Genomic DNA, 56,395 nt, shown 5'->3' on the forward strand with positions numbered 1-56,395 from the left:
CTGGTCGCCGTCGCCGCAGCCCTGCTCGCGACCGGACCCGCGCTGGTTTACGCGGCTGCCGTGCTGTGGGGGCTCGGCTGGGGAGGGGTGCCGACGCTGCTGCAAACCGCGGCCGGGGAGGCGGGCGGCGAGTCCGCGGACACCGTCCAAGCGATGCTCGTGACGCTGTGGAACGCCGCGATGGCCGCTGGCGGCGTTGTCGGCGGAGTGCTGCTCGACGCGGCCGGCAGCAGTTCGTTCCCCTGGGCTGTGCTGGCGTTGATGGCACCGGTCCTGGCAGTCGTCCTGCTCGCGCGACGACACGGCTTCCCGCCGCAACACGCTTGACGTCGCGGTCGCGGGCGATCTTGGACGGAACCGTGCCAGAGCCGGCGAACACCGGCCTCGGAAGCTATCTGCGACGGATGCGCGAACGCCTCCAACCCGCCGAAATCGGCCTGGTCAGCCGCGGTTCCCGGCGAGTGCCCGGATTCCGGCGGGAGGTCGCCGCGCTCGCCGGAGTCAGCTCGACCTACCGCGCCCGGCTCGAACAAGCGCAGACCGCGCACGCGTCGCCGGAAGTCCTGTCCGCGATCGCCCGCGCGCTGGACCTGAGCGCGGCCGAGGAAGCGCACCTGCTCGACCGCTCCCGCCCTGCCAGCGCGCCCGGCCACGACCGACGTGGTGACCCCGCAAACCCGCATGCTGGTGAACACCCTCGGCGACGCGGCGGTCGCGGTGCCGAATTTCCGCTGCGACATCCTGGCGTGGAATTCGCTGTTCCGCAAACTGTTCGCCGCCCACCTCGATTTCGCCGCGCCGGACGGGGAACGGCCGAATTTCATCACACTGAACTTCCTCGACGAAAATGTCCGCGCGCTGTACGCGGACTGGCCGCTGGAGGCGCGGCAGAATGTCTCCTGCCTGCGCTACCTCGCCGGGGCCGCCGGCACGACCCGCGACTGGGCGAGCTGATCGGCGAGCCGACGACGGCCAGCCCGGAGTTCGCGAAACTGTGGGTCGGCCAGACGGCCGGGCAAGGCGGCGAGGTCGGTCACGTCTCTCGATCTTGCGCGGCGGCGGAAGCGGTGTCACTGGATATCCGGGCCGCCGCTGCGCCGGTTCCGCCGGACCTGCGCGGCGAAGGGGTCGCCACTCACGAGGCGCCGATGGACGGCCACGGCGGTCCTGGGATCGCCCGGCGCAACGCCGGCGCGACCTCGGCCTGGAACAGCTCCAGCGCGGCACGGTGTTCCCGCGGTGTCCGGCCGTCGCGGTCGGCGGACAGATGCGTCACGCAGTGGCCGAACTGTTCGTGGTAGCGCAACACTTTCTCGGTGACCTGGGCAGGACTGCCGATCAACGCGGAGCTGCGCTCGACGAAATCCGCCAAGGTCGGGAAAACCGGTTCCTGGCCGAGCTTGCGCTGGAGCGCCAGCCGGGCCTCGAAGATCGGCCGGTACGCGTCGAGGGCGTCCTGCGAACGGCCGGCCAGGTGGAATCCGGCCGTGCCCGCGCCGACCACGGCGTCGGCCGGGTCGCGGCCGTGGAAGGCCCAGCGCCGGCGGTAGTGCCGGATCAGCTCGGCGTACGGTTCGATCGGGTTGGTGACGTTCGCGGAGAACAGCGGATCCCCGTGTTTCGCGGCCAGTTCGACGGATTCGCGGCTGGTGGCGCTGCCGTGCCAGATCCGGATCGGCTGCTGCAGCGGACGCGGCCACACCTCCGCCGCGGTGAGCGGCGGGCGGAACCGGCCGGACCAGGTGACCCGATCCGCCTGCCACAGCTTGCGGAACAGCTCGTAGCCCTCGGCGTTGCGGTCCCACTGGTCCTCGGGGGCGACATCGAACAGCTCGCGCTGGGCGGAGCCGTTGCCCTTGCCGATGATGAGTTCGAGCCTGCCGCCGGAAAGGTTGTCCAGCATCGAGTAGTCCTCGAACGCGCGCACCGGGTCGAGCAGGCTGAGCGTCGTGACCGCGGTGAACAGCCGGATCCGGCGCGTGCGGGCGGCGATGTGGCTGAGCACCACCGGCGGGGAGGACGACAGGAACGGCCGCTCGTGCCGTTCGCCGACGCCGTAGCCGTCGAAGCCCAGTTCCTCGGCGAGTCCGGCGTTTTCGACGACCTCCCGCAGCCGTGCGCCGGGGGCGGCGAGTTCGCCGGTGACCGGGTCGGGGGTGTGCGTGATGAGGGTGATGAGCAGGAACTTCACGGCAGCTCCAGATGTTCGCGCAGCGTCGACCCGGTGTAGGTGGTGCGGTACACCCCGCGTTCCTGCAGTTCCGGCACGAGCCGGTCGGCCACCTCGTCGATCGAGCCGGGAACAAGGTGCGGGCTGAGGTTGAACCCGTCGACCACCCGGTCGGCGGCATACCGGGCCCATTCGTCGGCGACCTGTCCCGGCGTCCCGACGAACGAGTGGTGCCGCGGTTCGACCTCCAGCACCAGTTCGTGGATCGACAGGTTCTTCGCCTCGGCGAGATCGCGCCACTGCCGGATGCGCTCGAGTTTCCCGGTGCGGTGCTCGATCGAAATCGTCCCCCGCGAGGGGTCCAGTTCCCCTTCGGCCGGTTCGATGTCCGGCAGCGGGCCGTACGGGTCGTAGGCCGACAGGTCCTGGCCCCAATACTGTTCGAGGAACGCGACGGCGCGCTGCGGGTTGATCTGGCGGCGGCGGATTTCCTCGGCGCGCTCAGCGGCGTCGGCCGGCGTGTCCCCGAGTACCACTGACGCGCCCGGCAGAATGCGGACCGCGTCGGCGGACCTGCCGTGGCGGGCCAGCCGGGCCCGCAGGTCGCTCGCGTAGGCGGCGGCCTTGTCGTAGGCGGTGTTCGCGGAGAAGACCACGTCGGCGTGTTGCGCGGCGAGTTCCCGGCCGCCGGGGGAATCGCCGGCCTGGAACAAGACCGGACGGGCCGGCGGCAGCGTCGGTTCGGCGCGCAGCCGCACCAGGTCGGTGTCCGCCTCGACGGGGCCGGTCCACAACGCTTTCACGGCTTCGACGAACTGGGTCGCGCGTTCGTAGCGACGCTCGTGCGCCAGCCAGCCGCCGTGCCGGAAGTTGGCCCCGGTCCAGGCGTTGTCGGTGGTGACGATGTTCCATCCGGCCCGCCCGCCGGAGAGATAGTCGAGCGAGGCCAGGCGGCGGGCCAGGTCGGCGGGGTAGTTGTAGGTGGTGTTCTGCGTCGCGACCAGGCCGATTTTCGTGGTGGCCCCGGCGAGCGCGCTCAGCTGGGTGATCGCGTCCGGACGGCCGGCGACGTCGAGGGCGTGCACGCGGCCGCGGTTCTCCCGGACCCGCAGGCCCTCGCCGAGGAAGAACGCGTCGAAGAGCCCGCGTTCCATCGTGCGCGCCACCGACACGTAGGTCTCGATCTCGGTGTGCGCCGCGTTCGACGGGTCGTCCCACCGGAACTGCGGTCCGACGCCGGGGTAGAAGACCCCGAGGTGCAGCTGCGCGGTCATGCGATTCCCTTCGACGACCCGGCGAAGCGGTTCTCGGGGCGCGGGAGGCCCAGCGTCGTGCGCAGGGTCGCGCCCGGTTCCGGCGGAGCGTGCAGGCCTCGCCGGCGCAGCTCCGGGAGCACTTCCCGGCTCAGCAGCGGCAGGTCCGCCGCGCCGGGGTGCAGGCGCACGCCGTCTAAGCCGAGCTGTTCCAGCACCGTGACCAGACCGGCGGGGGAGCCGGTGTAGCGGGCGCGGCCCTTCGGTGCCGGGGCGGCGGAATCGAAGCGGACTTCCAGCTCGCCGAACAGCAGGGGAGCCTCGGCCGGGCGAGACCGCTGGAGGTCGTCGGTGAGCACGATGTCCGGCCGGACGTCGTCGGCGAACTCCTCCGCGGCCAGCACGACGAGGCTGCCCTGCGGCGGCCGCGGCGTGATCAACGGTCCTTTGACGGAGAAGGTCTCCCCGGTGAAGTCCACGTGGTGGACCTTGTCCGGGTCCAGGTAACGGCCGGTCGCGAGGTCTTTGACGACCGCGTCGTCCTCCCACGAGTCCCACAGCCGCCGGACCGCCTCGACCACGTCGGCCACCTCGTGGCGGAGATCGTCCGGCTCCGCGCGGCCGACCGTCGCGAGCGCCTCGGGAGTGGCGGCGGCGCCGACGATCCAGGCGGCGCGGCCGTGCGTGGCGTGGTCGAGGCTCGCCAGCTGGGCGGCCAGGTGGAACGGTTCGGCGGTCAGCACGTGCGACGTCGGGGCCAAGCCGATGCGGGAGGTCCGGGTGGCGGAATAGGCGGCGCGGACGGTGGCGTCGACCCGGAATCCGCCGGCGGGCGGGACGGGTGCGTCGTCGAAGGTGGCGAACGTGTACCCGGCGCGCTCGGCGTCGGCGACGACGTCCGCCAGCGCGCGCGGGCTGGTTCGCTCTCCGTCGCTGTCGAGTTCGACCGCGAGGTGCAAGGTTTTCGATGAACTCATGCGGGCACTGCCCCCTCGATTCGGTTGTGCCAGAGGTAGCCCGGATCCGGGGTGCGCCGCACTGCTGCTCAGGATGTGGGCGTCCGCGCGGTGTTGTTCCGCCGATGTCCACAATGGAGTGTTCCCAGCTGGTGGACGTCGAGGACCAGCGCGGCCGGTCCGCCTACAGTCCTGCGGTCATGAGTTCAGATGCGAAACCGCGAGGCTCCGCGCGGATCAGTGCCGACTGGGCCGCGGTGCTGGTCGCGGCCGTTCTGGTGGCATTGGCCGCGTTCGGCGTGCTGCCGGCGATCCCGTTCCTCGTCAAATGACCGCCGCGCTGGAGGGCCGCCGCGCGGTGCCCGCTGTCGTGCGATACCTGCCGGGGCTTCTGCTGCTCGCGGCGGTGGGCATCGCGGGAACGCTGGCGCAGAACGGGATCCGCAGCCTCGGCCACGCGACCGGGACCGCGCTGCCGGACATCGAATACGTGCTGTGGGCGATCGTCCTCGGACTGCTCATCCGCAACACGATCGGCGTCCCGGCGCTGTTCCGCCCCGGGGCCGGGACCTACGAGTTCTGGCTGAAGACCGGCATCGTCCTGCTCGGCGCCCGGTTCGTGCTGGGCGACCTCGCCAAGCTCGGCGGGTTCAGCCTGGGCCTGATCCTGGTCGACATGGCGGTGGCGACCACCGTGATCCTGGTGGTGGGCAAGGCTTTCGGCCTGGGCGGCAAACTGTCGTCGCTGCTGGCGATCGGCACCTCGATCTGCGGCGTGTCGGCCATCATCGCCGGCCGCGGTTCCATCGACGCCGACGACGAGGACACCGGCTACGCCATCGCCGCGATCCTCGCACTGGGCGCGGTCGCGTTGTTCACCTTCCCGGCGATCGGGCACGCGCTGAACCTGACCGACACCGAATTCGGCCTCTGGGCGGGACTCGCGGTGGACAACACCGCCGAGACGACCGCGACCGGTGCGGCGTACTCCCCGCACGCACAGGACGTCGCGGTCGCGGTGAAAAACACGCGGAACGCGTTGATCGGGCTGGTCGTCCTCGGTTATGCGGCGTACTGGTCCACGCGCGGCGGCAAGGCGGTCGCGAGCGGGGTGAAGGGCCGCGCGGGCTTTGTGTGGCGCACCTTCCCGAAGTTCGTGCTGGGCTTCATCGCGGTCTCCGCGCTGGCGACCGCGCACGTGTTCACCAAGGCGGAGGTCGCCAACCTCGGGAATCTCTCGAAATGGGCGTTCCTGCTGTGCTTCGCCGGGGTCGGCCTGAACTTCGACCTCCGTCAGATGGCCCGCAGCGGGTTGCGGCCGTTGGCGGTGGCCGCGCTCGGGCTGGTGGTGGTCGCGGTGTGCTCGCTGGGGCTGGTGCTGGTGTCGTCGCAGTGGTTCAGCTTGTGACCGGGTAGGCGGGGCTCACCTCGGCAGGGTCGGGATCCCGTTGGCAGGCAACGCCGACGGGCTCAGCGGCAGGTCGAGCTGTGCCGGGGTGTCCCCGTCCGCCACCTGCGTGACGTTCTCCGGCACGACGGACGTGGCCTGTCCGAGCAGCTCCGGGCTCGACCCGTGGACCTGCCCGACCGCGCCGGCCGGCGTCTGGTTGTACTGGCCGGTCGTGGCGACGGTGCCGCCGGGCTGGCCGTGCGTGACGTTGTCGCCCTGCGCGTTCGGGACCCCGGGAACTGCACTGGGACTGCCCAGCGCGCGTCGACCGCGTGGGGCGCCCGCGCCGCTGGTTTGATGTCGTGGTTGTTCCGGTAGGTCTGGTGCTGGTTCGAACCGGCGATCTGGACCGGTACCGCCAGTTCGGCCTTCGCCCGGTTGCCGCGCGAGGGATCGCTCGGCCTGAGTGCCGGCGGGCCTTGCTCGGGACAGGCGTGGCGCCCACTTCCTTGGCGGCTGGCTTAGACGCGCTGCTTGCCTTGGGCGGCAAGGCTTTCTGGAGCGGTCCGGCGAGCGACTTCGTCCTGGTGGCCAGGCAGCCTCGGTTGCCCGAGGACGGTGTCGCCGAGGTCGATCGGCACGGTGACCCCGGTGCCGATCGGATTCGCCTGCTTGTCCGGACCGGTGTCGTCGGCGGCCGAGGTGATGCCGGTGCCGAGGACGACCAAGCCGCCCGAGGGGTCAGCGCGCTTCCCGGGTAGCCGAATCGAGCGCGGCCAGCAGGATTCCGGCGGCCGTGCGCACGACGTCCGCGGTGACGTTGAGCGGCGGCAGCAGCCGGACCACGCTGTCGCCGCGTCCGCCCAATTCGACGATGAGCCCGCGGCGCAACGCGTGGTTCTGGACGGCCAGCGCGAGTTCCGAGGCGGGCGCTCCGGTGCGCGGGTCGGCCAGTTCGATGCCCCACATCAGCCCGGCGCCGCGCACGTCCGTCACCCACGGATGGCTGGCCAGCGGGGAAAGCAGTTCCTCGAACTGGTATCCGCGCTCGACGACGTTGTCCAGCACGCTGTCGCGATTGACGACCTCGATCGCCCGCGCGCCCGCGGCGAAGGCGAGCTGATTGCCGCGGAACGCGCCGGCGTGCGTGCGGGGAGCCCAGTTGTCGAGGCGCTCGTCGTAGATGATCAGCGAGACCGGCGAGCCGATTCCGCTGAGCGCCTTGGACGCGACGATCACGTCGGGTTCGATGCCGTAGCGCTCGAAGGCGAACCAGGTCCCGGTCCGGCCCCAGCCGGTCCGCAGTTCGTCGACGATCAGCGGGATGCCCAGCTCGCGGGTCAGCTCGCGCACCCGGTGCACGAAATCCGCCCGCGCCGGGACCACGCCGCCCTCGCCCTGCACCAGCTCGAGCACCACCGCGGCGGGCAGCGGGAGGCCGCCGTCGGGGTCGTGCAGCGAGCGTTCGAGCAGGTCCGGGCAGGTCGCCGCGCAGGTGTCCGGAGCGTGGCCGGCCGGGCAGCGGGGGCAGGAGGAGTACGGCGGGTAGTGCGTGCCGGGCAAGGCGTTCGCGCTCGGTCGCCGTCCGGCGAGCCCGGTCAGGCCGAGCGCGGCGTGCGCGCTGCCGTGGAACCGGCCCTGGAACGACACGACGCCGCCGCGTCCGGTCGCGGTTTTGCACAGCTTCAGCGCGGCTTCGACGGCGTTGGTCCCGGCGGGTCCGCAGAAGTGCAGTTTCATTCTCGGGCGCAGCGCCTCGGGCAGCATCGTGAGCTGGGCCTCGGAGAACTCGTCCTTGACCGGGGTCGCGAAGTCGAGCGCGTGGGTCAGCTTGCTCAGCTGCGCGGTCATGGCCGCGACCAGTTCGGGATGGTTGTGCCCGAGGGAGAGCACGCCCGCCCCGGCGAGGAAGTCGATGAAGACGTTGCCGTCGGCGTCGCGCACGAAACTTCCCGAGCCCTCGGTGATCGCGATCGGCAGCCGCCGGGGACCGCCGCGGGCGTTCGGTTCCCGGCGGTCCTGCCGGGCGAGGTACTCGGCCGAGCGCGGACCGGGCAGATCGCAGTGGACGGCGGGGCCGGTGAGCGGCGCGGGATGGTCGAGGATGGTCATCTGGCCTGTTCTCCCCTGACAGTGGTGGTGGCGCGGCCGGATCCGGCCGCCGGGAGCCCGCCCCGGTGCGCGGCGGTCTTCCCCGTGAAAAGGGCGTTCGGGGCGAACTGTTCCCGCTCAGTGCGCGGGGAGAGCCGCCGGGCGCGTTTCGCCGGTAAACGGAGCGGTCGTTCTCGCGGTATTGCGTTGCCGTGCCCCGGACAGAATGCTTCGGTTTCGGCCCGGGGATGCGTTTCGCCGGCGTCGCACCGCGCGTCCGTCATGCACTTCTCCTCCTTTTCGCAGGGATTCGCGGACCGCCGGAAAAACGGCCGGCGACGGGGGAAACGGTTTGTCGCGAGCGGAGGCGGGGGAGGGCGGCGCTGGGCGCAGCCCTCCCCGGTCGACCTCACTGGAATACCGCGGGGCACAGCGTAGCGCAGCCGGTTCCGGCCGACCGGCGCGCCGTACGGCACCGGATCGCGTCCGGCTCCGGAAAGAAAAGAAACGGCCGAGATGCGGCAATCCCATGCGCCGGGAGAGTGAACGCGGCGATTTCGCGGAGTTCGCCGTACTGGGCTGAACGACTGAATGTGCGACGGTGTTCGCGACGGTGCGAAACGGACCGTGAATATTCACGGTCCGTTTCCGGCGGGTGAATCGGGCCGGCGGACCGCATGGTGGGATGCCTTTCCGGACGGTCGCGGGCGGGTTCCGGGATATGTCGGCTGCGGGAAATACCGAGGTTTCTGGCGTGTTTCTGACTTTTTCGCCGTCCGGATCCGGTTGCGGGTGCTGTTTCCGCTGGGGAAGGGCGGCCGACTGCGGTTTCGGCGGCAGGGCTCGACGGGAGGGCGGCGATGATGGTCCAGACCATGGCGGTGATCCGGACCGGCGGCCAGCTGGTCCAGGCCACCGGCGGCGGGTGCCGGTCGCGGGCGCGCCCGGGGGAGCGGGCCTGGTCCGGCGGGGCGTGCGCGGCCGGGTCCGGGTGTCGTAGTGCGGAGTGAACGAGATCCGCGGACCTGTGTTTATCTCGACCGCAATAGTCATAGTGCATACGTATCGCTAACATTATCTACGGTGGGAAACTTGCCAACTATGACGAAAAGGACTTGATTTTGCGGGGGTGTGTCGGGGAATCCTTGCTGTTGAGCTGTGATTCATTTACCAAGTGGCGCACTCTGCGTATGACGCACCGTCGCCCGACTGCTACGCGCCGAGGCGATCTGTGTCCGATCCCACTGCCTCTGTACACCTGCTGTTTCCGTTTCGTAATCTTCTCGAGCTTTTGCGGTGACCTGCGATCTACCCCGAGGATCAGCGACCCGAAGCCGCCGCGTGCCGTCGCGGCTCGCTGCCTGGTTCAGGCGCGAGGACGGTGGTGCGGTGTGACAGCGAAGGAGCCCACCTACCGTGGGACGGCACAGCAAACCCAGCAAGACGAAGACAGCTCTCCAGCGCACCGGCGCGACCGCGGCTCTCGCGGGCGCCACCCTCGGCGGCATCGGCCTCGCCGGGGCGGGCACGGCCAACGCCTTCCCCGGGCAGGCCGGCATCGTCAAGTGCGAGAGCAGCGGCAACCCGGCCGCGGTCAACAACACCGCGGCGGGCCAGCGCGCCGGTCGCCCCGCCGGCCTGTTCCAGATCGTCACGAAGACCTGGCTCGCGAACGGCGGCGGCCAGTTCGCCCCGACGGCCGACAAGGCCACGCCAGCGCAGCAGCAGATCGTCGCGGACCGGATCTACGCGAAGCAGGGTTCGGCCCCGTGGCAGTGCCGCGGCGGCTCCGGACCGGCGAGCTACGCCGACTTCGGCGGCGACACCTCCGGCGGCTCCGCCGAGGTCGAGGCCGTGGCCGCGAAGCCGAAGGTCGAGGTCAAGGCCCAGGCCAAGGTCAAGTCCGCGCCGAAGCACGCCGCGCCGTCCTCGAACCCGGGCGGCAGCTACACCGTGGCCGCCGGCGACACCCTGTCCGGCATCGCGAAGAACCTGAACGTCGACGGCGGATGGCAGCACCTGCAGCAGCTGAACGCGAAGCACATCCCCGACGCCAACCTGATCCTGGTCGGCCAGAAGCTCGTCACGAAGTAACCCGCCGAGGCCCCGGCCGGGCTCGCGCCGCTTTCCCCCGGGCGACGCGACCCGGCCGGAGGCCGCCGGTGCACGCGCGCGAAAGTGCGCTCGGGCACCGAACGCGCGCCCCGGCGGCCGGCGTGCGGAGCGGGCGGGCCTGCTTTGTGGGAACACAGGCCGGTTCGCGCCGCACGCCTTGCCGCGAGGCCGGAGAGCGCTGGCCGTTCTCGGCGTGTTGGGCGGTTGAAGGTGCTTGGGCGGAGGTTCGAGTGCGTGACGCCTGTGCTTGGGTGCCGCGCGTGCTGTGTGGGACGGCGGGCCTGTCCGCCCCGCATGCCTTGCCGCGCGAGGCTTTCGAGCGCACGGCCGCCGTCGCGGTTCGAGGACTGTCTGGTCGGTGCGTTCGGCGAGTAGAGTCGGCAACACGCTTGGACCAGGGAGAGGGAACGCGGCGAAGCCTGTTCGCCGCCGTCGTTGTGCTCGGCTGCGTGCGATCGGCGGTTGTTCGATGGAGCACCGCGAAGAATCCCGTGGCAGCGCGGCGCGTTGAGCAGCCGCCGACGTGATTTGTGGCGCACGGTCGTCGGTGCGCTGACCCTCGTCGGGCTCGTCAGATTGCGGTCGCTCTGGCGGCAGACCAAAAAACGTACCCGCGCTGCTGGACGGCCCGCGCTGCCGAGCCGGTGGCTCCCAACGCAGTGCGAGTGGCCGCATTGCGCGGCGGCTGGAGGCAAGCCTGGTCGCCCGGATCGGCGCGTACCTCGGCGAACGCGCCGGACGACCGGTGCACCTGACTAACTGCTCGTCTGGCGGCGGACGTGCGAGAACTCGTCGAGCGCGTTCCCGCGGACCGGACGATTCTGCCCGACGTACCGAAGAGTGCTTGCCGAGGTCGCAAACCAGGCGAGAATCGCCCGCGCGTTCCGGAAAGCCCGCCGGTTCGAGGTATTCGCCGCCGAATTCACGCACGTGGACTCACGCGGTCACCAGATTTGGTTCACGGCTTTCCGCCCGCATCTGGACGTGCTCGTTGAGCCCCGGTGGCAGACACCCGCAACGGAACGCTCCGCAGCAACGACAGCGCATCTGCACTGGGACTGCCGGGCTCAGCCTGATAGACGATCAACTGCTGCCCAGGCGCACCGCGCACGTCGAATGCCTGATAGGTCAGCGTCAGCGGCCCGACCGCCGGATGCACGAGCTGCTTGGGCTCGCGGGTTTTCCCCCGCACCTGATGGGTTTCCCACAGCGTCCGGAACTGCTCGCTGCCCTCGCTGAGTTCCGCTGCCAAGCGCGGCAGGGCCGGATCTCCCGCCGCGGCGCGCAGGTTCGCCACGGTGGCCTGGGCTGTCCAGTCCCAGCGGGCGTAGAACTGCCGTCCCGCCGGGTCGAGGAAGGTCATGCGGGCCAGGTTGCCGGCCGTGCCGAAGGGGGAGAACAGGGCGTCGGCGAGGGTGTTCGCGGCAAGGATGTCCAGGACGCGGTTGAGCACGAACGCGGGCGCGTGCGGGTAGCTGTCCATCAGCTGCCGCAGTTCGGGGCTCACGGTCTGGGGAGCGGGGGAAAGCAGGTCGGGCGGGGTGGCGCCGGCGAGGCGGTACAGGTGTTCGCGGGCGTCGGGGTCCAAGTCCAGTGCGCGGCTGAGGGCGTCGAGCACCTGTGGTGACGGGCGGGTTTCCCGGCCCTGTTCCAAGCGCGCGTAGTAGTCGACGTTCACCCCGGCGAGCACCGCGACTTCCTCGCGGCGCAGGCCCGCGACCTTGCGTCGGCCGGAATAGCGCACGCCGGCGTCCTCCGGGGAGCGTTGTGCGCGGCGTGCTCGCAGGAAGTCGCCCAGTTCCGTACTGCCCATGCAGACCAGGGTAGGCGGCGGCTGGGTGGGTGTGGCACGTCCTGTCAGCGAGACTCGCCGCAGCCGAGACTGGTCGGCATGACGAGAGAATTGGCGGGAAAGGTCGCCCTGGTCACGGGTGCCGCGCGCGGGGTCGGTGCGGCGACGGTCGCTTGGCTGCACGCCCGCGGGGCACGAGTGCTGGCCACCGACATCCGGCCCGAGGTCGAACAGCTGGCCCACGACGGCGTGGCGGTGCTGGTCGGCGATGTGTCCGAAGAGGATGTCGCGGTGCGGTCGGCGGCCGCGGCGCTTGAGCGGTTCGGCGGGCTCGACATCCTGGTGGCCAATGCTGGTCGTTCGGTGAACAAGCCGGTCACCGAGACGACTGCGGCGGACTGGGACGAGGTGATGTCCGTCAATGCCCGCGGAGCGTTTCTGCATGCGCGCGAGGCATTTCGGGTGATGCGCGACAACGGCGGGGGAGCGATCGTCACTGTCGGGTCGTTCGCCAGCACGGTGGGGCTGGCCGAGGCGGCGGCGTACAGCGCGTCGAAAGGAGCGCTGGCGCAATTGACGAAGGTGCTCGCGCTGGAAGGCGCTCCCCACGGAATTCGCGCGAATGTGGTCGCTCCGGGCGTGATCGAGACAGATCTGCTCGACACTTTCCGCGCCGACAGCCGGGCGTATCTGCGGTCCTTCGGCGACGCCCATCCGCTCGGCAGGGTCGCGCAGCCTGAAGAAATCGCCGAGGTGATCGGCTTTCTGGCGTCGCCGCGGTCCGCGTTCGTCACCGGTGCGGTCGTCGCTGCCGACGGCGGCTACACCGCGGCTTGATTTCCCTCCGACGAAAGGAATATCCCATGCGGCTCAGCGGCAAGGTCGTGTTGCTCACCGGAGCGACCGGCGGGATCGGGCAAGCCACCGCGGAACTGTTCGCCCGCGAGGGAGCCAGCCTGGTCGTCACCGATGTCGGCTCCGAAGCCGTGGAGAAGCTCGCGGCGCGGCTGGAGACCGACGTGCTGGCCGATCGGCTGGACGTGTCCTCGCCGGAAAACTGGCGCGAAACCGTCGAACGGACCCGGCGGCGGTTCGGCCGCCTCGACGTTCTGGTCAACGTCGCGGGGATCGTGGACTGGCCGGGCATCGAGGAGACCGCCCCGGACGCTTGGGACCGGGTGATCGCGGTCAACCAGACCGGGACCTGGCTCGGGATGAAGACCGCGATGCCGCTGCTGCGCGCTTCCGGCAACGGATCGGTGGTCAACACCTCCTCGGTGCTGGGCCTGGTCGGCAGCGGCGCGGCGGCCGCTTACCAAGCGTCCAAAGGGGCGGTGCGGTTGCTGACCAAGACCGCCGCGGTCGAGTACGCGACGCGCGGCGTCCGGGTCAATTCGGTGCATCCGGGCGTCATCGCCACGCCGATGATCCAGGACCTGCTCGACGAGCAAGGCGACCAGCAGCCCGACATCGTCCGCACGCCGATGCGCCGCGCGGGCAGCCCGGCCGAGGTCGCGCACGCGATGCTGTTCCTGGCCAGCGACGAATCCTCGTTCGTCACCGGAACCGAACTGGTCGTCGACGGCGGGCTCACCGCGTACTGACACCGGACAGGCGAGCCCTAGGATGCGGGGCGTGCAGGGACTGGGCGAGCTGGAATCGGCGGCGATGGACGTCCTGTGGCGGGCGGGCGACCCGCGCACGGTCCGCGAAGTGCTGGAGGCGCTGAACCGGGACCTGGCCTACACGACGGTGCTCACCGTGCTCGATCATCTGCACAGCAAGGGCTGGGTGGAACGCGAGAAACGCAGCCGCGCCTACTGCTACACGCCGGTGTCGTCGCGAGAGGAAGCGGCGGCACGCGCTATGCGGAACCTGCTCGCCGACGCGGGCGACCCCGAAGGCGTGCTGCTGCATTTCGCGCGGTCGGCGTCCGAGCCGGAGCGGGAGGCGCTGCGGCGCGGGCTGCGGCTGCGTTCGTGACCGCCGCGGCGGAATCCCCTTCGCCCGGACAACCACCACCTGGACAGCGACTCCCGCCCTGCTCCGCCCCTGACCGGTATGACTACTATGTCCGGTAGTAAGCGCGAACGGGGGCAGATCAGGTGCTGGGGAGAAAAACGCAGATCATCGCGGGGATCCTCGCCGGGCTGGCGCTGACGGCGGCGTGCACGTCCGCACCGGACCCCGGTCCCGCCGCCGGAAACGACCAGAAGACCAGCGCCGCGCCGGTGCCCGCGACCCTCGACCTCGGGCCGAAGGACGGCTCGAACGACGTCGCGCCCGGTGAACCCGTCACTGCGGTGGCCAGCGGGTCCACGCTCAGCGAAGTCACCCTCGCCGCCGCGGACGGCACCTCGGTTCCCGGCGAGACAGATGCCGCGAAGCAGCGCTGGAACAGCAGCAAGCCCCTGGAATACCGCACGAAGTACACGCTCACCGCTCGCTCCGTCGGCGCGGACGGCAACCCGGTGACCCGCACGAGCACCTTCACCACCGCGACCGCGAAGGCGCAGGCGTACCCGTCGGTGATCCCGCTCGACGGCGAGACCACGGGCGTCGGCATGCCGATCACGATCAAGTTCTCCGCGCCGGTCGCGGACAAGGCCGCGGCCGAGAAGATGCTCACCGTCACCTCCGACAAGCCCGCCACCGGGGCGTGGCGCTGGTTCGGCGACGACGAGGTGCACTACCGCACCAAGGAATACTGGCCCGCGTACTCCACGGTCACCCTCGACATCAAGATCGCCGGCCGCGCGCTCGGCAACGGGGTGTTCGGCAAGGCCGACCGCAAGATCGGCTTCAAGACCGGCCCGTCGATCATCTCGAAGGTGTCCGACAAGGAAAAGCAGATGCGGACCTACCAGGACGGCGAGCTCGTCCTGACGTCCCCGGTCAGCCTCGGCAAGCCGTCGGCGCGCAGTGTTTCCGGAACGATGCTGATCATGACCGTGCAGTCGCCGTACACGATGGACTCCAGCACGTACGGCGTGCCCACCGACTCGCCGGGCGGCTACCGCACCACGGTCAAGTACGCGCTGCGGCTCACCAACTCCGGCCAGTTCCTGCATTCGGCGCCGTGGTCGGTCCGGCAGCAGGGGCGCACCAACACCTCGCACGGCTGCCTCAACGTCAGCGTCGAGAACGCGAGGTGGTTCTACGAGAACTCCCATCGCGGGGACGTCGTGGTCGTGACCGACACCGGCGCGGACCTCAAACCGGGCGACGGCTGGACCGACTGGCGCTTCAGCTGGGACGAATGGCGGAAGAAGGTCTGAGCCGGCCTGGCTTCAGGTCGGTGAAGGGCTCCTCGCGGGAATCGGATTCCCGCGAGGAGCCCTTCACCGACGGCGACCCGGCTCCCGCGGCTCAGACGGACTGCCGGGTCCGCGGCGAGAGCACGTCCTCTCCGTAGATGCCCTGCAGCCAGTTGGTCTGGTAGATCGTGTCGAGGTAGCGCTCGCCGAGGTCAGGGGCGACGGCCACCGCGGTCAGATGATGCGCGTCGTGTTCGGACAGCCAGCCGGTGGCCCCGCTGACCACCGTCCCGGTCGAGCCGCCGAACAGGAATCCGTTGCGCGCCAGCCGGTGGCACGCCCGGACCGAATCCGGTTCCTCGACGAGGACCACGTCGTCCACATAGGACTCGTCGAGGATCGCCGGGCGCACGCTGGTGCCCAGCCCGGGCAGCATCCGCCTGCCCGCCGGGCCGCCGAAGGTCACCGAGCCGGCGCTGTCGATCGCGACGATCCGCACCGGCCGGTGCCATTGGCGGAAGAACCGCGCGCAGCCCATCAGGGTGCCCGTGGTGCCCGCGCCGACGAACAGCACGTCGAGATTCGGGAACGCGGCGGCGATTTCCGGCCCGGTGCGGTGGAAATGCGCTCCCCAGTTGTCCGGGTTGGTGTACTGGTTGAGCCATACGTAGCGCTCGTCGGAGGCGCACAGCATGCGCACGTGGTCGATGCGCGCGCCGAGGAAACCGCTCTCCGGACTGGGCTCGGTGATGATGTGCACCTCGTTGCCGAGCGCTTCGATCGCCCGGCGCGTCGCCAGGTTGCAGCGGGAATCGGTGACGCACAGGAACCGGTATCCCCGGCTGGCCGCGATCATGCTCAGCGCGACGCCCAGATTGCCCGAGGACGACTCGACGATGATCGAACCCGGCCGCAGCAGCCCGTCGCGTTCGGCCGCGTCGACCATTTCGGTCGCGGCTTTCAGCTTGATGGAACCGGCGAAGTTGAACCCCTCGCACTTGAGGTAGAGCGAGTAGCCGAAACTCCAGCGGAGGTCGACGTAGAGCGCCTCCTCGTTGAAAGCTTCGGGAACGGTGATGACTGGCACAGTTTTCTCCTCGTCAGGCAAAGCTCAGTGGCGGACGGCGCTCAGCCATACCGGCGCAGTTCGTGGAAGAAGTCCTCGATGACGTGCAGTCCGCCGGCGTCGGACACTCTCTCGTGGACGAAGGCTCCGACCGCGAGGTCGAGGACGCCGAGCCCGAACGGGGAGAAGATCAGCGGCTGGTCGGCGGGCGGGCTGACCCGGCCGGACAGCACGTCGTCGAGGGTGCCGAGCAGGAAATCCCGGCTGCCGGTGCGCTGCTGCACCAGATGCGGCGACGTGTTGGCCTTGAGGCAGTGCTCGACGTCGTCGACGATGTTCGCCGACGCCAGCAGGACTTCCGGGGCCAGGTCGCGCAGGGACACGTGCAGGACCAGCGGATGGTGCGAGAACCACGAGGGATCGTGCACGTGCGGTTCGCCGGCGATGGTCGCGAAGACCACCAGCTCGCTGTCGCGGATCAGGCCCTCGGCGGTCTCGTGGACGCTGATCTCGCCGGTGAAGCCGGACTGCTCCAGGTAGCCGCGGAATCCCGCGGCGCTGTCCGGGTGCAGGTCGTGCACGTTGATCTCGTCGAACTCCCAGCCGGTCCCGGCGAGGAAGGTGTGGAGGTAGCGGGCGATCAGGCCGACGCCGAAGAATCCGACGCGCCGGGGCCGCTGCCGGGTCCGGCTGAGCCAGTCCGCGGCGAGCGCGGCGGAGGCGGCCGTCCTGGTCGCGCTGATGATGGAGCTTTCCAGGCAGGCGAAGGGATACCCGGTCGCGAGATCGTTCAGGATCAGCACCGCCGACGCCCTCGGGATCCCGGCGGCGACGTTGCCGGGGAAGCTGGAGATCCACTTCAGGCCCGCGACTTCGGTCTTCCCGCCGAGGGAGGCGGGCAGGGCGATGATCCGGTCGGCGGGACGATCGGGGAAGCGCAGGAAATAGGAGGGCGGGTTGACCGAATCGCCGGAGCCGTGCACCCGGTAGGCGGTCTCGACGAGGTCGACGACCTCGCGTTCGCGCCCGGCCAGCGCCTGCTGGACCTGAGCGCCGGAGATCACCGCGAACGGCGGCACGGCGACCGGGTCCGCCGAAGCGGATTCGGCGGTGAAAGAGTGGGTCGTCACTGGATTTTCCCCTCGGAAGCGAGCGAGCAGTCGGAAAGCCGCACCGGGTCGGCCAGCCCGACGAGCACCTCGCGCGGGCCCTCGTAGGCGTCCCGGCTGTGCGCGGTGCGGACGTTGTCGACCAGCAGCAGGTCTCCCGCCTGCCACGGTTCGCGAACAGTGTGTTCCTCGTACGCCTCGTTGAGCAGGTGCACGACGTCCTCGCCGATCGGATCGCCGTTGCCGAAGCGCGTGGTGAACGGAAGGCCCTCGGCCCCGTAGATGTCGACCAGGTACTCGCGCACCTCGGGGGCCATCGTCCACTCGTTGAGGAAGGCGATCTGGTTGAACCAGCAGGGCCTGCCGGTGACCGGATGCCCGACGATCGCGTCGCGGCGCTGCCGGGTGCGCAGGCCGCCGCCGGGCTGCCATTCGAACTCGATCCGGTTGGCGCGGCAGTAATCCTCGATCGCGGAGCGGTTCTCGGTGCCGAACGCCTCGGCGACCGAGGCCCCGATCTCGTCGTTGAAGCTGCGGGTGAGCAGCCAGCCCTCGCGTGCGAACCGCGCGCGCAGGCCGGCGGGCAGCGAGGCCAGCACGGCGGTGGAATCGCTGAGCCCGGTGACCCCGCCCGAGGACGGCGGGCGCACGCAGGCGAAGAGCATCAGTCCCGGGAATTCCAGGGTGTAGCTGAGTTCGTGGTGCATGCACATCGGCTGGTTCGGCGGCCATTCCGTCGAGGAGCGCACCCCGCCGGGGTAGGCGGCGCGCGGCGCGAAGGCCTCCCGCTCGGTCATCAGCAGGTCGCTCAGCCGCCCGAACACGGCCGCGACCGCGGTCTGTTCGGCCAGCCCGAGACCGCGGACGAGCACCGCGCCGTATTCGGCGACGAGTCTTCGCACGGTCTCCCGGTGCGTGCTCGCCCAGCCGGCCGGGTCGCCGCCTGCCTCGGCCCGCAGCACCGCGGGCAGTCCGGGCCGGAAATCCGGCTCGGGCGGGGAAGTCTTCGGCAGGAATTTGGACAACGACATCGTGGAATCCCTTCGATTTCCGCGGTTCGGGAGGTTCAGGAGTTTCCGGAGGCAGCAGACCGGCTGTCGATCAGCGCGGCCAGGTCGGCGAGCACGGGGTGCTTGGCGACGTCCTTGATCGAGACCGCGCGGTCGAGCGCGATCGCCAGCTTCACCGCGGACAGCGACGTGCCGCCCCGGTCGAAGAAGTGGTCCCGGCGGCCGATCTGGGCCGCCCGGATGCCGAGCACCTCCGCCCAGGCCCCGGCGAGCCGTTCTTCGGTGCCGGTGACCGGTTCGTCGTAGTCCGCTTCCGCGGCGTCGAGTCCGACGGCCAGCGCGGCGAGGTTCTTCCGGTCGATTTTCCCGTTGGCGGTCAACGGCAACTGCTCTCGCCAGTGGAACGCCGAGGGCAGCATGTACTCCGGCAGCGCGGCGCCGAGGTGCTCGCGCATCAGCTCGTGATCGAGCTGGTCCCGGCTGGAGTAGAACGCGACCAGCCGCGTGCCCTGCCCGCCGCGGCCTGCCACGACCACCGCGCCGTCGCGCACCTCGGGCACCTGCAGCAGCGTGTTCTCGATTTCGCCGATCTCGATCCGGAAACCGCGGATCTTGACCTGCGAATCGCGCCTGCCGAGGAATTCCAGCTTGCCCTCGGGCAGCCAGCGGCCGTGGTCGCCGCTGCGGTAGAGCCGGGTGTCCGGGCGGTGCGGGTCGGCGGTGAACGCCCGCGCGGTGCGCTCCGGGTCGTTGACGTAGCCGCGGCCCACGCACACCCCGGAGAACACGATCTCGCCGGGCGCGCCGAGCGGGACCGGGTCGAGCCGCTCGTCGACGACGTACACGCGCACGTTCTGCACCGGCGGCCCGAGCGGCACCCGCTCCCGCGTCGGCGCGCGGTCCATCACCTCGTGGTTGGTGTCGTCCGAGGTTTCGGTGAGGCCGTAGGCGTTGACCAGCTTGATGTCCGGCATCGTGGCGAACCAGCGCTGCGCCAGTTCGGTCTTGAGCGCCTCGCCGGTCACGGACACGCAGCGCAGGTCCGGCAGCGCGACCGGGTTCTTGGCCACCGCGGACAGCACGACCTCGAGGTAGGAGGGCACGACCTGCAGCACCGAAACCCCGCCGCTGCCGAGCCGGTCGAGGAAGCGGTCGGCGTCCAGGATCACGTCCTGTTCGATCAGCAGCGTCCTCCCGCCGACCAGCAGCGCGGAAACCAGCTGCCACAAAGAGATGTCGAAGCATTGCGGCGCGACCTGCGCCACCACGGACTCCTCGGTGATGCCGAGGTCGTTGATCTTGGCGTGGAGATGGTTGACCATTCCGGCGTGCTCGCACATCGCGCCTTTCGGCTCGCCGGTGGAGCCCGAGGTGAAGTAGATGTAGGCGAGCTGGCCGGAGTCGACGGCGACGTCGAGGTCGTCTTCGGAACGGTCCTCCTCGTACGCGGCGTCCACGAACAGGGTGCGCACGCCGGGCAGCGATTCGACCGCCTTCCGGAGCGTGGTCGTGCTGCCCGGTTCGGTCAGCACCAGTTCGCAGCCGGCCCGGCGCAGCGTGGCCGCGATGCGGTCGGTCGGGAAACGCGGCTCGATCGGCAGGTAGACGCCGCCCGCCTTGAACACGGCGAGCACGGCCGCCATCCAGTCCAGATTGCGTTCGGTCACCACCGCGACGACGCCCTCGCGGCGCAGCCCGCGCGCCGTCAGCGCCCTCGCCAGGCGGTTGGCGCGCCCGTTGAGCTCCCGGTAGGTCCACTGCCGGTCGCCGTGCACCGCGGCGATCGCGTCCGGATGCCGGGCGACGTTGCGCTGGAACAGTTCGTGGCAGCGCAGGTCCGGCACTTCGACGTGCGGCCCGGCGAGTCCTTCCAGTTGCAGCTTGAGCTCCGCGGCCGACAGCAGGGTCGTTTCGCGGTGCGGTGCGGTGACGTCGGCGCGGATCTGGGCGAGCGCGCTCAGGTGGTAGCCGAGGACGCGTTCGGCGGCTTCGGAATCCAGCACCTCGGTGCGGAAGCGCAGCCGGAGCGTCTCCAGGTCCGGCGAAACGTCCAGCCGCAGCACGGTGTCCCCGGCGAGGTCGCCGTCGGTGCCGGTCGGGTCGAAGACCGTTTCGAACGGCGGCGCGACGATGCCGAGTTCGGCGCGCAGTTCGTCGACCGGGAAGTCCCGGAAAGCGAGAGTCCGCGCGTCGATCCCCGCGGTGTGCTCGATCAGTTCGCGCCAGGTGCCGGATCCGGTGCTGAGCCGGCAGGGCAGCGGCGTCCCGCCCGGCTCGGCGACGTAGCCGGCGCACACCTCGGTCTCGCCCGACAGCGCGGCGAGGACCTTGGCGTGCGCGGCGAGCAGCACCGAGCTCAGCGGCACGCGCAGCTGCTCGGCCAGCAGCCGCAGTGCGGTCGCGATCACCCGGGGGACCGGCGTTTCGTGGTCGCCGACCGCGGAGCCAGCGTCCAGCGTCCAGCGCGGGACGCTGGTGCGGCCGCCTGCGGTGAGTACTTCGCGCCAATGCTCGCGAACCGCTCCCAGTCCCGTTGTCATGGGTCGTCCTTCCGGTGATAGTCGGTGGTCCGTCACGATTTCGCCGCCGGCTGACGGCGGCCCGCCCGGATCTCGTGCGCGGGGTTCCCGCCCCAGTCCGCGTGGTCCGGGACCTCAGTGCCCTTCATGAGGAAGGAATGAGGGGCGAGCGTCGAGCCGTCGCCCATCGTGACGCCGTAATGCACCAGCGCTCCGGTGCCGACTGTGCACCCGCTGCCGATGGAGATGCGGTCCATCTTGTAGCCGCCGTCCTCCTGCGAATGGCATTGCACGACGGACCCGGCGTTCAGGGTGACGTCGTCTCCCAGGCGCACCAGCGTTTTTTCGATGATGAGCGCACCGTCGTCGAACAGGCGGCTGCCGACCTTGACGCCCAGCAGCCGCCACACCAGGCGCTTGAACGGGGTCCCGTCGAGCGCGCGGAAGATCACGCCCGCCGCGGCCGCTTTCCAGAACCGTTCCTGCCGCCAGAACCGTCGGTCGTAGATCGAGCACGACAGCGGGCGCATCGGCCGGACGGCCACGGTGATCCGTTCGAGGGCGATGAAAAAGACCATGCCGTACAGCAGGAAAGCCAGCGTGTCGAGCGCGAAGAGCGGAGCGCCGATCAGGCCGTAGTAGACGTCCGAAGCCCAGGTCAGCAGCAGCAGCCCGGAGAAGAACAGCCAGTGGGACAAGGCGTAGAGGAGCATGGCCCCGGCGTTGTGCCGCGTTTTGGCGGCCAGCCTGCGCCGGAACTCCTCCGGCGTCTTCGGGTGGTCGAACTGGCTGTCGCGCTCCACCGAGCGCGGGATCTCGAAGCTGGGGGAGCCGAGCAGGCCGACGTCCTCGCGCACCGGGCCGTCGAGCGGCACCAGGACCTTGGTGGCGAGCAGGCAGTTGTCCCCGGTCCTGGCCCCGGCCGGGTAGACGACGTGGTTGCCGAGGAAGTTCTGGGCCCCGACGTGCACGCGGGAAAGCCGGAACGAGGTGCTGGTGTACTCGGCGTTGACCACCGACAGCCCGTCGGCGACCATCGTGCCCGCCCCGGAAGAGAAGAGAAACGGGTTCTCGTACTTCTCGTCGAGCCCGAAGTTGGACCCGGTCTGCTCTTTCCTGGACACCTGGCAGCCCAGCGCGCGCAGGTAGTGCACGATCGCGCAGCTGTCGCCGAAAAGCGTTTTGAAGAACCGCAGGTTGGTGAGCACGCGGATGGCGCGGTGCGCGGTGTAGCGGAANTAGCGGAAGGTGTAGAGGCGGTAGACCTCGCCCGGCTTGAGCGCCAGGTTCAGCAGCCGCGGAACGAACGTGACGATCAGGAAACCGATGAGCCGCAAGCCGAAGTACAGGACGAAGGAGACGACGAGGGCCTTCCCGTAGAACTTCGGGTAGGCGAAGTCCATGACGGCCGAGCCGAGTCCCATCGCCGGGCTGAGGTCCGGCAGCGTGTTCACCATGAAGCCGAGCAGGCCGAGCACCAGCGGGGCGAGGACGAAGACCGCGGTCAGCGCCTGGCGCACGGCGAAGAACGCCCGCCGGACGCTGCCGCAGGCCCGCGGCTCGACCCGCCGGTACCGCACGCCGGCGGGGACGGCGGGCACGCCGTGCCAGCTCTGCCCTTCCGGGACCGCCTGCCCGGCGTGCAGGGACGAGGCGTGCCCGAGCTGGGCGTTCTCGCCCATCCTGGTCTCGATGTCGATGACGGACATCTCGCCGACGTAGGCGTGCGCGCCGATCGCGACCGGCCCGGTCCGGATGAGCCCGTTCTGCGCGCGATAAGTGGTGAAGTAGGTGTCCTTGCAGATCACCGTGCCTTCCCCGATGGTGAGCAGATCGGCGCACACCGGGACGAACCGCGAGAAAATCGTGACGCCCTTGCCGATTTTCGCGCCCAGCGCGCGCAGGTAAAGCGAGTAGAGCGGGGAGCCGACGAACAGCGGGACCAGCAGGTTCCGCTGGACGAGGGTTTTGACCACCCAGAACCGCACGTACCCGAGGGTCCACACGCGGATCTCCCTCGGCTTCCAGCGGCCGACGAGGATCCATTTGAGCGCGATCGGCAGGGTGCACAGAACGGCCAGCACCATGGCGCCGAACCCGACCGCGCGCAGGTAGCCCCCGAGCAGGCCGGTCCCGGCCACGATCCAGTCCGTTCCCACGCCGAGCACCTGGGCCACGAGCCAGGAATAGGCCAGGAAGACCGCCAGCTGCAGGACTCCGCAACCGAAGTATTCGAGCCTGCTCGCCCGCTCCGGCGGCTCCGCGGGGGCCGGGGCCCGCGCTTCGGCGGGGACCTCCTCCGTCTCGGACAAGGCGGAGACGAGACTGGCGATGGTCGGATTCCGGTAAACGTCCTTGATGGAGACGGCGGGAAGATCGGCACGCTTGCGCACTCGCGCGCAGAACTGGGCCAGCACGAGCGAGTTGGCCCCGAGATCGGCGAAGAAGTTGCTGTCGACCGACACGTTTTCCTGCCCGGTGACAGCGGCCAGCACCTGAGCGAATGCTTCCTCGGTGTCGGGTGCCGGACCGGGGCGGGCGGTCGGGTGCTCGGTGAGATCCATATTCCTAATGATCGGTGGATGTAACGCCGACGTAACCTACGGACGTCGGTGTTGACAATTTCGTGACCTGTTCGATGCGCGTCGCGGCTGACAAATACGGCACGGCCGAAGATTGAGGTCTAGACCACGCGAAAGGCAATTTATCTGACAAAGAGGACTTATACCGTGAATACCCTTTATTTTTCAACAGCCAGTGGCAGCTGTCGACGGATCCGGGACGCTCCGGCGAAGGGTTCCGGTGAAGTCTGATCGTCTTCGTGCGTTTACCGCAAACCGCTCCTCCGCACGGGCGATGGTACCAGGATTTCCCTTCTTCCGGGGGCCGGATTCCCCGGTCGGCGCACGCCGAACTGCTCCGCTGGGGTGAAATCCGTGGCGCAACGAGTGGCGCGAAGTCGCTGTGCGGAGGGGGTTTCCTGTGCTGCCGGGGTCTCCCGGGGGTGCTCGTCAAGGTTCTTTGGTCCTTGAATTCGGTGACATTGCGCATCAGGTTGGAATATGCAAGTTCTGCTTTGCGGGATTGGTGGCACTTTCGAGGGAATTGCCGCCTTGTCTCCCGGGTTTATGCCATCCAGGTGATTCGTGCGGCAGACGGCTGATGCGGTTGCGCTGTTCGGCCGAAACGGCGCTGCTCCGGTTTGTTTTTCCGCGGGTGCGCCGGTTGGCACCCGATTCCGCCGGAGGCTCGCACCAGGACCGTTCCGGGCCAAAACGGCCGAGGGCAGGTTTTTCGCGCCCAGTGCCCGAGGTGAAGCGAAGCGCCGAACTGGTGACGGGAATTATGTCGCTTCTCGCGGCTTTCCGGCGCTCTCGAAACATTTTCGTGTTTTCCGGATTTCCCGGATCGCGCCCCCGGGGGCAGGAAGGTGCGGATGCCTGCTCCGGTCTGTTCCCGGATTCGCGTAACGCGGCGATGTCCGACGCCCTGTTCGCGCAGGACGCGGTGGCGATCCGTGCCCGGGCGGACGACGTGACCTGCGCACGGCTCGTCGCCGCATCGCGCGGATCTCGCTGCTTCAGGTGCGCCCCCGGCGGAACCGTCGCGGTGACTGCTCCGCGCACGCCGGAACGACCACCGCTGCTGCTCGGTATTCTTCCGGCGGGCCGCGCGCACCGCGTCGAGGACGTGTCCGGCCCTCTGCCTTCGTGCCCGCGGGCGGCGCTCTCGCCGCGTCGATCGACAACGTACCGGCTGGGCCCTCCGGCGAACCCGCGCTTGCCGACGTTCGCCCGGCCGATCCGGCGACCGTGCGCTGGCCCTTCGGCTGGCTCCGGGAAACCTCTCCCCGGGCAACTTCGCGGCCGGCCGGGACAGACGGATGTGTCCACCCGGCCCGGCGAGCTGCCGGGCGTGCTGGCGGCCTGTCCGTTCCTGACGCCGAGCGCGGCATCCCAAGCCGCCCGGCGAACGCGGAGAGGCCACGCTCACCGGCGACGGTCTGTTCCCGCGGGCCGCATCGCGCCGCCGAGGTGTTCCGGGAGTTCGACCTCGACGGCGCGCCTCAGCGAGCCGATCTGACCGGCGACCGCGGTTGGCCCGCCGATTCCGGTGCGGCGCGGTCAGCCGAACCGGAGACCGCCGCGCGAGATCGGCCCAACGAGGTCCAAAGTGGACGCATGTGGTCCTCGACCTCTGCCGGCGAGCGAAGATCGGGTCAGTGCGCTACCACTGTCCGTAGTGGACGGTTTCGGTTTCCGGCTTCCGGCGGCGGGTGCCCGGGGAGGCTCCGGCGGAGATCTTGGCGTCGGCGTCGTGGCCGATGGCGATCGCGCCGATCGGCTCGTGGGTGTCGGGGATGCCGAACTCGGCGCGCAGCTTGCCGAAATCCTCGGTGCCGATGCCGAAATACACCGCACCGAGTCCTTCGTCGACCACAGTCTGCAGGATCAGCAGGACGGCCATGCCGGTGTCGATGTACCAGAACGGCACCGGCCAGTGGTCCTCGCTGCGGTCGGTCCAGCCCTTGTCCGGCTGGGCGTAGCGGTCGAGGTAGACGTCCTTCACCGAGAACGGGATCACGATCACGGGCGCGGCCTTGGTGTCGTCGTCCAGCGTCCAGGATTCGAGGGTGTCGGCGAACCGCCGCACGTCGTCGCCCTGGAGCACCAGGAAGGCCTGGCCCTGGGAGAATCCGGCGGACGGTCCGCGCAGCGCGTTGCGCATGATCCGGCGGACGCTGTCCTCGGACACGGGTTCGCCGGTGAATTTGCGCACCATCCGCCTGCGCCGCACTACTTCCTGAAACTCCATCGTTGCCCCCTGTGCGGAAGTTTTCGGGCAACTGTAGCGGGTTTACGCTGATCGCGGTGCGATTTCGGCAGGCGAGGAGCCGGAACGATCCGCGGCGCGGCGGTCAGGGCGGCGGTGGCAGGGGATCCGCCCGACGACGGCGGAGCAGAGCGCGCGGGCGAAGGCCGAGAGGCCCGTCGCGGAGGGAACGCGGCGGCGGTGGTTCCGAGTCTCGGCCGGGATGGGACTGTCGCCCAAGGCTGTGCTGCCGGCGAAACGTCCAGGCGTCGTGCGGATCGCCCTCATGGGACGGCTTCGCGCGCACCGACCTGGGCAGTTGTCTCGGCGCGACAGCCGGACTCGCCCGTCGCCGGAGCCGGAAGGCCGTTATCCGTTCCCGGACGGGGAAAGACCGCCCGGCCGGAGGCAATCGCTCGCGGCCGGGCGGGGTTTTCTTCGTGCGCGGAGGACGGGGTCGCGGGGCACCGGAACTTCGGTGGGGGAGCGAACGCCTCGCCCGGCTTTTCCCGGAATGATCAATCCGGAACCCGCCGAGACCGGGCTCTTATTTCCCGGCGCGCTTTTTCGCGGTGCGCTTGCGGGGTTTCGCCACCGGCTTCTGGCTTTCCTCGTAGGCGGCGATCACCTCGCGCGGGATGCGGCCGCGTTCGGCGATGGCCCAGTTGTTGTCGAGCGCCCACGTGCGGATCGCCTTGGAGCGCTCGCGTTCCTCGGCGCTCGGCGCGGCCGTGGCCCGCACGGTCGTCTTGCGTCCGCCGGTGCGGCGGGCGGCGGCGATGAACGTCGCGAGCTCGTCGCGCAGGGTGGCGGCGTTGTCGTCGGACAGGTCGATTTCGTACTGGACGCCGTCGAGTCCGAAGGGGACGGTCTGCCCGGCTTCGGACCCGTCGAGGTCGTCGATCATCTCGACGAGGACTTTCTGTGCCATCGCGGCGGCTCCTCCTGGAAACGGGACGTGGTCACCGCAGACCATAACAGGAGTCCACTGTGGCTGGTCGCCGGAGACAATGCGCGGCGGGCCGAGGGGGAGCACCGGCCGCGCGGAGAGGAACAAGGGTCAGGAGGTTTTCTGCTCCGGCGCCGGATCGGTCAATGCTCCGAAGCGGTGGCCCATGCGGTCGCGTTTCGTGCGGAGGTAGCGCAGGTTCTGCGGAGTTTCGACCGCGCGCAGCGCGACCCGCGCCACGATCCGAAGCCCGTATTCGCCGAGCCCGCGGCATTTCTCCGGGTTGTTGGTGATCAACCGCACTCGCCGGACTCCGAGATGGTCGAGGATCCGCGCTCCGGAATCGTAGGAGCGGGAATCCGCGGGAAGGCCCTGCGCGACATTGGCCTCGACCGTGTCGAGGCCCGATTCCTGGAGGGCGTAGGCCTGGATCTTGTGCGCCAGCCCGATACCGCGGCCCTCGTGTCCGCGCAGGTAGACGATCGCCCCGCAGCCCTCGTCGGCCACCGCGCGCATCGCTTGTTCGAGCTGGGTGCCGCAGTCGCAGCGCAACGAACCGAGGATGTCGCCGGTCAGGCATTCGCTGTGCACCCGAACCAGCGCGCCGCGCTCGGAGCGACCGGCGGCGGCGACGTCGCCCATGACGAGCGCGAGGTGCTCGGCTCCGTCCACTTGCGACCGGTACGCGACAGCCCGGAAATCGCCGAAGGCGGTCGGCATCGCGGCGGTCGCGACCGGTTCGGCGAGCCGCTCGGTCCGGCGGCGATACCGGACCAGATCGGCGATCGCGACGACCGGCAGATCGTGGTCCGCGGCGAACTCCCGCACGGCCTCGTCGCGCAGCATTTCTCCGTCCGGGCCGATCAGTTCGCTGATGACACCGACCGGTTCACGGCCGGCCAGCTGCAGCAGATCGACCGCGGCCTCGGTGTGTCCAGCCCGGACGAGCACGCCGCCGTGCCGCGCGCGCAACGGGAAAATGTGGCCTGGACGGCGAAGCTTCCCGGGCGTCGTGACCGGATCGGCTAGCGCACGGCAGGTGAGCGTGCGAGCCGTGGCGGACACTCCGGTCCCGGCGTCGATGTGATCCACGGAGACGGTGAACGCGGTGCCGTGCGCGTCCTTGTTCTCCGCCACCATCGGCGGGAGCGCGAGCGCGCCGGCGCGTTCCTCGGTCATCGGTGCGCACACGATTCCGGTGGTGTGCGCGACGAGAAAGGCCATCTGGCCGGCAGTGACGCTGTCGGCCGGGAGCACGAGGTCGCCCTCGTTCTCCCGGTCCTGGTCGTCGACGACCACGACCATCCGGCCTTCCTCTAGCGCGAGCACGGCCGCGCGCACGCTGTCCGCGGCATCCGGCATGGCGAACCTCCCTGAGTCTCAAAGTTAGTGAGCGATAACTGCGAAAGTTAGATGAACTGGAAGTATCTGCGTGCTTATGTTATCCATCAATAACATCGAGCGGAAGGGGTGCTGCTTACTTGGCGGGGAGCGAACCCGCTTGCCGGAGATCGCGGACAAAACAGCCGAGCAGATCCGCGAACCGCGCCCGCGCCTCCGGCGACCATCCGGCGAGAGCGTCGCCGAACTGAGCGGCCCGGCGCCGTCGTCCGAGATCGAGGATCCGCCGTCCGGCGGCGGTGACGGCCAGCGGGCTGACTCGCCCGTCCTCGGGATCGGCGCGGCGTTCGACCAGGCCGGACCGGATCAGCCCGGCGACCTGGCGGCTGACCGTCGACGGGTTCACGCCCAGCACCGCGGCGATTTCCCCGGCCCGGAACGGGCCGTCCTCGGCGAGCATGGCCAGCAGCGGCAAGCACATCGGCTCGTCCGGCGCCGCCTCGGATCGCTTGACCAGCCGCGTCAGCGCGAGAAGCTGGCGGGTCACCTGGTCGGCGAGGTCGAGATCAGACATCAGCGCGAACGTGACGGTCGCGCCCGGCGCCGTACCCGGTGAAGACCATGACGACACTCAACGCGGTGAGCGCGACGAGCGCGCCGGACCAGCTTCCCGTGGCGTCGTGGAGAATGCCGAGCAGCAGCGGTCCGGCCGCCGCGACCAGGTAGCCGATGGACTGCGCCATCCCGGCCAGAGCAGTGGTCTCGCTCGGACCGGTCGCGCGCTGGCTCTGGAAGCTGAGCGCCAGCACCAGGCAAACCCCGGTGCCGAGCCCGAGCAGGGTGCACCCGGCGATCGCGATTCCCGGCGCCAGAAGGAGGACCGCGAACCCCGCCGCGGTGACCGCCGACGCCGCGGCCGCCGGAAAGCGCTGGTCGGCCCGGCCCCGGGTGAGCAGCGGCAGCACCATGCCGGTGGCCAGTGCGACGAGCTGGTAGTAGAACAGCATCCAGCCGGCCGCCGCGGTGCTCATGCCCTGCCCGCTGAGGATGCTGGGCAGCCACGCGACGGCGGTGTAGAAGGCGAGCGATTGCAGGCCCATGAACAGGGAAACCTGCCACGCCAGCCAAGACCGCCACGGCGTCGGCGCGTGCGAGGCACCCGTCCGCGCTCCGGTGTCCGGCCGCGAACCGCGCAACCTCGGCAACCATCCGGCCAGCGCCGCCAACGCGACGACCACGCCCCAAGCCAGCGCGGAATGCCAGCCGCCCGGCAACGCCCCGGCCAAGGGGACGGAAATCCCGGACGACACCGCCGCGACCACACCCATGACCGTGACGTAAAGCGCACTGACGGCATGGATCCGCGAGGCCGGTACGTGAGTGCGAATCACCGTAGGCAGCAAGACATTCCCCACCGCAATCGCCGCGGAGAGCAACACCGTCCCCGCGAACAAGCAGGCAATCGACGGCAGCGACCGGACCACCGTGCCTGCCGCCAGCACCGCCAGCGAAAGCACGAGCAGCCGCGTGGAACCGATCCGGTGCGAGACACGGCCGACGAGCGGCGAAGTCACCGCGAACATCAGCAGCGGCAACGTATTGAGCACGCCACCGGCCGACGCGGGCAGCCCGGTGTCATGTTCGATGGCGGGCAGCAGCGTGCCGACGCCAGTCAGCGTCGCGCGCAAATTGGCAGCCACCAGAAGGATCGCGAGCAACAACCCGGCCGACCACTCAGGTTTGCCGATCGCTCTCTTCGCGGCGGCCGGCGCTTCGACTTCGGCGGTCACTTCTCCCGCTCCGTCCCGGCCCCGGTGAGCTTCACGATTTCGGCCGCGCAGTACCGTGCCCCGACCTCGTCCTGGGCAGCGATCGCCTCGACCAGCTGCCGGTGCAGCCGAGTGTGCTCGTCGGCGGTTTCGCCGGGCCAGAGAGTGTCGCCGATCTGCTCCGCAACGGACGCGCTGAGGACGTCGTACACCTCGGTGAGCAGCGAATTCCGTCCCGCGTTCACGACGGCCTGGTGAAAACGAACGTCCGCCTCGACAGCTGTCTCGGTGTCGTCTCGGTTCTCGGCCTCGTCGAGCAGATGCCGCAAGGCGGCGAGGTCGGCGTCGCTGCGGCGCACCGCAGCCAGCCCCGAGGCGTACTCCTCCAGCACGGCCCGCAGTTCCAGCACGTCGCTCCGCCGGGAGGAATTGGCCCGTCGTATCAAGACGGACTGCATTTCGCTGGACGCGCGGACGTACGTCCCGTCGCCCCGCCGAGCCTCCAGCAGGCCGAGGTGCACCAGCGCGCCGAGCGCCTCCCGCACCGTCGTCCGCCCGACGCCAAGCTGCTTGACCAGGTCGTTCTCCGCCGGAATCCGCATCCCGACCGGCCATTCCCCGGACGCGATCTGCTCCCGCAAAGTATCCACGAGCTGCGCGGCAAGACTGGCGACCCGGTGGGGTGCCCGAAGATCGTTCATAAGGCAACCCTAACACCGAATGTCTGACATCTGTATGTGACCGCCGTCGCCAGCCGCCGCCCACGGCAAGCCAAGGTGCGTGCGGGGAATCCTCATTGACTCTGATTCCGTGAGGGTTCCCCGCACGACCCTTGACCGGGCCTCACGACCCTTGACCGGGCCTCACGACCCTTGACCGGGCCTCACGACCCNTCACGACCCTTGACCGGGCCTCACGACCCTTGACCGGGCCTCACGACCCTTGACCGGGCCTCACGACCCGCGACCGGTCCGTGAGGGGTCCCTTCACTCACTTGGGTTCCCTCGTGGGGCCCCTCCCCGGCCCTCCCGGCCGCCGGGACGCAAGCCTCCGGGGGTTGCCCGCCCCCGTGCCTCCGGGGGCTGGCCCGCCCTCATGCCTCCGGGGTTGCCGCCCCCATGCCTCCGGGGCTGTCGCCCCCCATGCGTCCGGGGTTGCCGCCCCCATGTGGCATTGGGTGCATCCCACGCACCGAACGCCACATTGGGTGCATCTGACGCACCCACTGCCGCATGGGGGCGCTACCCCCGCACTCTCACGAACCCGCCACCGTCAGCCCCCAGCACGCTCCGCGTACGACAACCCGCGCACAACCACCGCCGCCGACGCACCCGACGATCGAGGCGCCCAGCCCTTCCCCAACCCCGATACGAAGCCTCCCTGCGGTTCGGGGGTGCTTGTCAAGGTATCTTTCCCGCCTTGACAAGCACCCCCGAACCGTCAGCACGCTCAAGCTTCGGGGTGCCCCACGCCAAGACCACGGCAATGTCGCCCCCAGGCGACGAGCCACCCCGCCTCAGACAGTCCCCGCCGGAACCAGCAACGCATTGACCGCCGCCGTGCGGATCGTCGATGCCACACTCTCCACATCAAGCCCGCTGTTGAACTGCGGCACCGAATTGATCATCGAAAACACCGCGTGCGTCAGCACCCGGTTCTGCGCGTCGGACAGATCGGGCCGAAGCCGCTCCACCAACGCGCTCCACTCCTCGGCATACAGCCGCATCATCCGCCGCATCCGGTGCCGTTCCTCCTCCGGCACGTTGTGCTCATTCTTCAAGAACACCAACGTCGACGGCACATTCTGCAGGCTGCGCGTGACGTGATAGTCGATCATCGCCGCAAGCGCCTTGCGCGGATCGGTCACCTCCGCCGCGGTCTCGCGCGCATGGGCCAGCAGGTCCTTCAGCGGATCCTCGAGCACTGCGATCAGCAACGCCTGTTTGCTGGGAAAATGCCGGTAGAGCGCGGGCCCGGTCACGCCGGCCCGCGCACCGATCATCTCGGTGGTGACCGCGTCGAAGGCGCGCTCGTGGAACAACTCGCCGGCGACCTTGATCAGCGTCTGCCTGCGCGAGGAACGCGGCGACGCGGCGCGAGATGAGCTCGTCATGGCACGAGTCTAGGTGAGAGGCCGATAACGAGCCGTCGCGTACTCCGTCAGCAAGTCCGCGACCGCGCTGAGGCAGGCAAAGCCCAGGTCGGAGGACATTCCGCGAGGGTCGCCGAGCACGCCGTCCGGGGCGACCGCCTGAACGCCGCCGGTTAATACCCGGGCCAGCAGGGCATCGTTCATCGGCTCAGCGAGGCCGGCGGCGGCGCGGTCGGTGCGCACCGCCTCCGGCCGAAGCGCGAGCATGATCGAGCTTTCGGCGACATCGGCATGTCCGCCGACCTGGCTGGCCAGATCGGCGACGGCAGTGCGCCAGGCGTCGAGCACCGCGGCAGCGTCGGTGAACGCGATCACGTCCAGTCCGGCAGGCGGCCGCGCGGCGAGTTTCGCCTCGATCCCGCTCAGCAGCGGATAGTTGCCAATGTGCGCGGAGAAGATCAGGGCCCGGCGAAACCCGTGTGCGGCAAGGCTTTCGCAACAGTCGACGCAGATGGCTTCCAGGGTTTCGGGCCGCAGCGACAGGGTCCCCGGGAAGCCGAGATGATGCGCGGAGCAGCCAAGACGCACGGTCGGCAGAACGAGCGCGTCGCCGAGTCGTTCCGCGACGAGCGCGCCCAGCCGGTCCGCGTGGTCGCTGTCGACCGACAGCGGCAGGTGGGCGCCGTGTTGTTCGGTAGCGCCCAGCGGCAGGATCGCGGTCCGCTTGCCGCTCGCGAGCGCATCGGCGATCTCCGGCGAGGTCAGGTGCTCGATCCGCAGCTCGCTCATGCGCTCCACCAGACGAAGTTAGTACTAAGTAACACTTTTCCTCCCAAGAGGGCTCTTGACCACGGGTTAGCTCCGCCTTATGTTATCGAGCAATAACATCGACGGGAAAGGGGCACTCATGGACTTCATCCTCATGTCGGAGGGGGACACCCCGGTCGGGCTCACCCACGAGCACCGCTACCGGGAACTGGTCGAGGAGGTGCTGCTCGCCGAGCAGGTCGGCTTCGACGCGTTCGGGAGTTCCGAACAGCACGTCGCCATCGGCACGGCGACGGTCTCGGCGCCGGAGGTGCTCTACCCGTACCTGATGGCGCTCACGAGCAGGATCCGCTTCATCCACCTCGTGACGCTGCTGCCGACGCGAATGAACCACGCACTGCGCGTCGCGGAACGGATCGCGACCGAGGACATCCTGTCCAACGGCCGGATCGAACTCGGCACCGGACGCGGCAACACGACGCTCGCGCTGCGGGCCTTCGAGGTGGACCCGACGGAGAACAAATCCCAGTGGCGCGAAGGGATCGAGCTGATCCGCCGCGCGTTCCTCGACGATCCGTTCTCCTTCGTGGGCGAGCACTACAAGGTCCCGCCGCGCAGCCTGGTGCCGAAGCCGCTGCAGGCGCCGTACCCGCCGATCTCGGTCGCCGCGGGCAGCCCGAGTTCGGTCGAAACCGCTGCCGCGATGGGCATCGGCGCGATCATGGGCGGGTTTTACCTCGGCTACGACCTCGTGGAGAACATGCTGAAGCTCTACGACGAGACCCTCGCCGCCACCACCCACTCGTACCCGATCACTCCGCGCAAGATGGTGCTGGTCAGCGGCGGCATGCACTGCGCCGAAACGACCGCGCTGGCCCGCGAACAGGCGCGTCCGCTGTTCGAGATGTCCAAGCTTTCCACCGACGCGTTCGGGCGGCTGGCGAAGCTTTCCCAGGACTACGCCTACATGGGCGCGGTCAACGACGTCGATTTCAGCGACGAGGAATACCTGTTCGAACGTTCGCAGGGCTTCCTGGTCGGCGACCCGGAGCATTGCGTCGAGCACGTCCAGCGGTACGCGGACATGGGCGTGGAGTCGCTGGTGTTGCGAGTGGACAGTCTCCCGCACGACCAGTTGATGCGTTCGATCGAGCTGTTCGGCAAGTACGTGATCCCGCGGTTCAAGCATCCGCGCAACGTGGTGCGCCCGGCTGAGGACGTGCTGGCCGGCATCCGCGCCGCGCGTCCGGCGCACGAGGAAGCGCTGCGCCGGTTCCAGTCCGGGAGCAAGACCGCGGAGGCGGTCCGATGAGCGAGCGTTACCAGCACGGCACCGGGAACGTGCTCGTCGAGCGTCCGGCCGACGGCGTCCTGTTGATCACGATCAACCGGCCCGAGCGGTACAACGCGCTGCTGATGCCGATGTTCGAAGAGCTGAGCGAGGTCTGGGCCGACGTCGAGCGCGACGACGAGACCCGGGTCGTCGTGGTGACCGGGGCGGGCAAGGCGTTCTGCACGGGAATGGACGTGCGCGAACCCGACCCGGCGCCGGAAGCCGCGCTCGCGATGCTGGAATCCGAGCGGCGGCGGATTTCGACGATGCTGCGGATCGAAAAGCCGATCATTTCCGCGATCAACGGTCCGGCGGTCGGCTACGGCCTGTCGACGGCATTGCTCGCGGACATCAGCATCGCCGCCGAGGACGCGGTGCTGATCGAAGGCCACACCAAGGTCGGCGTGACCGCGGGCGATCATGCCGCGTTGATCTGGCCGCTGCTGGTCGGGATGGCCAAGACGAAGTATTACGTGCTGACCTCGGAGAAACTGACCGGGGCGGAGGCGGAGCGGATCGGGCTCGTGAGCCTGGCCGTGCCCCGCGAACAGGTGCTGCCGCGTGCGCTGGAGGTCGCCACCCAGCTCGCGCAGGGCTCGCAGCAGGCGCTCCGGTTCACGAAACGCGCGCTCAACATATGGCTCACGAATGCGCTGCCGCAGCACGAATTGGCCGGTGCGCTGGAAATTCTCGACTTCGCCGGAGCCGACTACCGCGAAGCGCGCCAAGCGTTCCGGGAAAAGCGCGCACCGGTCTTTCCTTCCGCTTCCGGCATGTCGGCGACATGACCACGGCTTCGCTCGGCGCCGTCCAGGTGTCCGACGAAACGGACGGCGCGGTGGTCCTGACCCTGAGCCGTCCGCCCGCGAACGCGCTCAGCAACTCGCTGATCAGCCGGCTGGCCACGACGCTGGAAGACCTCGCCCGCGGCCCGGCCGCTCCCGCGGTCGTCCTGACCGGCGCGGGTGACCGGTTCTTCTGCGCGGGCGGCGACCTCAAGGAAGCGGTCGGCCGCGACGCCGCGTCGATGGCCGAGCGGATGACGTCGTTTCACGCGCTGCTCTGCGCACTGGAAAAGTTTCCCCGGCCGCTGGTGTGCGCGGTGAACGGCTGGTGCGTCGGCGGCGGGATCGAGATGGCGTTGTTCGCCGATGTCGTTTACGCGTCGTCGCGGGCGCGGTTCGTTTTCCCCGAAGTCGACCACGGGATGGTGCCCGCAGTGAAGGGGATCGGCCGGGTCCGTGAGGTTGTGGGCGATCGTGGTGCCCGGCGGCTGTTGCTGGGCGGAGAACCGGTCGACGCGGCGGAGGCGAAAGCGTGGGGCATTGTCGACGAAGTGGTTGAGCCCGGCGAGTTGCTGGAGGCCGCTTGCGCACAGGCACGCGCGGCGGCGGCGAAACCGCCCGCGGTGTTCGCGGCCTTGAAACTGGCTCTCCTCCAGGAAACCGCCGGATGGCCGGACGAGAAGCGACTGCAGGTCACGGCCGCCGACGCGCGCACAGTTTTCACCGACCCTGCCGCACGAGCTGCCCGGGAGGCATGGAATGGCTGACGTATCGCACGATCTGGACCCGGCCGTCTTCCGTTCGGCGCTGTCCCGTTTCCCCTCCGGCGTCACGATCGTGACGACCCGGGGCGAGGACGGCACGCTGCACGGATTCACCGCGAGTTCCTTCGCTTCGCTGTCGCTCGATCCGCCGCTGGTGCTCGTGTGCCTCGACCGGGGCGCGACGTGTTTCCCGGTTTTCCTGGCGGCCGAGCGGTTCGTCGTGAACGTGGCGACTGCCTCGCACGCCGAGCTGGCGACGCGGTTCGCCACGAAAGGCGAGAACAAGTTCGCCTACGGGAGCTTCGAGTTCGACGAACACGGCCATCCGCTCCTGCCGGACGCGGCGGCGATCCTCCATTGTGAACTGGAGCAGGCCGTGCCCGGCGGGGATCACGTGATCCTCATCGGGCGGGTGCGCGAGGCGCGGGTCGGCGCCGAGCGACCTGTGATGTGGTACCGGGGTGAGTTCCTCCACCTCGGCGAGCGTGCCGCGTGAGCGCCGCCGGATCCCGGCTCGCGGCGGGAAGAGAGGGCGGGTCATGGAGCTGACCGGGTTCGAACCGGAGCGGACGCTGCCGGGTTTGCTGCTCGACCGCGCTCACCGCGAGCCGGACACCGTCGCGCTGCGGTATTCGTGCGGCGGGACGGTGCGAGCGATCACCTGGCGGAGGTATCTGGACCGGGTGCGCGAATTGGCGTTCGGCCTGGTCGCGCGGGGTGTCCGGCACGGCGATCGCGTCGCGGTGATGAGCGGCGCGCGTCCGGAATGGGTGTTCGCCGCGCTGGCGGTGCAGAGCGTCGGCGGGGTCGTGATCGGGGTGTATCCGACCAACTCGCCCGCCGAAATCGAACAGGTCCTCGTGCACAGCGAGGCGGTCGCGTTCGTCGGCGAGACGGAGACGGAACTCGCCAAGGTCGCGAAGATCGCCGGGAACACTCCGGACCTGCGGCTCGTCGCCGGGATCGACGCGGCCCCGCCGGAGCTGCCCGCGGGGATCACCGGCGTGAGCTGGGACGACCTGCGCTCGGCCGGAGAACCGGACTCCTTGGCCGAGCTGATCGCCGCCACGGCGCTCGACGACCCGGCCGTCCTCTTCTACACCTCAGGCTCCACCGGAGTTCCCAAGGGCGTGACCCATTCCCACCGCACGCTCCAGCACGCGATCCAGAGTGTCATCGGCCTCTACCCGGAGAGCCGGACCACGCGGCATGACGTGGTCGGATTCCTCCCGCTGGCGCACGTGGCTCCGGCAGTGTTGCTTGTTTTCACACCGCTGCGCACGCGCTTGGTCGTGACCTTCTGCCGCATCGAGGACTACAGCGAGGTGCTGCGCGCGGTACGGCCGACGGTCGTGCTGTGGCCGCCTCGGTTCTACGAGAAGCTCGCCGCCGAGCTGATCGCCCTCGCCGGATCCTGGACCGGAATCCGCCGCCTCGCATACCGGGCCGCGATGCGGATCGGTCGCCGGATGGCTGAGCGGCGCTGGTCCGGCCGTCGTGCGCCGGTGCCCCTGCGGATCGCCTACGCCGCCGCGGTCCGGGGAGTTTTCGTTCCGCTGCGGGCAAGTCTTGGCATGGACCGGCTGCGCGTCGCGTGGACGGCTTCGGCCGCCATGCCGGAAAGCGTCGTGGCGCTGTGGCAGATCTGGGGCCTCGACCTGCGCGAGAACTACGGGCTCACCGAGACCGGCGGGTGCCCGATCGGGCAGTTCGGGCAGCCGTTCCCGCGTCCGGGGCGGATCGGCCGGGAGTTCGCGGACCCGCGCTACCAGGTGAAACTGGCCGACGACCGGGAGATGCTGATCCGCGCGCCGCTGTTGTTCAGCGGGTACTGGCGGAACCCCGGGGAAACCGAAGCGGTCTTCGCGGACGGCTGGTTCCGCACCGGCGACCTGATGGAGCGGACCGCCGACGGGAACATCCGGCTGATCGGGCGGAAGAAGGACGTGATCATCACCCGGGGCGGCAAGACGGTCGATCCGCAGCCGATCGAGATCCGGCTGAAGGAGAGCTCGCTGATCGAGGAAGCGATCGTGGTCGGCGACGGGCGGAAATACCTGACCGTCCTGATCGAACCGAGCGCGGCCGCGGACGCGGGGCTGGACGGGCGGGTGCGGGCCGAGCTGGAGCGGGTCAACGCGGATCTCGCGCGGGCGGAGCAGCTGAAGGATTTCCGGGTGCTGCCGCGGCCGTTGGAAGCTTCGCGAGGCGAGCGGACGGCGAACGGGAAGGTCAAGCGCGCGGCGGTGGCGGGTTCGTTCGCCGGGTTGATCGACGAGATGTACGGCGTGGACGACGACGCGGCGATCGCGGATCACGTGCGGAGGCCGCGCTAGGCGAGTCGCGGCGGGACGCGGTCCCGCCGCGACTCGGACTTCGCTACTGCGGCCCGTAAACCACGATCGTGTTGCCCCACGGGTCGCGGGCTACGGCACGGACCTCGTGCGGTCCTTGTTCCGGTTGCCGCACAACGGTTCCGCCGCCGGCGATCAGCGCGGCCAGCGCGCCGGCGACGTCGGGCACCTTGAACGACGCGGCGGGAACGCCGCCGGTGACGTCCTCCTCCGGACCGGCGAGGGCGAGCGTCGTTCCGCCCGCGTCGAGGGCGGCGTAGCGGTCTCCGTCGACGAATTTCGCGGACAGGCCGAAGGTCGTGGCGTAGAACCGCACGGCTGAGCTGACGTCGGCGACGGGATGCAGCACGTTCCCGATCTTGGCCGGCTTCGGGGAGTCGTTCACCAGCCGAGCGTAACCCGCATTGATCCCGGACCGGGCGGGTATGCGGAGGGAGAACCCGAGGAAGGGAGCGCCATGTCTGACGTCCGGAAGTATCTGACGGAAGTCGAGTACCCGTGCGAGCGCGACGAACTCCTCCGCCGGGCCGTCGCGAAGGGCGCGGGCGATGACGTGATCGGCCATCTCGGCAAGCTGCCCGAGCAGCGGTACGAGAACGTGGCGGCGGTGCATCGGCTGCTCGGCGACGACATCGACCCGCATTCGTGAGGTCGGCCGCCCGCGTCGGCGGCGGCGCGGGCGAGGCCGGGTTCTTCCCGGGAGCGCAAGGTCAGCACCGGAATCTTCGACTCGGGCCTGCTGATCGCCGAATCGCGTTCCCGGGTCCGCGACAGGCGCCAGTGATGCCAAGGACGCCGAGACCGCCTGCGACCGCCTCGGCGGTTTCGGGCTGGTCCCCGCCGATGCCGCCGGTGAACACCAGCGCGTCGATCCGGTCCAGGCTCGCCGCTGCCCGCCGGATGCGGTGTTCGAAGACGGGCCAGGGCGAAGCGGGCTTCGACGGATCCGTCGCGAACCTCAGCCCACGACGACGGTGTGCTCAGCGCGCGGAACGAGTTCGCCGATCACCGGACACCCCGGCAGTTCGCCCGCCACGAGCAGGCCGCCGGAAGTCTGTGCATCCGCCAGCAACAGAGCCTCGTCCTCCGAGATCCGCGACAGGTCGGCATGCGGCCGGACCCAGTCGAGGTTCCGGCGAGTCCCGCCGCTGACATACCCGTCGCGCAGCGCCTCCCGCGCACCCTCAAGGTACGGGACAGCTGCCGGGTCCACCCGCGCGGTGACCCCGCTCGCCCGGGCCAGTTTGTGCAGGTGCCCGAGCAACCCGAATCCGGTGACGTCGGTCGCGCACACCGCGCCTGCCTCCAGCGCGGCGGCCGACGCGGCGCGGTTGAGCGCGGTCATCGCGGCGATCGCTTCCTCGGAGCGTTCGCCGGTGGCCTTGTGCCGCGAGTTCAGGACGCCGATCCCCAGCGGCTTGGTGAGCGTCAGCGGCGTGCCCGGCTGGCCCGAATCGTTGCGCAGCAAGCGGTCCGGGTCCGCGGTGCCGGTGACCGCGAGGCCGTACTTGGGTTCCGGGTCGTCGACGCTGTGCCCGCCGGACAGATGGCATCCGGCCGCAGCGCAGACTTCGAGGCCGCCGCGCAGCACCTCCGCGGCCAGTTCGAACGGCAGCACCTCGCGCGGCCAGCCGAGGAGATTGACCGCGACCACCGGGACGCCGCCCATCGCGTAGACGTCGGACAGGGCGTTCGCGGCGGCGATCCGGCCCCAGTCGAACGGGTCGTCGACGACCGGGGTGAAGAAGTCCGTCGTCGCGATCAGGGCGACGTTCCCGGCGATGCGGACGGCTGCCGCGTCGTCGCCGTCGTCGAGGCCGACCAGGAGTTCGCCGGGCGGGTTGTCCGGGGCGGCGCCGGACAACCCGCGGACGATCGTTTCCAGTTCGCCGGGCGGGATTTTGCACGCGCAGCCGCCGCCGTGGGCGTACTGGGTCAGCCTCATGCTTTTCATCATGCGCGGGCGCGACGGTCTTGGCAGGATGGCGGAATGCCCCAGGGAGGCGTATCCGGCCTGGTGACCGGCGCGGTCTTCAACACCGTTGAGCGGCAGGTCCTGCCGCTGGCGGGTTCGATTCCCGTCCGCCTCCGCCATGGGTGACCCGCGCCGGGCGGTCCCGCGCACCGACGCGGTGCTCGGCGAGCCGAGGATCGCGAAAGCTGTCGAGCGGCTCGGCCGCGACCTGGTGAAGTCGCTGGTCGCGGCGGCGCAGGAGCGGGCGCGGGCGGGCGAGATCGAGCCGGGCGCGGTGGTCGCGGAGGTGGTGGCCCGGCTGCCCGCGACGGTGTCGTCGCTGCGTCCGGTGCTCAACGCGACCGGCGTCCTCGTGCACACCAACCTCGGCCGTGCGCCGTTGTCCGCTGCCGCGCTGGACGCGATCGTGGCGGCGGGCGGCGCCACCGACGTCGAGTTCGCGCTCGAAACGGGGGAGCGGGCGCAACGCGGCCGCGGCACCCTGGCCGCGCTGGCGGAGGCGGTGCCGCGTGCGGAGGCGGTGCACGTGGTCAACAACAACGCGGCGGCGTTGCTGCTGTGCGCGCTGACCTTGGCTCCAGGCAAGGAAATCGTGGTCAGCCGCGGCGAACTGGTCGAGATCGGCGACGGTTTCCGCATCCCGGACTTGCTCGCCTCGACCGGAGCCCGACTGCGCGAGGTCGGCACCACCAACCGGACTTCGGCGGAGGATTACGCCTCGGCCATCGGCCCGGACACCGGATTCGTGCTCAAAATCCATCCGTCGAACTACCAGGTCACCGGGTTCACCTCGGAGGCGGGCGTCGCCGAACTGGCCGGGCTCGGCGTGCCGGTGGTCGCCGACGTGGGATCCGGGCTGCTCGCGCCGCATCCGCCGCTGCCGGACGAACCGGACGTCACGACCGCGCTGGCGGAGGGCGCGAACGTCGTCACCGCGAGCGGCGACAAGCTTCTCGGCGGTCCGCAGGCAGGCTTGCTGTTCGGGGACGCCGAACTGGTGCAACGGCTGCGCCGGCATCCCGCGGCTCGCGCGCTGCGGGTCGACAAGTTGACGCTCGCCGCGCTCGAAGCCACCCTCCGCGGGCCGGAACCACCCGTACGGGCGGCACTTGTCGCGGAGGGTCTCCGCCAACGTGCCGAAGCGCTTGCTCAGTCACTGCGTTCGGCGGGCGTGGACGCCGAGGCTGTGGATTCGGCTGCGGTCGTGGGCGGTGGTGGAGCGCCCGGAGTCGAGTTGCCCGGCGCGGCGGTCGCGTTGCCTGCCCGGTACGCGGAGGCGTTGCGGCTGGGCGAGCCCGCCGTCGTCGGCCGGATCGTGCGGGACCGGTGCCTGCTCGATCTCCGGACGGTGGCCCCGGCGGACGACGCGATCCTGCGGGAGGCGGTCCGCCGATGCGGGTGATCGCCACCGCCGGGCACGTCGACCACGGGAAATCCACGCTGGTCCGCCGGCTCACCGGCAGGGAACCGGACCGGTGGGCCGAGGAGCGCCGCCGCGGACTGACCCTCGACCTCGGCTTCGCCTGGACCCGGCTGGGCGGCGAGGAAGGCGAGGAAATCGCCTTCGTGGACGTCCCCGGGCACCAGCGATTCGTCCCGAACATGCTGGCGGGCGTCGGTCCTGTCCCGGCCGCGTTGTTCGTCGTGGCCGCGGACGAGGGCTGGATGCCGCAGTCCGCGGAACACCTGGCGGCGCTGGACGCGTTCGGCGTCCACCATGGCCTGCTCGCCGTCACCAAATCCGACCGCGCCGACCCCGCGAGAGCGACGGCGGCGGCGCTTGCGGAGATCGCGGCGACGGCGCTCGGCGAGGTGCCCGCGGTGAGCGTCAGCGGCACGACCGGCGAAGGGCTCGAAGAACTGAGCGCGCAGCTTGCCAAGCTCGCCAGCCGGTTGCCGCCGCCGGACCTGGCCGCGGACGTCCGGCTCTGGATCGACCGCGCGTTCACCATCAAAGGCGCGGGCACCGTCGTCACCGGAACCCTCGGCGGCGGAACGCTGCGGGTCGGCGACGAGGTGACGCTCGGCGCGAACCGGGTGCAGATCCGCGGGTTGCAGGCGCTCGGCGAACCGCGCGAAAGCGTGGCCGCGGTAGCCCGGGTGGCGGTGAATCTGCGCGGCTTGCCCCAGGATTCCGTCGGCCGCGGCGACGTCCTGCTGACCCCGGATGCCTGGCGTCCGGCGACCGAAATCGACGTCCGGCTGCGCGGCGCACCCTCCGGCGAACTGCACCGAAATCTGTTGCTGCACTTGGGATCCGCGGCGGTGCCGACCCGCGTTCGCCCGCTCGGGCCGGACACCGCGCGGCTGCTGCTCGCGAGCCCGCTGCCGCTGCGGACCGGCGACCGGGGGCTCCTGCGCGATCCGGGGGAGCACCGGATCCCGGCCGGGTTCGACGTGGTGGACGTCCGGCCGCCGTCGCTCGCGCGCCGCGGTGCCGCGCGAGCCCGGGGCGAAGCGCTGACCACGCTGGAGCCAGGCTGGGATTACCTCCGTCGCGAGGGTTTCGTGCGCCACGAGGACTTCCGCGTGCTGGGGCTGCCGGAGGCGGGCGAACGACTCGGCGGCTGGCACGCCGACCCCGCCCGCCTCAGCCAGTCGCGAGCGGAGGCCGCCGAAGCGGTCGCCGCTTGGAACCGAGAACACCCGCTGGCGGCGGGAATCCCGGCCGAGGCGTTGCGGCAACGGCTCGGCCTGCCCGCCGTGGACCTGGTTCCGGCGGTCCTCACCGGCGAGCTGGTCCTCGCCGACGGGCTCGTCCGCACACCGGGCACCGGGCTGACCGCCGCAGTGGACAACGCCGTCGACGTCCTCGAAGAGCGGTTCGCCGAGCACCCGTTCCGCGCGCCGGAAGCGGACGAACTGCGGAAACTCGGTCTGGGCAAACGGGAATTGGCCGCCGCCGTCCGCGTCGGCCGGCTGCGGGCGATCGCCGAGGGAGTGGTGCTGGGCCCGGACGCGCCGGAGCGTGCGGTGGAGGTGCTGGCCGCGCTCGGCGAGCCGTTCACCGTGTCGCGGGCGCGGCAGGCGCTGGACAGCACCCGCCGGGTGATGATCCCGCTGCTGGAGCACCTCGACGCCGCCGGGCTGACCGAACCGCTCGGCGACGGCACCCGCCGGACGCGCGTCCAGGGCTGCGCGGGGCGGGAGAACGGATTACCGTGACAGCGTGGGCATGCGGCAGTGGATCGAAGGCTGGCCGGTGTACCGGCAGCTGGCCGGTCCCGACCGGACTGCGCGCGGCGCGGCGGCCAAATCCAGCGGTTCGGAGAACTGGCACGCCCGCACCGAAGACGCCGACAAGGTAGTCCGTTCGATCTGTCCGTATTGCGCGGTCGGCTGCGGGCAGAAGGTGTACGTCAAGGACGGTGCGGTCACCCAGATCGAGGGCGACCCGGATTCGCCGGTCTCCCGCGGCAGGCTGTGCCCGAAGGGTTCGGCCAGCAAGCAGCTCGTGACCAGCCCGAGCCGCGTCACCGAAGTCCTTTACCGCCGTCCGTACGGCACCGAATGGGAACGGCTGTCCCTCGACCAGGCGATGGACATGATCGCTGATCGTGTGCTCGCCACGCGCGCCGAAACGTGGCAGGACACCGACGACCAGGGCCGCAAGCTCAACCGCACGCTCGGCTTCGCGAGCCTCGGCGGCGCGACGCTGGACAACGAAGAGAACTACCTGATGAAGAAGCTGTACACCGCGCTCGGCGCGATACAGATCGAAAATCAGGCCCGTATTTGACACTCCGCCACGGTTCCCGGTCTGGGGACCTCCTTCGGTCGTGGAGGCGCCACGACGTTCCAGCAGGACCTCGCCAACGCCGACTGCATCGTCATCCAGGGCTCGAACATGGCCGAATGCCATCCCGTCGGGTTCCAGTGGGTGATGGAGGCGAAGGCCCGCGGCGCGAAGATCATCCACGTCGATCCGCGGTTCACCCGCACGAGCGCGGTCGCGCACGTCCACGCCTCGGTGCGGGCGGGTTCGGACATCGCGTTCCTCGGCGGGCTGATCAACTACGTCCTGCACAACGAGCTGGACTTCCGCGAGTACGTGGTGGCCTACACGAACGCGGCGGCGATCCTGACCGAGGAGTTCGCCGACACCGAGGACCTCGACGGCCTCTTCTCCGGCTTCGACCCGGAGAAGCGCCAGTACGACAACTCGACCTGGGCGTACGAGGACGCTGAGGCCAGTCCGGCGGCCGGCGCCCGCGACCCGGACCAGCCGGGCGGCCACCACGGCGGCGAGAAACACCAGTCCTCCGCGCGCGCCGAATCCTACGGCAGCGGCGGCGCGGCGATCGGAGCCAAGCCCAAGAGGGACGAAACGCTGCGGCATCCGCGCTGTGTCTACCAGGTCCTCAAACGGCATTTCTCCCGCTACACCCCCGAAGCGGTCGCCGACATCTGCGGCCTGCCGGTCGAGCAGTTCACCGAAATCGCCGAGGCGATCACCGCGAACTCCGGCCGCGACCGCACCACGGCCTGGGTGTACTCGGTCGGCTGGACACACCACACGGTCGGCGCGCAGTACATCCGCACCGCCTCGGTCCTGCAGACACTGCTGGGCAACATCGGCCGTCCGGGCGGCGGCATCCTGGCGCTGCGCGGGCACGCCAGCATCCAGGGCTCGACCGACATCCCGACGCTGTTCAACCTGCTGCCCGGCTACCTCCCGATGCCGCACGCGCACCAGCACCTCGACCTCGACAGTTACGTCGCGGCCGACGCGGGCAAGACCGGCTTCTGGGGCAACATGCGCTCGTACGCGGTCAGCCTGCTCAAGGCGTACTGGGGCGACAGTGCCCAGCCGCACAACGACTTCCGCTTCGACTACCTGCCCCGGCTGACCGGCGACCACGGGACGTACGCGACCGTCCAGAAGCAGATCGCGGGGGAGTGCAAGGGGTACTTCCTGGTCGGCGAGAACCCGGCGGTCGGCTCGGCCAACGGCAAGTTCCAGCGGCTCGGGCTGGCCACTCTCGACTGGCTGGTGGTCCGGGACCTGCAGCTGATCGAAAGCGCGACGTTCTGGAAGGACGGCCCGGAGATCGAGACCGGCGAACTCGCACCGGAGGAGATCGGCACCGAGGTCTTCTTCCTGCCCGCCGCCGCGCACACCGAAAAGGACGGCAGCTTCACCAATACCCAGCGGCTGCTGCAATGGCACCACAAAGCGGTCGAACCGCCCGGCGACGCCCGCAGCGACCTGTGGTTCTACTACCACCTGGGCAGGCTGCTCCGGGAACGCGCCGGCACCGGCGAGCGCGACGCCCCGCTGCGCGACCTGGCCTGGAGCTATCCGACCGAGGGCCCGGCGGACGACCCGAGCGCGGAGTCCGTGCTCGCGGAGATCAACGGCCACGGACCGGACGGCCCGCTCTCGTCCTACACCCAGCTGGAGGACGACGGTTCGACGTCCTGCGGCTGCTGGATCTACTGCGGCGTCCGCGCCGGCGGCCACAACCACGCCGCGAACCGGCAGCCCGGCTCCGAACAGGACTGGATCGCGAACGGCTGGGCCTGGGCGTGGCCGGCGAACCGGCGGATCCTGTACAACCGCGCCTCGGCGGATCCGGACGGGAAGCCGTGGAGCGAACGGAAAAAGCTGGTCTACTGGGACGCGGAGGCGTCCACCTGGACCGGCCCGGACGTCCCGGACTTCGAGGCCGCCAAGGCTCCGGGCTACGTCCCGCCGGACGGGGCGAAGGCGCAGGACGCGCTGAGCGGCCGCGATCCGTTCATCATGCAGACCGACGGCAAAGCCTGGCTGTACGTCCCCGCCGGGCTGGCCGACGGTCCGCTGCCCACGCATTACGAGCCCTTCGAGAGCCCGGTCGCCAACGCGCTCTACAGCCAGCGGGAATCGCCGGTGCGGCAGACGCTGGACAGCCCGCTGAACCCGTACAATCCGGCCCGCAGCGAGGTCTACCCGTACGTGTTCACCACCTACCGGCTCACCGAGCACCACACGGCCGGCGGGATGAGCCGGACGCTGCCGTATCTGTCCGAGTTGCAGCCGGAGTTCTTCTGCGAGATCTCGCCCGCGCTGGCGGCCGAACGCGGGCTGGCGCACCTCGGCTGGGCCACTATCGTGTCGGCGAGGACCGCGATCGAGGCCCGCGTGCTGGTCACCGACCGGGTCAAACCGCTCAAGGTGCGCGGCCGCACTGTCCACCAGGTCGGGCTGCCGTATCACTGGGGCCCGAACGGACTGTCGCGCGGCGACGCGGCGAACGACCTGCTGTCGATCGTGCTGGACCCGAACGTGCACATCCAGGAGGCCAAAGCGGCCACCTGCGACATCCGTCCCGGACGGCGGCCGCGCGGGCCGGCGCTGCTGGAGTTCGTGGCGGAGTACCGGAGGCGAGCCAATGGCTGAGTACGGCGTCCAGCCCCGGATGGGCTTTTTCACCGACACGTCGGTGTGCATCGGGTGCAAGGCGTGCGAGGTCGCGTGCAAGGAGTGGAACGGCGTCCCGGAAGCGGGCGGGCAGGACCTGCTCGGGCTGTCCTACGACAACACCGGCGACCTCGGCTCGAACACCTGGCGGCACGTGGCGTTCATCGAACAGCCCGCGGTCGACCTGGGGATGCCGACGGTCGGTGCGCCGGAGCAGCAGCCGGAAGAACCGGGCGTGCGCTGGCTGATGTCCAGCGACGTGTGCAAGCACTGCACGCACGCGGCCTGCCTCGACGTCTGCCCGACCGGCGCGCTGTTCCGCACCGAATTCGACACGGTCGTGGTGCAGCAGGACATCTGCAACGGCTGCGGCTACTGCGTTCCGGCGTGTCCGTACGGGGTCATCGAGAAGCGCGAGAGCGACGGCCGCGCGTTCAAGTGCACCCTCTGTTACGACCGGCTCGGCGCGGGGATGGAACCCGCGTGCGCCAAGGCGTGCCCGACGGATTCCATCCAGTTCGGCGAACTGGACGAACTCCGCGAACGCGCCGCCGCGCGGGTGTCGGCGCTGCACGACGACGGCGTGCCGGAGGCGCGGCTCTACGGGCACGATCCCGGCGACGGGGTCGGCGGCGACGGCGCGTTCTTCCTGCTGCTGGACGAGCCGGAGGTCTACGGCTTCCCGCCGGACCCGGTCGTGACGACCCGCGACCTGCCGCGGATGTGGAAGCGGGCCGCGACGACCGCCGCCGGGGTGGCCGCGGCGCTGGTCGTGTCGTTCCTGGGACGGCGCCGATGAGCCCCCGCCGCGAACGGGAGATGGTCGAGCCCGCCGCATTCCGCTCCTACTACGGCAGGCCGATCCTCAAAGAGCCCGCCTGGAAGCAGCCGGACGTCCCGCTGTACCTGTTCCTCGGCGGCGCGGCCGGTGCGTCGGCGTCGCTGGCCGCGCTCGCCGACGCGACCGGACGGCCCCAGCTGGCCAAGGCCGGCCGGCTGGCGGCTTCCGGCGGTTCGATCGCCAGTGTGGTCGCGCTGATCCACGATCTCGGCAAGCCGACGCGGTTTTTGAACATGCTGCGCGTGCTCAAGCCGACTTCGCCGTTGTCGGTGGGGTCGTGGATCCTGTCACCGTTCTCGGGTCTTGCCGCGGGGGCGGCTTTTTCCACGCTGACCGGGCGTTTCCCGCGGCTCGGCCGGTTGGCTGGGGCGGGTGCGGGCGTGCTGGGCCCGGCGATGTGCACGTATACCGCGGTGCTGCTGGCCGACACGGCGACGCCGTCCTGGCACGAGGCGCACGGGACGCTGCCGGTGCTGTTCGCGGGCAGCGCGCTGACCAGCGGGGCGGGGATCGCGCTGATCGCGGTGCCCCGGAAGGAAAACGGTCCCGTGGTGCGGGCCGGACTCGCTGGCGCCGCCGCGGAGCTGGCCGCCGAGCACCGTCTGGAGACCGGTCTGGGGTTGGCTTCGGAGCCTTACCGGACCGGCCGGGCCGGGCGGTTGCTGAAGGCGGCCAAGGCGCTGACCGCGACGGGTGCGGCGTTGTCGGTGGCTGCCCGGAAGAATCGCGCCGCGGGGGTCGCCGCGGGAGCGGCTTATCTCGCGTCCGGGCTGTGCACGCGGTTCGGGGTGTATGCGGCGGGGGTCGAGTCCGCGAAGGACCCGAAGTACGTCGTGGTCCCGCAACGGGAACGGCTGGCTCGGCGCGCAGCGGAACGCCCGGGCCGGTAAAGCCCGGGCGCGCCGGTTACGCCGCCGGTTCCAGCAGGACCTTCTGGACCCCGTCGAGCTTCTTCTGGAACATCTCGTAGGCCCGCGGCGCGTCGGCCAGCGGGAGTTTGTGCGTCGCGAAGCCTTCGACGCCAAGGGGATCCCCGTCCGCGGTGAGCACCGGCAGGACGTCGTCGATCCACCGGCGGACGTTGGCCTGCCCGGTGTGCAGCCGGATCTGCTTGTCGAACACTTCCATCATCGGGATCGGGTCGGCCATCCCGCCGTACACGCCGGACAGCGAGATCGTGCCGCCGCGCCGGACGCTGTCGATGGCCGCGTACAGCACGCTCAGCCGGTCGATTCCGGCCTTCTCGGTCACCTTCGCGCCCAGCGCCTGCGGCAGCAGCGCGACCAGGTTGTGCGCGAGTTTCCCGATCGGCGCCCCGTGTGCTTCCATGCCGACCGCGTCGATCACCGAGTCCGCGCCGCGGCCGCCGGTCAGGTCGCGGATCGCGTCGCCGATCTGCCGGTGGTCGCGCAGGTCCAGCGTCGTCGCGCCGTGTGCGCGGGCCCGCGCCAGCCGTTCGGGCACGAGGTCGACGCCGATCACCTCGCCCGCGCCCTGGTGCAGCGCGACCCGGGCCGCCATCTGGCCGATCGGGCCGAGGCCGAAGACCACGACGGAACCGCCGTCGGGAATGTCGGCGTATTCCACGGCCTGCCACGCCGTCGGGACCACATCGGACAGGTAGACGAACCGTTCGTCCGGCGGGCCGCCGGGCACCTTGATCGGCCCGTACTGCGCTTGCGGGACCCGGAGGTACTCGGCCTGCCCGCCGGGCACCTGGCCGTAGAGCTTCGTGTAGCCGAACAGCGCCGCGCCCTTGTCCTGGCCCTTGACCTGCGTGGTCTCGCACTGCGACTGCAACCCGCGTTCGCACATCCAGCAGTGTCCGCAGGAAATGGTGAACGGCACCACCACGCGGTCGCCGGGTTTCAGCGAACTCACGCCGCCGCCCACTTCCTCGACGATCCCCATCGGCTCGTGGCCGAGGATGTCGCCCTCGGTCATGAACGGGCCGAGGACCTCGTAGAGATGCAGGTCGGAACCGCAAATGCCGGTGGAGGTCACCCGCACGACGGCGTCGGTCGGCTCCTCGATTTTCGGGTCCGGGACGGTCTCGACTCGCACATCCCGCTTGCCGTGCCAGGTCACTGCTTTCATAGCGGCCGGATTCCCCTTGCCGGGGCGGGCAAACGTCAGAGTCCGCGCAGGTCGGCGACGAACTCGTCGTACGCGGTGTCGCGGTCGGGCGCGCGCAGCACGGCGGACGGGTGCACGGTGGCGACCGCCGAGGCGAACATCCCGGCGAACTCTTCCGGCGGATCCAGCGGCTCGCCGCGATGCCGGGTGAGCCGGAAACCGCTGCCGTACACCGATTGCGCCGCCGTCGCGCCCAGCAGCAACACGAGCCGGGGCCGCACCGCTCGCAGTTCGGCCACCAGCCACGGGCGGCACGCGACGATCTCGGATCGCGCCGGTTTTTCGTGGATCCGGCGTTTGCCGCGGAGCTTGAACTTGAAGTGCTTGACCGCGTTGGTCAGATAGAGGGAATCGCGGTCCAGACCCGCCTCGCCGAGCGCCTTGCCGAGCAGCTTTCCGGCCGGGCCGACGAACGGTTCGCCGCGCCGGTCCTCCTGGTCGCCGGGCTGCTCGCCGAGGGCGAAGATGTCCGCGCGTTCGGCGCCCACGCCGAAAACCGTCGCCGTGGCGTCGCGGTAAAGGCCGCAGCCGCGGCAAGCGCGAGCGGCTCGGCGGAGCTTGCCGAGGCTGGCGGTGTCCGGCGGCTCGGCTCCCGGTTCCTGACGCGCGGCCATCGGATCGCTTTACCCGCAAGCAGCCTCGCGCAAACACGACGAGCGCGACCGCGCCGGGAGAGCTAACGTCGAGGGTCATGACGGACATCACCAGCCTGATCCTCGACGATCACGAGCGGTTCCGGCGGGCGTTCGCGGACCTGGACGACCTCGACGGCCCGGACGAGCTGGCGCGGGCGTGGGAACCGCTCGCCGACCTGCTGGACCTGCACGCCGCGGCCGAGGAAGCGGTCTTCTACCCCGAGCTGATCCAGCGCGGCGCCGACGCCGAGGACGAGACGCTCGACGCGGTCGGCGACCACAACGAGATCCGCGACGCCGTCGCCGAAACCCGCCGCCACCCGGCGGGCAGCGCGGCCTGGCTCGCGGCGGTCCGGCAGGCCCGCACCGCCAACAGCGAGCACATGGCCGAGGAGGAGGACGACGCGCTCGCCGACTTCCGCCAGCACGCCGACCCGGGCCTGCGCGAGGAACTCGGCCGGAAGTTCCTGGCGTTCAAGGCCGAGCACGAGGGCGGGAAGGGCATCGACACCGGGGACCTCGACCCGGAGCGCTACGTCGAGGAGCAGGAGCGGAAAGCCGGGAAGACCCCGCCGGACGACGGTTCGCTGGGCATCGGCGGCCTGAAGGGAGAACGATGAACCACCTGATGCGCGAGCTCGCGCCGATCCCGGCCGAGGGCTGGAAGCAGATCGACGACGAGGCGCGGGAGCGGTTGGCGACGCACCTGGCGGCACGCAAGATGGTCGACGTCGAGGGCCCGCGCGGCTGGGAGTATTCGGCCACGTCGCTCGGCCGGACCCAGCGGGTCGATCCGCCGGAAACCGCCCGGGAGCGCGAAACACTCGCGCAGCAGCGCCGGGTGCTGCCGCTGGTCGAGGTGCGCGTGCCGTTCACCGTCGAGCGCAAGGAACTCGAAGACGCCGAACGCGGTGCCGACGACCTGGAGTTCGACGACCTCGACCAGGCCGCCGCCCAGGTGGGCCTGCTGGAGAACCGCGCGGTGTTCCACGGCTGGCCGGACGCCGGGATCACCGGCATCGCCGAGGCGAGCCCGCATGACCACGGGACGCTGGGCACCGATCCGGAACGCTATCCGCATGTGGTGGCCAACGCGGTGAACACGTTGCGGTGCAAGGGAATCGAAGGACCGTACGCGCTCGCGATCAACCCCGGCGGCTACACCTCGATCGTGGAGAGCACCGAACACGGCGGCCTTCTCGTGCTCGACCACCTCCGGCGCGCGCTCGGCGGCGGCCGGGTCAAGCGGACGCCGGGGCTGACCGGAGCGGTCGTGCTGAGCCTGGCCGGCGGGGACTTCGTGCTCGAACTGGGCCAGGACCTCTCGGTCGGCTACCGCCACCACGACGCCGAGACGCTCACGCTGTATCTGGAGGAGAGCTTCAGTTTCCGGGTGACCGAACCGGACGCCGCACTCGTGCTGGACTGAGCACCGCGGCTGCCGGGCCACCGCGGCAATGAGCCCTGAGGGTTCCCCTCACGGACGTCTGCGTGGTCCGGCAGCGGGGGCTGGCCGCGGAGCTTCTGGTGAGCACGATTCCGCGGCGGCGCGGCCGGGTATCCGGCTGCCATGAGCAGTCGCGGAAAGATCCAAGTCACCACCCGAGTGCGGCTCGACGACGCCGGCGACCTCGCCGAGCACTACACGCCCGGCGTCGCCGAGCTGGCCAAGCGCGTCGCCGAGGATCCGTCGGTGCTGGCGCGGGAAACCGTGCGCGGCAACTCCGTCGCGATCGTGTCCGACGGTTCCGCGCTGCTCGGGCTCGGCGACCAGGGCCCGGCCGCCGCGCTGCCGGTGATGGAGGGCAAAGCGGCGCTGCTGAAGCGCTTCGCCGACGTCGACGCCTGGCCGATCTGCCCGGTCAGCCGCGAGCCGGAAGACCTGGTGCGCACCGCCAAGGACCTCGCGACGTCGTTCGGCGCGATCAACCTGGAAGACATCGCCGCGCCCCGGTGCTTCACCGTCGAACGGCAACTGCACGACGAGCTGGACGTGCCGGTCTTTCACGACGACCAGCACGGCACCGCGATAGCCGTGCTCGCCGCCCTGCACAACGCGCTGAAGCTGACCGACCGCACGCCGGGGGACACCTCGGTGGTGATCTCCGGCGCGGGCGCGGCCGGGTCCGCGATCGCCCGGCTCCTGCTGAAGGCCGGCTTCAGCGCGGAACGGATCGTGCTCTGCGACAGCAACGGCACCCTGCACGGCGAGCGCGATCTGACCGGGGAGAAGCAGTGGCTCGCGGAGAACACCAACCGCGGTGACGCGGTCCGGGGAAGCCTGCACGACGCCTTGCACGACGCGGACGTCTTCGTCGGCGTGAGCGTCGGCGGCCTGCTCAAGGGCGACGACCTCGCGCGGATGGCCGACCGGGCGATCGTGTTCGCGCTGGCCAATCCGGATCCGGAGGTCGATCCGGACGCCGCGCACGAGCACGCGGAGATCGTCGCGACCGGCCGCAGCGATCTGCCCAACCAGATCAACAACGTCCTCGTGTTCCCGGGGATGTTCCGCGGGCTGCTCGACTCCGGTGCCCCGAGGGTGACCGCGCGGATGCTTCTCGCGGCCTCGCACGCGCTGGCCGCGACAGCCGGCGACGATCTCGACCGCGAGCACATCGTGCCCAGCGTTTTCGACGAGGGCCTGGTGCCCGCGATCGCCGAGGGCGTCGCCGGAGCAGCCGACAACGACTGAAGGAGTGTGGAATGCGAAGCGCAGAGTCCGGACGCAAGTACGAGCTGAGCTTGAAAGCGCGGGTGCCGCAGCTGGCGGGCAAGGGAATCACGCAGGAAGCTCCGGCCGAGCGGACGCTGGAGACCGTTTACTACGACACCAAGGACTTCCGGTTGACCAGAGCCGGGATCGCGGTGCGAAGAAGCAGCGACACCGGGTGGTGCCTGAGACTGCCCGGTCACGAGCTGCGGTTTCCGCTCGGCGACTCGAAGGTGCCTGCTCCGATCGCGACGCTGGTCCGCGCGTTCACGCTGGACCGCAAGCTGCGCCCGGTCGCGCAGCTGCGGACCGACCGGTTCACGCACCGCTTGGCCGACGCGTCCGGGCGGACGCTGGCGACGCTGGCGGACGACCACGTCACCGGAGAATTCCTTGGCGGACAGGCGGTTCGGCTGGACCGCTGGCGCGAGCTGGACGTCGAGGCGGGGCCTGAGCTGCTCGACCGGCTCGATCGCACCTTGCGCAAGCGCGGGGCCGAGAACGCCTGGTGGCCGTCGAAGCTGCGGCGGTTGATGGGAGACACCGCCGAAGGCAAGCGCGGCTCGAACGAGGTCCTGCCCGCGTATCTGCGCGAGCAATTCGAGCGGTTGCGTCGTGCTGACTTGGGCTTTCGCGTCGGGGAAGACGATTCAGTGCACCAGCTCCGGGTCTCGGCGCGGAAGCTGCGGAGCGTGCTTCAGACGTTCAAATCCTTGGTGGGCAAGAAGAAGGCCGATGCGATCGTCGCGGAGCTCAAGTGGCTGGGAGCCGAACTCGCTCCCGCCCGGGACGCCGAGGTCAGCCAAGCGCGCCTGCGAGCCTGCCTCGACGAGGTCCCGCCGGAGCTGGTTTTCGGACCGCTGCGGCAATATCTGACCCGCGACTTCTCCCGCGCCGCCCAAACCGAGCTGGCTCGCGTGACGGAAGCGTTGTCCAGCAGCCGATACGTGACCCTGTTGAGGTCGATCGCCGCGCTTCTCGACACGATGCGTCCGGCGGGAAAGAAGGCGTTGCGGAAGCCGCTGCGCAAGACCGCGCGCAAGCTCAGCCGAGCCACGGAGGCGGCGGAGGGGCTCAGCGGTGCCGAACTGGACAAGGCATTGCACAACGTCCGGAAGAAGGCCAAGCGCGCTCGCTATGCCGCCGACGCCGTCCGGCCGGTGTCCGGCAAGAAGCTGCGCACGTGGCGCAAGCAGGTGAAGGCGGTGCAGCAGACGCTGGGCAAGCATCAGGACACGGTGGTCGACCGCGCGGCGTTGCGGCACTTCGCGATCGACGGCTTCAGCGAGAACCAGAACACGTTCACCTTCGGTCTCCTCTACGGCCGGGACGAAGCCGCGGCGAAGATGTTGCGGGACAGGTTCGCCGGGCAATGGCGCACGCTGCGCGAGGGTGCTGGCCCGGCCTGGCTGAAGGCCGGAATCCTGTAGTCCACTGTGGACAGCAGAAACGCCGGCGGTGTCCCCGCGGCAACGTAAGTCTGGGCGCGGTTCCGCGCCGCTCGCGGTACCCCGGCCGGTGAAGGTCTCAACCTCCGCCGGACCGGGTTTCGGCGCGGCCGGATCGGGGAACCTCGCCGGAAATGGGATCACAACTGACCGCGACGTGGGTATCGGCGATCGGGAGCGCGGGCTCGCTGCTCGGATTCGCCTCGTATGTGTGGATCATGCTGCTCAACCGCAAAGACCAGGCAGAAGTCCGGCAGGAGCAGCAGGCGCAGTCGGTCTCCGCGTGGCTTGACGAGGGCGCCCGGCACGACCGTGCCGAGGATTACGTCGTGTGCGCGCACAACAGCGGTGACGCGCCGGTGTTCGACTGCTCGCTGGAGGTCGCCCGCCCGGACGAGGACGAACCGCACCGCGCCCGGTTCGCGATCATCCCGCCCGGCGCGACCGCCGTCCGCGCGCTGCCGTTCGGCGAGGACGCCATGGCGGTCGACGACTTGTACTCCGCGGCCGCCGTGCCCGGCCTGTCCTTCACCGATTCCCGCGGCGGCCACTGGAGGCGCGACACCTCGGGCATGCTCAGCCGCGCCGACCACCGTTCGCTGCGCGGGCGCTGGCGGTCCGGAAGCTGATCCTTCCGCCGGAAAGGCACCCGTGACCGCCACGCCGGACGTCCCGCCCGGCACTCAGCACGCCGTCCTCGCCGCACCGCGAGGCTGTCTCGCCTGGGCCGGACGGGTGTCTGCCGGGTTGCCCCGGCCGGGATGTCGCGTTGCTGGGGAACGAGATCCACGGATGGTCGGCCGCGGTCGAAACGCTTTCCGGCGAAAATCCGCTATTGCGGCGGTGCCAGCGTCGTTCTGCCGCCCGCACAGCTCATCCGGTTCGTCACCGCATTGCGTGAGGACGATCACCGCATCGGGCAGTTCGCGCCGAACCCGGCACTCTGCTGCGCCGGTGCGAGGTGTCTTGAGCCCCCATTCGGGTGGCCGGTTGATTGATCGTGCCCTCGGGCGGGTACCACCCGGCCATGACACTCCGGCTGCCAGGCGTCCCGGCGAGCACGCTGATCCGCCGCTCGCTCGCCTTGCGACGCCGAGCACTGTCCACTAAGGATGATTAGCGTCGGCGACGCGATGCGCTCCATGGCACTACACGAGTCACGTTCCCTTCGGCGCTCAGGAGGATTTACATGACCGCGGCGACCATGACCCGCACCCGGCGTGACGACTACCGGCACTGCGCGGTGCTGTTCGAGGAGATCAGCCGCCTCGCCGAGGACACCGACGAGCACTCCCGGCTGCGGCGCCGCCTCATCGAAGAGCATCTTCCGCTGGCCGAGCACATCGCGCGCCGCTTCGCCCGGCGCGGCCAGCCGTCCGAGGACCTCCTGCAGGTGGCGCGGATCGGTCTCATCAACGCCGTCGACCGCTACGACCCGGCGCGGCAGACGGATTTCGTCGCCTTCGCCGTCCCGACGGTGATGGGCGAGGTCCGCCGGTACTTCCGCGACAACACGTGGTCGGTCCGCGTCCCGCGGCGGCTCAAGGAACTCCACGTGACGATCGGCCAGGCCGCCACCGAACTGGGCCAGTGCCTCGGCCGCGCGCCCACCGCGCGCGAACTCGCCGACCATCTCGATCTCGATCTCGACGAGGTCGCCGAAGCCCTGCACGCCGGGAACGCCTACCAGGCCGCGTCCATCGACTACCCGTCCCACGACGACACCGGCTCGATCGCGCTGGCCGACACCCTCGGCGACGAGGACCCGGAAATCGAGAAGCTCGAAGACCGGGAAACGCTCAAGCCGCTGTTGCGGAGCCTGCCGGAGCGGGAACGCGCGATTGTCGTCATGCGGTTCTTCTCGACCATGACGCAGAGCCAGATCGCCGAACGGGTCGGGCTGTCGCAGATGCAGGTTTCGCGGTTGCTGGCCCGGACGTTGAGCAGCTTGCGGGAGCAGCTCACCGAGGCGGCCAGCCCTAGCCGGTGACGTATCCGGTAGGCGTGCACGCGGTCAGGCCGCGGAAATCGCGGTTCAGGTGGGATTGATCGGCGTATCCGCAGTGGAGCGCCAGCTCCGCCCAGGAGCGCGCAGCGGGGACACCGCGCGGCGCAGGCGGGTGATCCGTCCGACGATGGTGTCGTGAGTGTGGCGTTGCCGGTGAGAACCGGCAACGCCACTCACGACCCCCGCTCAGGTGACCCGGGGAACCTCCCTGACCGGCGCGGAAACCCGCTCGTCGTCCTCGAACAGGTCGCTCTGCCGGATCGCCAGCGTGCAGGCGACGCTGATCACGGTCGTCGCCGCGAGGTAGATCAGGATGCCGGTCGTCCCGGTCTTCCCGGCGAGATAGGCCAGCACCAGCGGGGTCAGCCCCGATGCCACGACGCCGGAGAGCTGGTACACGACCGAGATCCCGGTGCACCGCCGCGAAATCGGGAACAGTTCGGCATAGAACGCCGCCTGCGGGCCGTACATCACCGGGTAGCTGATGCCCAGCACCGCGACGAGAGAGAGCGTGATCAGCACCGGATTGCCGCTGTGCAGG

At 70.1% G+C, this 56,395-nt stretch carries 51 protein-coding genes, 1 tRNA gene and 2 pseudogenes (1 of these 54 cut by a window edge); 29 read left to right on the top strand and 25 right to left on the bottom strand.

What is annotated here, in order from left to right:
• From A4R44_RS50430 to A4R44_RS48010, 3 genes and pseudogenes are all read left to right on the top strand, one after another.
• Positions 1-327 (top strand): annotated as a pseudogene (locus A4R44_RS50430) (MFS transporter); the annotation flags it as partial.
• Between the two features lie 32 nt (positions 328-359).
• Positions 360-605: pseudogene (locus tag A4R44_RS52420) on the top strand (transcriptional regulator); the annotation flags it as partial.
• A 58-nt stretch (positions 606-663) separates the two neighbouring features.
• Positions 664-954: a hypothetical protein gene (locus tag A4R44_RS48010; RefSeq protein WP_157904911.1), complete on the top strand. Its 291-nt coding sequence runs from the start codon at positions 664-666 to the stop codon at positions 952-954.
• 181 nt (positions 955-1,135) lie between these two features.
• On the opposite strand, the gene A4R44_RS18070 is transcribed toward A4R44_RS48010, so the two are convergent.
• From A4R44_RS18070 to A4R44_RS18080, 3 genes are read right to left on the bottom strand one after another with little or no spacing between them, the layout of a single operon-like run.
• Positions 1,136-2,191 (bottom strand): LLM class flavin-dependent oxidoreductase, encoded by a 1,056-nt coding sequence (locus tag A4R44_RS18070; RefSeq protein ID WP_067581594.1) that lies wholly within the window; start codon positions 2,189-2,191, stop codon positions 1,136-1,138.
• Positions 2,188-3,444 (bottom strand): LLM class flavin-dependent oxidoreductase, encoded by a 1,257-nt coding sequence (locus A4R44_RS18075; RefSeq protein WP_067581597.1) that lies wholly within the window; start codon positions 3,442-3,444, stop codon positions 2,188-2,190. Before A4R44_RS18075 ends, A4R44_RS18070 begins: the two co-directional genes overlap by 4 nt.
• Positions 3,441-4,400, bottom strand: coding sequence for an LLM class flavin-dependent oxidoreductase (locus A4R44_RS18080; protein WP_067581600.1), 960 nt, complete (start codon positions 4,398-4,400; stop codon positions 3,441-3,443). The genes A4R44_RS18075 and A4R44_RS18080 overlap by 4 nt, the downstream gene beginning before the upstream one ends.
• 104 nt (positions 4,401-4,504) lie before the next feature.
• Here A4R44_RS18080 and A4R44_RS45815 point away from each other — a divergent pair, with 104 nt between their 5' ends.
• Complete coding sequence (locus tag A4R44_RS45815; RefSeq protein ID WP_157904912.1) at positions 4,505-4,711, top strand: hypothetical protein; 207 nt, start codon at positions 4,505-4,507, stop codon at positions 4,709-4,711.
• Positions 4,708-5,787 carry a YeiH family protein gene (locus A4R44_RS18085; protein WP_095213421.1) on the top strand — a complete coding sequence of 360 codons (1,080 nt, stop codon included), beginning with the start codon at positions 4,708-4,710 and terminating at the stop codon, positions 5,785-5,787. The genes A4R44_RS45815 and A4R44_RS18085 overlap by 4 nt, the downstream gene beginning before the upstream one ends.
• A gap of 503 nt (positions 5,788-6,290) precedes the next feature.
• Here A4R44_RS18085 and A4R44_RS18090 read toward each other — a convergent pair.
• Complete coding sequence (locus A4R44_RS18090) at positions 6,291-6,497, bottom strand: hypothetical protein (protein ID WP_067581607.1); 207 nt, start codon at positions 6,495-6,497, stop codon at positions 6,291-6,293.
• Positions 6,498-6,510: 13 nt separating this feature from the next.
• The gene (locus tag A4R44_RS18095; protein ID WP_067581610.1) at positions 6,511-7,881 is read right to left on the bottom strand and encodes an aminotransferase class III-fold pyridoxal phosphate-dependent enzyme; all 1,371 of its coding nucleotides are present in this window, start codon (positions 7,879-7,881) and stop codon (positions 6,511-6,513) included.
• Between the two features lie 1,395 nt (positions 7,882-9,276).
• Between A4R44_RS18095 and A4R44_RS18100 the strand changes: the two genes are divergently transcribed.
• Complete coding sequence (locus tag A4R44_RS18100) at positions 9,277-9,954, top strand: LysM peptidoglycan-binding domain-containing protein (protein ID WP_067581613.1); 678 nt, start codon at positions 9,277-9,279, stop codon at positions 9,952-9,954.
• A gap of 979 nt (positions 9,955-10,933) precedes the next feature.
• Here the strand turns inward: A4R44_RS18100 and A4R44_RS18105 are convergent.
• Positions 10,934-11,788: a helix-turn-helix transcriptional regulator gene (locus A4R44_RS18105; RefSeq protein ID WP_067581616.1), complete on the bottom strand. Its 855-nt coding sequence runs from the start codon at positions 11,786-11,788 to the stop codon at positions 10,934-10,936.
• Between the two features lie 78 nt (positions 11,789-11,866).
• On the opposite strand from A4R44_RS18105, the gene A4R44_RS18110 reads away from it, so the two are divergent.
• The 4 genes from A4R44_RS18110 to A4R44_RS18125 all read left to right on the top strand — a co-directional run bounded on the left by A4R44_RS18110 (position 11,867) and on the right by A4R44_RS18125 (position 15,045).
• Positions 11,867-12,604 carry an SDR family NAD(P)-dependent oxidoreductase gene (locus tag A4R44_RS18110; protein WP_067581619.1) on the top strand — a complete coding sequence of 246 codons (738 nt, stop codon included), beginning with the start codon at positions 11,867-11,869 and terminating at the stop codon, positions 12,602-12,604.
• A 26-nt stretch (positions 12,605-12,630) separates the two neighbouring features.
• The gene (locus tag A4R44_RS18115) at positions 12,631-13,371 is read left to right on the top strand and encodes an SDR family NAD(P)-dependent oxidoreductase (RefSeq protein WP_067581622.1); all 741 of its coding nucleotides are present in this window, start codon (positions 12,631-12,633) and stop codon (positions 13,369-13,371) included.
• Positions 13,372-13,402: 31 nt separating this feature from the next.
• Complete coding sequence (locus A4R44_RS18120) at positions 13,403-13,750, top strand: BlaI/MecI/CopY family transcriptional regulator (RefSeq protein ID WP_067582313.1); 348 nt, start codon at positions 13,403-13,405, stop codon at positions 13,748-13,750.
• Positions 13,751-13,872: 122 nt separating this feature from the next.
• The gene (locus A4R44_RS18125; RefSeq protein ID WP_095213422.1) at positions 13,873-15,045 is read left to right on the top strand and encodes an Ig-like domain-containing protein; all 1,173 of its coding nucleotides are present in this window, start codon (positions 13,873-13,875) and stop codon (positions 15,043-15,045) included.
• 91 nt (positions 15,046-15,136) lie between these two features.
• Here the strand turns inward: A4R44_RS18125 and sbnA are convergent, their stop codons facing one another.
• The 13 genes from sbnA to A4R44_RS18190 all read right to left on the bottom strand — a co-directional run bounded on the left by sbnA (position 15,137) and on the right by A4R44_RS18190 (position 32,480).
• Positions 15,137-16,111, bottom strand: a complete 975-nt coding sequence (sbnA, locus tag A4R44_RS18130; RefSeq protein ID WP_067581625.1) for a 2,3-diaminopropionate biosynthesis protein SbnA — start codon at positions 16,109-16,111, stop codon at positions 15,137-15,139.
• 41 nt (positions 16,112-16,152) lie between these two features.
• Positions 16,153-17,220: a 2,3-diaminopropionate biosynthesis protein SbnB gene (sbnB, locus tag A4R44_RS18135; protein WP_067581628.1), complete on the bottom strand. Its 1,068-nt coding sequence runs from the start codon at positions 17,218-17,220 to the stop codon at positions 16,153-16,155.
• Entirely contained in the window at positions 17,217-18,230 is a 1,014-nt protein-coding gene (locus tag A4R44_RS18140) for a TauD/TfdA family dioxygenase (protein ID WP_067581631.1), read from the bottom strand. The genes sbnB and A4R44_RS18140 overlap by 4 nt, the downstream gene beginning before the upstream one ends.
• Positions 18,231-18,265: 35 nt before the next feature.
• Positions 18,266-20,749 carry an amino acid adenylation domain-containing protein gene (locus tag A4R44_RS18145; protein ID WP_067581633.1) on the bottom strand — a complete coding sequence of 828 codons (2,484 nt, stop codon included), beginning with the start codon at positions 20,747-20,749 and terminating at the stop codon, positions 18,266-18,268.
• A 32-nt stretch (positions 20,750-20,781) separates the two neighbouring features.
• Positions 20,782-23,292: a Pls/PosA family non-ribosomal peptide synthetase gene (locus A4R44_RS18150; RefSeq protein WP_067581636.1), complete on the bottom strand. Its 2,511-nt coding sequence runs from the start codon at positions 23,290-23,292 to the stop codon at positions 20,782-20,784.
• A gap of 1,663 nt (positions 23,293-24,955) precedes the next feature.
• Positions 24,956-25,543: a nitroreductase family protein gene (locus A4R44_RS18155; RefSeq protein WP_067581639.1), complete on the bottom strand. Its 588-nt coding sequence runs from the start codon at positions 25,541-25,543 to the stop codon at positions 24,956-24,958.
• 544 nt (positions 25,544-26,087) lie between these two features.
• Positions 26,088-26,471: an Lsr2 family protein gene (locus tag A4R44_RS18160; RefSeq protein WP_067581642.1), complete on the bottom strand. Its 384-nt coding sequence runs from the start codon at positions 26,469-26,471 to the stop codon at positions 26,088-26,090.
• Positions 26,472-26,600: 129 nt separating this feature from the next.
• Positions 26,601-27,851 (bottom strand): bifunctional 3,4-dihydroxy-2-butanone-4-phosphate synthase/GTP cyclohydrolase II, encoded by a 1,251-nt coding sequence (locus A4R44_RS18165; RefSeq protein WP_067581645.1) that lies wholly within the window; start codon positions 27,849-27,851, stop codon positions 26,601-26,603.
• A gap of 115 nt (positions 27,852-27,966) precedes the next feature.
• Positions 27,967-28,404: a MarR family winged helix-turn-helix transcriptional regulator gene (locus tag A4R44_RS18170; protein WP_093573786.1), complete on the bottom strand. Its 438-nt coding sequence runs from the start codon at positions 28,402-28,404 to the stop codon at positions 27,967-27,969.
• Positions 28,397-29,620 (bottom strand): MFS transporter, encoded by a 1,224-nt coding sequence (locus tag A4R44_RS18175; RefSeq protein WP_161269590.1) that lies wholly within the window; start codon positions 29,618-29,620, stop codon positions 28,397-28,399. The genes A4R44_RS18170 and A4R44_RS18175 overlap by 8 nt, the downstream gene beginning before the upstream one ends.
• Complete coding sequence (locus A4R44_RS18180) at positions 29,617-30,300, bottom strand: FadR/GntR family transcriptional regulator (RefSeq protein WP_067581651.1); 684 nt, start codon at positions 30,298-30,300, stop codon at positions 29,617-29,619. Before A4R44_RS18180 ends, A4R44_RS18175 begins: the two co-directional genes overlap by 4 nt.
• Before the next feature lie 815 nt (positions 30,301-31,115).
• Positions 31,116-31,712, bottom strand: coding sequence for a TetR/AcrR family transcriptional regulator (locus A4R44_RS18185; RefSeq protein WP_067581654.1), 597 nt, complete (start codon positions 31,710-31,712; stop codon positions 31,116-31,118).
• Between the two features lie 9 nt (positions 31,713-31,721).
• On the bottom strand, positions 31,722-32,480 hold the full coding sequence (locus A4R44_RS18190) for a creatininase family protein (RefSeq protein WP_067582321.1): 759 nt from the start codon (positions 32,478-32,480) through the stop codon (positions 31,722-31,724).
• Between the two features lie 118 nt (positions 32,481-32,598).
• Between A4R44_RS18190 and A4R44_RS18195 the strand changes: the two genes are divergently transcribed.
• The 5 genes from A4R44_RS18195 to A4R44_RS18215 are packed head-to-tail and all read left to right on the top strand — an operon-like array spanning position 32,599 to position 37,677.
• Positions 32,599-33,771, top strand: a complete 1,173-nt coding sequence (locus A4R44_RS18195; protein ID WP_067581657.1) for an LLM class flavin-dependent oxidoreductase — start codon at positions 32,599-32,601, stop codon at positions 33,769-33,771.
• The gene (locus A4R44_RS18200; protein ID WP_067581660.1) at positions 33,768-34,580 is read left to right on the top strand and encodes an enoyl-CoA hydratase/isomerase family protein; all 813 of its coding nucleotides are present in this window, start codon (positions 33,768-33,770) and stop codon (positions 34,578-34,580) included. The genes A4R44_RS18195 and A4R44_RS18200 overlap by 4 nt, the downstream gene beginning before the upstream one ends.
• Positions 34,577-35,344 (top strand): enoyl-CoA hydratase/isomerase family protein, encoded by a 768-nt coding sequence (locus A4R44_RS18205; RefSeq protein ID WP_067581663.1) that lies wholly within the window; start codon positions 34,577-34,579, stop codon positions 35,342-35,344. Before A4R44_RS18200 ends, A4R44_RS18205 begins: the two co-directional genes overlap by 4 nt.
• Complete coding sequence (locus tag A4R44_RS18210) at positions 35,337-35,837, top strand: flavin reductase family protein (protein ID WP_067581665.1); 501 nt, start codon at positions 35,337-35,339, stop codon at positions 35,835-35,837. Before A4R44_RS18205 ends, A4R44_RS18210 begins: the two co-directional genes overlap by 8 nt.
• Positions 35,803-37,677 (top strand): long-chain fatty acid--CoA ligase, encoded by a 1,875-nt coding sequence (locus A4R44_RS18215; protein ID WP_157904913.1) that lies wholly within the window; start codon positions 35,803-35,805, stop codon positions 37,675-37,677. Before A4R44_RS18210 ends, A4R44_RS18215 begins: the two co-directional genes overlap by 35 nt.
• Before the next feature lie 43 nt (positions 37,678-37,720).
• Here the strand turns inward: A4R44_RS18215 and A4R44_RS18220 are convergent, their stop codons facing one another.
• Entirely contained in the window at positions 37,721-38,080 is a 360-nt protein-coding gene (locus A4R44_RS18220; RefSeq protein WP_067581671.1) for a VOC family protein, read from the bottom strand.
• Positions 38,081-38,152: 72 nt separating this feature from the next.
• On the opposite strand from A4R44_RS18220, the gene A4R44_RS18225 reads away from it, so the two are divergent.
• Positions 38,153-38,344 carry a DUF2795 domain-containing protein gene (locus A4R44_RS18225; protein ID WP_067581674.1) on the top strand — a complete coding sequence of 64 codons (192 nt, stop codon included), beginning with the start codon at positions 38,153-38,155 and terminating at the stop codon, positions 38,342-38,344.
• Positions 38,345-38,405: 61 nt separating this feature from the next.
• On the opposite strand, the gene A4R44_RS50440 is transcribed toward A4R44_RS18225, so the two are convergent.
• Together A4R44_RS50440 and selD are read right to left on the bottom strand one after the other, a co-directional pair.
• A complete protein-coding gene (locus A4R44_RS50440; RefSeq protein WP_232791652.1) occupies positions 38,406-38,555 on the bottom strand; it encodes a hypothetical protein in 150 nt (49 codons plus the stop codon).
• 98 nt (positions 38,556-38,653) lie between these two features.
• A complete protein-coding gene (gene selD / locus A4R44_RS18230) occupies positions 38,654-39,649 on the bottom strand; it encodes a selenide, water dikinase SelD (protein ID WP_067582324.1) in 996 nt (331 codons plus the stop codon).
• Positions 39,650-39,694: 45 nt separating this feature from the next.
• On the opposite strand from selD, the gene A4R44_RS18235 reads away from it, so the two are divergent.
• The 6 genes from A4R44_RS18235 to nrfD all read left to right on the top strand — a co-directional run bounded on the left by A4R44_RS18235 (position 39,695) and on the right by nrfD (position 47,804).
• Positions 39,695-39,789 (top strand) — tRNA-Sec (locus tag A4R44_RS18235).
• Positions 39,789-41,072: an L-seryl-tRNA(Sec) selenium transferase gene (selA, locus tag A4R44_RS18240; protein WP_067581677.1), complete on the top strand. Its 1,284-nt coding sequence runs from the start codon at positions 39,789-39,791 to the stop codon at positions 41,070-41,072. The genes A4R44_RS18235 and selA overlap by 1 nt, the downstream gene beginning before the upstream one ends.
• Complete coding sequence (selB, locus tag A4R44_RS18245; protein WP_067581680.1) at positions 41,063-42,835, top strand: selenocysteine-specific translation elongation factor; 1,773 nt, start codon at positions 41,063-41,065, stop codon at positions 42,833-42,835. The genes selA and selB overlap by 10 nt, the downstream gene beginning before the upstream one ends.
• Before the next feature lie 4 nt (positions 42,836-42,839).
• The gene (fdh, locus tag A4R44_RS18255) at positions 42,840-46,052 is read left to right on the top strand and encodes a formate dehydrogenase (protein WP_232791653.1); all 3,213 of its coding nucleotides are present in this window, start codon (positions 42,840-42,842) and stop codon (positions 46,050-46,052) included.
• Entirely contained in the window at positions 46,045-46,872 is an 828-nt protein-coding gene (locus A4R44_RS18260) for a 4Fe-4S dicluster domain-containing protein (protein ID WP_067581689.1), read from the top strand. The genes fdh and A4R44_RS18260 overlap by 8 nt, the downstream gene beginning before the upstream one ends.
• The gene (gene nrfD, locus A4R44_RS18265) at positions 46,869-47,804 is read left to right on the top strand and encodes an NrfD/PsrC family molybdoenzyme membrane anchor subunit (RefSeq protein ID WP_067582327.1); all 936 of its coding nucleotides are present in this window, start codon (positions 46,869-46,871) and stop codon (positions 47,802-47,804) included. Before A4R44_RS18260 ends, nrfD begins: the two co-directional genes overlap by 4 nt.
• A gap of 16 nt (positions 47,805-47,820) precedes the next feature.
• On the opposite strand, the gene A4R44_RS18270 is transcribed toward nrfD, so the two are convergent.
• Positions 47,821-49,011 carry a zinc-dependent alcohol dehydrogenase gene (locus A4R44_RS18270; protein WP_067581692.1) on the bottom strand — a complete coding sequence of 397 codons (1,191 nt, stop codon included), beginning with the start codon at positions 49,009-49,011 and terminating at the stop codon, positions 47,821-47,823.
• A 35-nt stretch (positions 49,012-49,046) separates the two neighbouring features.
• Positions 49,047-49,664, bottom strand: a complete 618-nt coding sequence (locus A4R44_RS18275; RefSeq protein WP_067581695.1) for a UdgX family uracil-DNA binding protein — start codon at positions 49,662-49,664, stop codon at positions 49,047-49,049.
• 77 nt (positions 49,665-49,741) lie between these two features.
• On the opposite strand from A4R44_RS18275, the gene A4R44_RS18280 reads away from it, so the two are divergent.
• The 7 genes from A4R44_RS18280 (at position 49,742) to A4R44_RS18305 (ending at position 55,836) form a co-directional block, all read left to right on the top strand.
• Positions 49,742-50,305, top strand: coding sequence for a hemerythrin domain-containing protein (locus A4R44_RS18280; protein ID WP_067581698.1), 564 nt, complete (start codon positions 49,742-49,744; stop codon positions 50,303-50,305).
• The gene (locus A4R44_RS18285; protein ID WP_067581702.1) at positions 50,302-51,114 is read left to right on the top strand and encodes a family 1 encapsulin nanocompartment shell protein; all 813 of its coding nucleotides are present in this window, start codon (positions 50,302-50,304) and stop codon (positions 51,112-51,114) included. Before A4R44_RS18280 ends, A4R44_RS18285 begins: the two co-directional genes overlap by 4 nt.
• A gap of 141 nt (positions 51,115-51,255) precedes the next feature.
• On the top strand, positions 51,256-52,380 hold the full coding sequence (locus A4R44_RS18290) for an NADP-dependent malic enzyme (protein WP_067581705.1): 1,125 nt from the start codon (positions 51,256-51,258) through the stop codon (positions 52,378-52,380).
• 11 nt (positions 52,381-52,391) lie between these two features.
• Positions 52,392-53,828: a CYTH and CHAD domain-containing protein gene (locus tag A4R44_RS18295; RefSeq protein ID WP_067581709.1), complete on the top strand. Its 1,437-nt coding sequence runs from the start codon at positions 52,392-52,394 to the stop codon at positions 53,826-53,828.
• A gap of 152 nt (positions 53,829-53,980) precedes the next feature.
• On the top strand, positions 53,981-54,475 hold the full coding sequence (locus tag A4R44_RS18300) for a hypothetical protein (RefSeq protein WP_067581714.1): 495 nt from the start codon (positions 53,981-53,983) through the stop codon (positions 54,473-54,475).
• Positions 54,476-54,615: 140 nt separating this feature from the next.
• Complete coding sequence (locus tag A4R44_RS52425; protein WP_338080416.1) at positions 54,616-54,747, top strand: hypothetical protein; 132 nt, start codon at positions 54,616-54,618, stop codon at positions 54,745-54,747.
• Between the two features lie 288 nt (positions 54,748-55,035).
• Complete coding sequence (locus A4R44_RS18305; RefSeq protein WP_067581717.1) at positions 55,036-55,836, top strand: SigB/SigF/SigG family RNA polymerase sigma factor; 801 nt, start codon at positions 55,036-55,038, stop codon at positions 55,834-55,836.
• Between the two features lie 204 nt (positions 55,837-56,040).
• Here the strand turns inward: A4R44_RS18305 and A4R44_RS18310 are convergent, their stop codons facing one another.
• Positions 56,041-56,395, bottom strand: partial view of an MFS transporter gene (locus A4R44_RS18310; RefSeq protein WP_067581720.1) — the 3' portion only. Its footprint extends 980 nt past the window's final position; only the last 355 of its 1,335 coding nucleotides appear in the window; its start codon lies off the right edge, out of view; its stop codon occupies positions 56,041-56,043.

It is taken from the genome of Amycolatopsis sp. M39 (assembly GCF_001651785.1).
In the GTDB taxonomy this organism is placed as follows: Bacteria; Actinomycetota; Actinomycetes; order Mycobacteriales; family Pseudonocardiaceae; genus Amycolatopsis; species Amycolatopsis rubida.

What these genes read in the sequence shown, in the direction of transcription:
- A4R44_RS45815 (WP_157904912.1), top strand. Translation starts at nt 4,505, where the DNA reads ATGTCCACAATGGAGTGTTCCCAGCTGGTGGACGTCGAGGACCAGCGC.
- A4R44_RS18170 (WP_093573786.1), bottom strand. Translation starts at nt 28,404, where the DNA reads ATGTCTGATCTCGACCTCGCCGACCAGGTGACCCGCCAGCTTCTCGCG.
- A4R44_RS18305 (WP_067581717.1), top strand. Translation starts at nt 55,036, where the DNA reads ATGACCGCGGCGACCATGACCCGCACCCGGCGTGACGACTACCGGCAC.
- A4R44_RS18080 (WP_067581600.1), bottom strand. Translation starts at nt 4,400, where the DNA reads ATGAGTTCATCGAAAACCTTGCACCTCGCGGTCGAACTCGACAGCGAC.
- A4R44_RS18290 (WP_067581705.1), top strand. Translation starts at nt 51,256, where the DNA reads ATGAGCAGTCGCGGAAAGATCCAAGTCACCACCCGAGTGCGGCTCGAC.
- nrfD (WP_067582327.1), top strand. Translation starts at nt 46,869, where the DNA reads ATGAGCCCCCGCCGCGAACGGGAGATGGTCGAGCCCGCCGCATTCCGC.
- A4R44_RS18195 (WP_067581657.1), top strand. Translation starts at nt 32,599, where the DNA reads ATGGACTTCATCCTCATGTCGGAGGGGGACACCCCGGTCGGGCTCACC.
- A4R44_RS18105 (WP_067581616.1), bottom strand. Translation starts at nt 11,788, where the DNA reads ATGGGCAGTACGGAACTGGGCGACTTCCTGCGAGCACGCCGCGCACAA.
- A4R44_RS18200 (WP_067581660.1), top strand. Translation starts at nt 33,768, where the DNA reads ATGAGCGAGCGTTACCAGCACGGCACCGGGAACGTGCTCGTCGAGCGT.
- A4R44_RS18185 (WP_067581654.1), bottom strand. Translation starts at nt 31,712, where the DNA reads ATGACGAGCTCATCTCGCGCCGCGTCGCCGCGTTCCTCGCGCAGGCAG.
- A4R44_RS18210 (WP_067581665.1), top strand. Translation starts at nt 35,337, where the DNA reads ATGGCTGACGTATCGCACGATCTGGACCCGGCCGTCTTCCGTTCGGCG.
- A4R44_RS18280 (WP_067581698.1), top strand. Translation starts at nt 49,742, where the DNA reads ATGACGGACATCACCAGCCTGATCCTCGACGATCACGAGCGGTTCCGG.
- A4R44_RS18260 (WP_067581689.1), top strand. Translation starts at nt 46,045, where the DNA reads ATGGCTGAGTACGGCGTCCAGCCCCGGATGGGCTTTTTCACCGACACG.
- A4R44_RS18285 (WP_067581702.1), top strand. Translation starts at nt 50,302, where the DNA reads ATGAACCACCTGATGCGCGAGCTCGCGCCGATCCCGGCCGAGGGCTGG.
- selB (WP_067581680.1), top strand. Translation starts at nt 41,063, where the DNA reads ATGCGGGTGATCGCCACCGCCGGGCACGTCGACCACGGGAAATCCACG.
- A4R44_RS18095 (WP_067581610.1), bottom strand. Translation starts at nt 7,881, where the DNA reads ATGACCATCCTCGACCATCCCGCGCCGCTCACCGGCCCCGCCGTCCAC.
- selD (WP_067582324.1), bottom strand. Translation starts at nt 39,649, where the DNA reads ATGAAAAGCATGAGGCTGACCCAGTACGCCCACGGCGGCGGCTGCGCG.
- A4R44_RS18145 (WP_067581633.1), bottom strand. Translation starts at nt 20,749, where the DNA reads ATGACAACGGGACTGGGAGCGGTTCGCGAGCATTGGCGCGAAGTACTC.
- A4R44_RS18270 (WP_067581692.1), bottom strand. Translation starts at nt 49,011, where the DNA reads ATGAAAGCAGTGACCTGGCACGGCAAGCGGGATGTGCGAGTCGAGACC.
- A4R44_RS18075 (WP_067581597.1), bottom strand. Translation starts at nt 3,444, where the DNA reads ATGACCGCGCAGCTGCACCTCGGGGTCTTCTACCCCGGCGTCGGACCG.
- A4R44_RS18160 (WP_067581642.1), bottom strand. Translation starts at nt 26,471, where the DNA reads ATGGCACAGAAAGTCCTCGTCGAGATGATCGACGACCTCGACGGGTCC.
- A4R44_RS18115 (WP_067581622.1), top strand. Translation starts at nt 12,631, where the DNA reads ATGCGGCTCAGCGGCAAGGTCGTGTTGCTCACCGGAGCGACCGGCGGG.
- A4R44_RS18225 (WP_067581674.1), top strand. Translation starts at nt 38,153, where the DNA reads ATGTCTGACGTCCGGAAGTATCTGACGGAAGTCGAGTACCCGTGCGAG.
- A4R44_RS18085 (WP_095213421.1), top strand. Translation starts at nt 4,708, where the DNA reads ATGACCGCCGCGCTGGAGGGCCGCCGCGCGGTGCCCGCTGTCGTGCGA.
- A4R44_RS18155 (WP_067581639.1), bottom strand. Translation starts at nt 25,543, where the DNA reads ATGGAGTTTCAGGAAGTAGTGCGGCGCAGGCGGATGGTGCGCAAATTC.
- A4R44_RS18190 (WP_067582321.1), bottom strand. Translation starts at nt 32,480, where the DNA reads ATGAGCGAGCTGCGGATCGAGCACCTGACCTCGCCGGAGATCGCCGAT.
- A4R44_RS18205 (WP_067581663.1), top strand. Translation starts at nt 34,577, where the DNA reads ATGACCACGGCTTCGCTCGGCGCCGTCCAGGTGTCCGACGAAACGGAC.
- A4R44_RS18180 (WP_067581651.1), bottom strand. Translation starts at nt 30,300, where the DNA reads ATGAACGATCTTCGGGCACCCCACCGGGTCGCCAGTCTTGCCGCGCAG.
- A4R44_RS18295 (WP_067581709.1), top strand. Translation starts at nt 52,392, where the DNA reads ATGCGAAGCGCAGAGTCCGGACGCAAGTACGAGCTGAGCTTGAAAGCG.
- A4R44_RS18275 (WP_067581695.1), bottom strand. Translation starts at nt 49,664, where the DNA reads ATGGCCGCGCGTCAGGAACCGGGAGCCGAGCCGCCGGACACCGCCAGC.
- A4R44_RS18165 (WP_067581645.1), bottom strand. Translation starts at nt 27,851, where the DNA reads ATGCCGGATGCCGCGGACAGCGTGCGCGCGGCCGTGCTCGCGCTAGAG.
- A4R44_RS18300 (WP_067581714.1), top strand. Translation starts at nt 53,981, where the DNA reads ATGGGATCACAACTGACCGCGACGTGGGTATCGGCGATCGGGAGCGCG.
- A4R44_RS18140 (WP_067581631.1), bottom strand. Translation starts at nt 18,230, where the DNA reads ATGTCGTTGTCCAAATTCCTGCCGAAGACTTCCCCGCCCGAGCCGGAT.
- selA (WP_067581677.1), top strand. Translation starts at nt 39,789, where the DNA reads ATGGGTGACCCGCGCCGGGCGGTCCCGCGCACCGACGCGGTGCTCGGC.
- A4R44_RS18110 (WP_067581619.1), top strand. Translation starts at nt 11,867, where the DNA reads ATGACGAGAGAATTGGCGGGAAAGGTCGCCCTGGTCACGGGTGCCGCG.